This window comes from Tenacibaculum sp. M1.3A (assembly GCF_057732375.1).
In genome coordinates this window covers 230,685-288,355 of the sequence record NZ_JBYJEF010000001.1, presented here as the reverse complement: position 1 = coordinate 288,355, position 57,671 = coordinate 230,685, and the positions used below count along the sequence as shown (strand labels likewise).

Sequence of the window (57,671 nt, the reverse complement as noted above, 5' to 3'; positions counted from 1 at the left end):
TTTCGAACTATTGTTAGATTCGGGTTTAGCCGCTTCTGACGATACTAAAACATTAGCTTTATGGAGAGTAACAGGAAGTGAATCACATGAGTTGTCAGCCAAAAGAATCGGACAAGAATGGTTAGATTGTTTGATGATACCTGATATAACTATTGATGCGGAAGATCCTACTATTTTTGCACAAAAACATAACGATTTATTACTCCAAAAAGCACAAGAAGAATTCGGAGCAATACAAACATTAGAAGAACTTCATAAAGCATCTGTTTTAATAATTGCTGTAGCACTGCATTTATCGAGAGGTTTAGGAGCGGACACAAAAGGAATTTCGGAACATTGGATAGAAATTGCTAAAAGTCACGGTGCTAAAGAATAGCTTTTCATTATTAAAATAACTATCAACCCGTTGTGCATTTTGATAAAATTCTGTCAATTCGAGTGAATTTTACGATTAAAATGAGTAAAATTTGTATCGAGAGTAAAAATTTTAGCTTCCAAATTAGTTCTCGATACGATTTTTATCAAAAATCACTCGAACAGACATTAAGAATATTATTTTAAATTCAAAATACACAACGGATACTATCAAGTTTATCGCATAACGATTTATGAAAATTAAGCTATAATTATTACACTTAATTTTTAATGCTTACTTTTAAAGCAAAACCAAATATTATAATTTCATGCGCTTTTTACTTACCTTACTATGTGTCCTTTCTTTTGGGTTTACAGTACAAACCGATGCACAAACCTTTACTGAATCTGATTATGATGTTTTAAAATACAGACTTTTAGGCCCTTTTAGAGGCGGAAGAAGTGCTGCGGTAACAGGTGTGCCAAACAAACCAAATCTATATTATTTTGGATCAACTGGTGGTGGAATCTGGAAAACAACAAACGGTGGTAGACAATGGGAGAACATTTCGGATGGTTTTTTTGGAGGAAGTATCGGAGCGATTTCGGTATCAAAATCCGATCCTAATGTTATGTATGTTGGTGGTGGTGAAAAAACAGTAAGAGGTAATGTTTCCTCTGGTTATGGTATTTGGAAAACTGTTGATGCAGGTATAACTTGGACAAATGCTGGATTGAAAAATTCAAGACATGTTCCTAGAATAGCAATTCACCCAACAAATTCTAACATTGTTTATGCAGGAGTTATGGGGAATTTATATAAACCAACTCAAGAACGTGGTGTTTATAAAAGTATTGATGGCGGTAAAACATGGAAGAAGACGTTGTTCTCTAACGAACATGCAGGAGTTGTAGATTTACAAATGGACCCTACAAATCCACGAATTTTATATGCATCTACATGGCGAATTAATAGAACTCCGTACAGTTTAAACTCTGGAGGAGAAGGTTCAGCGTTATGGAAAAGTACAGATAGCGGAGAAACATGGACGGAGATTTCAACAAAAAAAGGATTTCCAGAAGGTACTTTAGGTATTATTGGTGTAACAGTATCTCCAGTTAATAACCAGCGTGTTTGGGCTATTGTAGAAAATAAAGATAAAGGTGGTTTGTACCAAAGTAATGATGGCGGCGAAACGTGGGAACAAGTAAATAGCGAGCGTAAAATCCGTCAACGTGCTTGGTATTATACTCGTGTTTATGCTGATACTAAAGATGTTGATAAAGTGTACGTTTTAAATGTACGCTATCATAAAAGTGTGGATGGTGGAAAAACTTTTAGTACACATAATGCACCACATGGAGATCATCATGATTTATGGATAGCCCCAGAAAACCCAGATCGTATGATTATAGGTGATGATGGTGGAGCGCAAGTTACTTATGATGGTGGCAAAACTTGGAGTACTTATCACAACCAACCAACATCGCAGTTTTATAGAGTTACTACAGACAATCATTTTCCGTATCGTATTTACGCTGCTCAGCAGGATAATTCAACCATCAGAATTCCGCATAGAACTGATGGAGGAGCTATAACCGAGAATGATTGGGAATCTACCGCAGGTGGAGAATCGGCACATATTGCTGTTGACCCTAAAGATAATGATATTGTTTATGGTGGAAGTTACGATGGTTTTTTAACACGAGTTAATCATAAAACAGGAACTGTACGTGCAATTAATGTTTGGCCAGATAATCCTATGGGACATGGAGCAGAAGGTATGAAATATCGTTTTCAATGGAATTTTCCTATCATGTTTTCAAAACATAATCCAAATAAATTATACACTTTTTCGCAACATGTTCACGTAACCGAAAACGAAGGGCAGTCATGGAAAATTATTAGTGATGATTTAACAAGAAACGATCCTGATAAATTAAAATCATCAGGAGGACCAATTACTCAAGACAACACATCAGTAGAATATTATTGTACTATTTTTGCAGCGCAAGAATCGCCATTAAAAGAAGGTTTACTTTGGGTTGGTAGTGATGATGGATTAATTCATATCACAAAAAACGGAGGTGAAACTTGGCAAAATGTAACGCCAAAAGGAATGCCAGAATGGATGATGATAAATAGCATTGAACCAAGTGCTTTTGATGAAGGTACTTGTTATGTAGCTGGGACAAAATATAAGACAGGGGATTTTACTCCGTATTTATATAAAACAACAGACTACGGGAAATCTTGGACTAAAATTACAAACGGAATTAATCCAGAGCATTTTACACGTGTTGTTCGCGAAGATCCTAAACGCAAAGGGTTATTGTATGCAGGTACAGAAACGGGAATGTATATTTCTTTTGATGATGGTAAAAATTGGAAGCCATTTCAATTAAATTTACCTATTGTACCAATTACTGATTTAACCATTAAAGATAATAGTTTAATAGTAGCAACGCAAGGTAGAAGTTTATGGATGATTGATGATTTAACGGTTATTCATCAATTAATGAATAATAAATTAAAAGAGAATATGTTATTCAAGCCAAAAGATACATACAGAATGCGTGGCGGTAGTAAAAAAGGTAGTAAAACATTAGGAACAAATAAGCCTAATGGTGTGGTTACTTTTTTTAACTTAAAAGATTATGATAAAAAGAAAGATACCATTTCATTAACCTATTTAGATATAAAAGGCGACACTATAAAGTCGGTAAGTACAGCGAATAAAAAGAAAAACGTGTTGGTCGCTAAAAAAGGAGGGAACCAATATATCTGGAGCATGACTTATAAAGGCGCAGAAAAGCTAAAAGGAATGATATTATGGTGGGCAAGTTTAAAGGGGCCGAAAGCCTTACCAGGAGTTTATAAAGTGAGTTTAAATGTAAATGGAAAAACTCAAGAACAAGCGTTTACCATTCTTGCAGATCCAAGAGCTGAAAGTACACAAGCTGACATGGAAAAGCAATTCGATTTTATAAAAGATGTAAATATAACGATGGATAATGCTCATAAATCTATCAAAAAAATCAGAAATATCAATGCTCAATTATCAGCTTTTCAAAAACAATATAAAAATAATTCGTTGGTAAAAGATTTGATAGAAAAAGCAAGAGATTTAAAAAAGCAATTCACAAAAATTGAGGAAGCCTTATATCAAACAAAAAACAGAAGCGGGCAAGACCCGTTAAACTTCCCGATTCGATTAACCAATAAACTAGGGCATTTAAACAGCTTAATAAGTATGGGAGATTTCGCACCAACCGAACAAGATATTGCTGTAAAAAATGAGTTAAAACAAAAAATAAATGTACAATTAAAGGTTTTTAACGAGTTGTTAAGTAATGAGATAAAAGTATTTAACGCTACTTTTAACAGCAAAAAGTTAAACTATTTATTTATAGAAAAAGAATAGTAAATAAACATAGTAATTCTAATTAACCTTAAATAATAACGCTTTAAATATAGATCTGTGAGTTTAGAGAAAGAATACGATTATATAATAATTGGTAGTGGTTTTGGTGGTTCTGTAAGTGCTTTAAGATTATCAGAAAAAGGATACAAGGTTTTAGTGGTTGAAAAAGGAAAATGGTTTAAGGCTAAAGATTTCCCTAAAACAAACTGGAATTTTAAAAAATGGCTTTGGATGCCAAGATTGCGTTTTTTTGGTATCATGAAATTAACCATATTTAAACATGTGGCAATACTATCGGGTACTGGTGTTGGCGGTGGTTCTTTGGTGTATGCAAATACATTGCCTGTTCCTAAATCAACTTTTTTTAAAACTGGTAGTTGGAGTAACTTAAAAGACTGGGAAACCGAATTAGTACCTTATTATAAAGAAGCTTTGCGAATGCTTGGGGCAGCAAAAAATCCACAATTATTTGATGGAGATATCGGGCTAAAAAAAGTAGCCAAAAAATTAGGAATGGAGGATAAGTTTGACGCTCCTGATGTTGCTATATATTTTGGTGAAGAAAATGTAACTAAAAAAGATCCATATTTTAATGGTAAAGGCCCAGAAAGAACAGGTTGTAATTTTTGTGGAGCTTGTATGACAGGGTGCAGGAATAATTCTAAAAACACTTTAGATAAAAACTACTTGTACTTAGCTCAAAAATTGGGTGCAGAAATAATAGCAGAAAACGAAGTTTATGATGTTATTCCTACAACTTTAAACGATGGCAATACAGGTTACGAAATTGCTATAAAAACCAGCACAAAATTTTTCACCAAAAAGAGAAAAATTAAAAGTAAAGGTGTAGTTTTTTCAGGCGGAGTGATGGGCACAGTTAAACTTTTATTAAAGCTTAAAATAAATTCATTACCTAATATTTCTGACAGATTAGGGCAAGATATAAGAACAAATAATGAAACTTTAGTAAGTGTATCTAGTCTCGAAAAAGGCAAGAATTATTCAAAAGGTGTAGCAATTGGTAGTATTTTAGATACTGATGAGAACTCTCACCTAGAAATTGTTAGGTATGCAGAAGGTTCTAACGCTTGGAAGTTTTTGCACTTACCATATGTTACAAACACAAATGTTTTTGCTCGTATCGCTATGATATTTGTGTCTTTAATAAAATCGCCTATTAAATATTTTAAAATTTATTTTGCTAATAGTTGGGCAAAGAAAACGGTGGTGCTGCTTTTTATGCAAACTTTAGATAGTACGCTTCGATTTAAAAGAAATATTTTTGGATCAATGACTTCAACTGTAAGCACAGGTAAAAAACCAACTCCGTTTATTAAAGAATCTCGAAAGTTAGTAGAAGAATATAGTAAGGCTGTAAATGGCGTAAGTACATCGTTTGCCTTAGAAACATTAGCCGGAATTCCTTCAACAGCGCATGTTTTAGGTGGTGCGGTAATGAGCGAAAATCCTTCAGAGGGTGTTATCAATAAAAATAATGAGGTTTTTGGTTACAAAGATCTTTATATTATTGATGGATCTATGATTTCTGCAAATCCGGGAGTTAATCCGTCATTGTCAATTACAGCAATCGCTGAGCATGCAATGAATCAAATTCCGAAAAAATAAATTTTTAATAATATATCCTAACAGTTTTCTATAATCAATGAAATATTTTATCAAAACTCTTAAAATCACTTTAGCATTTGTTTTATTGAGTGTTATTGGAATAACCTTTTTATATGGGCATCGAGATATTCCTTTAAATAAATTGAAAGAAAAATATGCAAACGAAGCTTCTTCTTTTATTTCTGTAAACGGAATGGAGGTTCATTATCGTGATGAAGGAAATAAAAATGATTCAATTCCAATTGTACTTATTCACGGTACAGGATCAAGTTTACACACTTTTAATGCTTGGACGGATACTTTAAAGAAAACAAAAAGAGTATTAAGAATGGATCTTCCTGCATACGGATTAACAGGTCCATTTCCTGATCGTAATTATTCGATGACCAATTACACCGATTTTGTAGCTAGTTTTTTAAAAAAGTTAGCTATTGAAAAATGTATTATAGCAGGTAATTCTTTAGGCGGACAAATAGCATGGAATTTTACGGTAAAAGAACCAACGATGGTATCAAAATTAATTTTAATTGATGCTGCTGGTTATCCTATCGAATATAAAAGTGTTCCTGTTGCTTTTAAAATAGCTCAAACACCTGTTCTTAGCAAGCTACTTACGTATATAACGCCTCGTTTTGTAGTGAAATCGAGTGTAGAGAATGTGTATTATGATACATCTAAAGTAACCGATTCTTTAGTAGAGCGCTATTTTGATCTAACCTTAAGAGAAGGGAATCGTCAGGCTTTTGTAGATCGTTTTAATATGAAATCACCAGCAAGTTCGTATGCTAAAATTAAAACAATCAAGCAACCAACATTGGTACTTTGGGGAGCAGAAGATTTTTTAATTCCTTTAAAAAATGCGTATCAATTTCAAAAAGACTTACCTAATAATAGTTTAGTAATCTTAAAAGAAGTTGGGCATACTCCTATGGAAGAAAGTCCTACAGAAAGTTTAACACCTGTATTGATGTTTATAAACGAGTAGTAATATTTCTTAGTCAACTTACTTAAAACCAAAACCTTTATAGGTTATTTAAATAAAACTTCGTAAATTTGCACTCCTTTTTACAATAACAGATTTATAAAAGGAATGAGAAAATAAAATTTATATAAATTTCTCTTAGCGTTAGTGTTGTTAAGAATCTGGCTAACAAAAAGATACAAAGTATTATTCAGAATGTCTGAAGAAACAAAAACAACTGCAGAAGCAGTTACAGTAAATCCAGCAGAATTTTTAGCAACATTTAACTGGCATAAATACGAAGAAGGTATTGATGAAGTTGATGAATCTAAATTACAAGAATTCGAAAAAGCCTTAGAAGGTACAGTAGGATTCGTAAACGAGCGTGATGTAATTGAAGGTACCGTTACAAGAATTACTGATAGAGATGCAATTATCGATATCAACTCTAAATCAGAGGGAGTAATTTCTTTAAACGAATTTCGTTACAACCCAAGTTTAAAAGTTGGTGATACAGTAGAAGTATTAGTTGACAAAAGAGAAGATGCTTCTGGTCAATTGGTATTATCTCACAAAAAAGCACGTGTAATTAAAGCATGGGAACGTGTTAATAATGCACATGAAACTGGTGAAATCGTTAACGGTTTTGTTAAGTGTAGAACTCGTGGAGGTATGATCGTTGATGTATTTGGTATTGAAGCATTCTTACCAGGTTCTCAAATTGACGTGAAACCTATTAGAGATTACGATCAGTATGTAGAGAAAACTATGGAATTCAAAGTTGTGAAAATCAACCACGAATTTAAGAACGTAGTAGTATCTCATAAAGCGTTAATCGAAGCAGATTTAGAAGATCAGAAAAAAGAAATCATCGGTCAATTAGAAAAAGGACAAGTATTAGAAGGTGTTGTTAAAAACATTACTTCTTATGGTGTCTTTGTTGATTTAGGTGGTGTTGACGGATTAGTACATATTACTGATTTATCTTGGTCTCGTATCAACCACCCGAATGAGGTTGTTGAATTAGATCAGAAATTAAATGTTGTAATTTTAGACTTTGATGATAACAAATCTAGAATCCAATTAGGATTAAAACAATTATCTGCTCATCCTTGGGAAGCTTTAAATACTGACTTAAAAGTTGGAGATAAAGTAAAAGGAAAAGTTGTTGTTTTAGCTGATTATGGTGCATTCGTAGAAGTTGAAGAAGGTGTTGAAGGATTAATTCACGTTTCTGAAATGTCTTGGTCTACGCACTTACGTTCTGCGCAAGATTTCGTAAAAGTTGGTGACGAAGTAGAAGCTCAAATCTTAACATTAGATCGTGAAGATCGTAAAATGTCTTTAGGGATGAAGCAATTACACCCAGATCCATGGACTGATATTACAGCTAAATACCCTGTAAACTCTACTCATACTGGTACTGTACGTAATTACACTAATTTTGGTGTATTCGTAGAATTAGAAGAGGGAATTGACGGATTAGTGTATATCTCTGATTTATCTTGGACTAAGAAAATTAAGCACCCATCAGATTTTGTAACTGTTGGTGATAAATTAGAAGTTCAAGTATTAGAATTAGATGTAGAGAACCGTAAGTTAAACTTAGGTCACAAGCAAACTCAAGATAACCCTTGGGATGCTCATGAAGCTACGTACACAATCGGATCTACTCACGAAGGTTCTATTAAAGAGAAGAATGATAAAGGTGCAACTGTAGTATTTGCAGATGGTATCGAAGCATTCGCTCCAACTCGTTTCTTAGAAAAAGAAGACGGTTCTAAATTAGAAAAAGGTGATGCTGTACAGTTCATCGTTACTGAATTTAGTAAAGAATACCGTAGAATTGTTGTTTCTCATACTTCTCTTTTCAAGGAAGAAGAAAAGAAAAACATCAAAGCTGCTGCTAAAAAAGCTGCTGACGTAGAAAAAACTACTTTAGGAGATATTGGTGGATTAGCTGAATTAAAAAGAAAAATGGAAGGAAAATAATCTCCTGAAATCATAAATTTTAAAACCGCTACGCAAGTAGCGGTTTTTTTTGTACAAAAAACAGATGTATTATTATTATTATTTTGCTGAATAAACATAAAAATCATAATTATGAAATTTTACAAAAGAATAATAGGTGCTTTATTAACGTTGATTTTAATTATAAGTTTAAACAGTTGTTCAGGATGTGATAACCAAGATCCTTCAGCAAGAGTTATAAATAATGGAACTGTAGCTGTAAGTGTGCAAATTAAAACTTCTGAAGTAAATACAGAAAATATTAATAATATAGAGCCAGGTATGTCTTCTGAGTCTGTAAGTTATGCTGCTGGAGAAATTGAATACACTATTGTTTTAGAAGATAAAACAGAAGTTGTAGAAACAGTATCTATGCAATTTTGTAGAAATTATAAAATAACTCTAGATGAAAATAATACTATTACAACAACATCTACAGTGATAGATTAAATAAAAAGCTTCTTAAAATTATTTAAGAAGCTTTTTTCTTTTAAACATTTTTTATGTAACTTTTGTTACAGTTAAACCTCTTTTGAAGTGTCAGTGTTTTCTTAAATACTAGTATATTTGTTAAAAATAAAAAGAAGGATGACACTTATAAAATCTATATCAGGAATTAGAGGAACAATAGGAGGAAACACCGGTGAAAACCTTACTCCAGTTGATGCTGTTAAATTTGCTGCTGCTTACGGAGCATTTATTCAAAAAAGAAATCCGAATGAAAAGGATATTAAAGTTGTTATTGGAAGAGACGCTCGTATTTCGGGTAAAATGATTAGTAATTTAGTAGCAAATACTTTAGTCGGTTTAGGTATTAATGTAATTGATTTAGGATTATCTACAACACCAACCGTTGAAGTTGCTGTTCCGTTAGAAAAAGCAGAAGGAGGAATTATTTTAACCGCTTCTCATAATCCGAAGCAATGGAATGCTTTAAAGCTATTAAATGAGAAAGGAGAGTTTTTAAATGGTGCTGATGGAGAAGAAATCTTACGATTAGCAGATAGTGAAGATTTCACTTTTGCTGAAGTTGATGATTTAGGGACTTACAAGAAAAATAAAAAATACTTAAAAAAACATATCAAAGAAGTTTTAAAATTGGATTTAGTTGATGTAAAAGCAATTAAAAAGGCCAAGTTTAAAGTTGTTGTTGACGGAGTTAATTCTACAGGGGGAATTTTTATTCCTGCCTTGTTAAAAGAATTGGGAGTTAAATGTATAGAGTTATACTGTGAACCAAACGGGCAGTTTCCTCACAATCCAGAACCTTTAAAAGAGAACTTAACAGATATTTCTAAATTAGTAGTTAAGAAAAAAGCTGACTTAGGTATTGTTGTTGACCCTGATGTTGATCGTCTAGCGTTGATATCTGAAGACGGTTCTATGTTTGGTGAAGAATATACTCTAGTAGCTTGTGCAGATTATGTTTTAGGAAGATTAGGAGGCGGAAACACGGTTTCTAACTTGTCATCATCAAGAGCATTGCGTGATGTTACCGAAAAACATGGCGGAAAATATACAGCATCTGCAGTAGGAGAAGTAAATGTAGTACAAATGATGAAGGATACCGATACTGTTATCGGTGGTGAAGGTAATGGAGGTATTATTTACCCAGCTTCTCATTATGGTCGTGATTCATTAGTTGGTGTTGCATTATTTTTATCGCACTTGGCACATAAAAAAATGTCTTGTAAAGAGTTAAGAGATTCGTATCCTAGTTACTTTATGAGTAAAAATAAAATACAATTAACACCTCAAATCGATGTTGATAAAATTTTAGAAACAATGGCTTCTAAATACAAAGACGAAGATGTGAATACAATTGATGGAGTAAAAATTGATTTTGATACCGAATGGGTACACCTACGTAAATCGAATACCGAACCTATTATTAGAATTTATACAGAAAGTACAAGTCAAGAAAATGCAGATACACTTGCAGAGCGATTTATATCAGAAATAGAACAAATAATAAAATAAAAAATCACCTATAAAAGTGTGGCTTTAAAATATAATATTAAAGTTTTTATTTCTTTGAAAACACTATTTTAATAGGAGGTAAGTTTAGATTTTAAATAAACAAAAGTTACAAATTAGTTAATATTATAAACCGTTTAGGCTAACTCTTAGTAGAACTCTAATTTTAGACCATAAAAACAATATTAAGATTATGAATTTAGAACACTATTTTGCTAAGTTTAAAAAAAACATTGTTGGTATCAATCAAACATATACATCTCCTTATGGAGAACAAAAAATGTTATATACTGATTGGACTGCTAGTGGTAGATTATACAGACCTATAGAAGAAAAATTACTAAATGAATTTGGCCCATTTGTAGCAAATACACATACCGAAACATCAACTTCAGGAGCCGCCATGACATTAGCGTATCATGAAGCAAGAAACATAATTAAACGCCATGTAAACGCATCAAAGGATGATGTGTTAATTACTGAAGGATCAGGAATGACGGGAGTTGTAAATAAATTTCAACGAATTTTAGGTCTAAAGGTTTCTGAGAACTTAAAGGAAAACACAGAAATACCTGAAGAGAAACGTCCTATTGTTTTTGTAAGCCATATGGAGCATCACTCTAACCAAACATCTTGGATAGAAACAATTGCAGATGTTGCTGTTGTACCTTGTAATAGTGAGGGTATTATATGCCTAGAAATGTTTGAAGAAATTATAAAAGAGTATATAGATAGGCCTATAAAAATAGCATCGATTATTGCAGGTTCTAATGTAACAGGTATTAAAACAGATTATCATAAAGTAGCTTCATTAATTCATAAATATGGCGGTTTATGTTTTGTTGATTTTGCTTGTTCGGCGCCTTATGTTGATATAAATATGCATCCAGAAAATGAAGATGAGTATTTAGATGCTGTTTTCTTTTCTCCCCATAAATTTTTAGGAGGACCGGGAAGTTCTGGTGTATTGATTTTTAATAAAAAATTATATAAAAACATGGTTCCTGATAATCCAGGTGGTGGAACTGTTAGTTACACTAATCCCTGGGGAGGGCATGATTATTTTGATGATGTTGAAACCCGTGAAGATGGAGGAACTCCTGCTTTTTTACAAACCATTAAAATAGCGTTGTCTATTCAGTTAAAAAATCAGATGGGTACTGATAAAATGAAGCAACGAGAGGATGAAATAAATCCTATTATTTTTAATTGCTTAGAAAATTTAGATGGAGTAAAAATTTTAGCTCCAAACCATAAAGATCGATTGAGTATTTTTTCTTTCTATTATGAAAAGTATCATTTCAATTTAGTAGTTAAATTATTAAACGATCGTTTCGGAATTCAAACAAGAGGAGGATGTTCTTGTGCGGGAACTTATGGTCACTTTTTATTAAATGTAGATTTAGATAAATCAAACAAAATAAAAGATCAAATATTAGAAGGTTGTAATACTGATAAACCAGGTTGGGTACGTTTGTCTGTACATCCTACAATTACAGATACAGAAATACAATTTATTTGTAATTCTTTAAAAACCTTAACTGAAAATATAGAAGAATGGTCTAAAGATTATATGTATGATATGGTTAAAAACGATTATATACATGCTACAACCCAACCTATAGAAAAAGAATTAATTAAAGATTGGTTTACTTTATAATATGAATCTTTTAAACACTACATTTTTAGAAGAACATTATTCTGAAATTAAAGAAAAAAAAATATCAGGAAGGTATATTACACTTAATAATATTAAGCCTCTTTATGATGATTTAGGTAAAAATATCGGACATAAAATTATAGGTAAGTCTGAAATAGGTAAGGATATTTATCAATTAAAATTAGGATCCGGTAAAAGAAAAATTCTTGTATGGAGCCAAATGCACGGTAATGAAAGTACTGGTACAAAAGCAGTATTCGATTTTTTAAATTTCATAAAATTACATCCAAAAAATAAAATAGTTACCGCAATTTTAAAAAACTGTACTATAAAAATTATACCAATGTTAAATCCTGATGGGGCAGAGGTATATACGCGTGTTAATGCTAACGGAATTGATTTAAATAGAGATGCTGTTGCTTTACAAGCTAAAGAAAGTAAGTTGTTACGTAGCATACTAGATACCTTTAAACCTGATTTTTGTTTTAATCTTCATGATCAAAGAACTATTTTTGGGGTAGAAGGAACCAAAAATCCGGCTACTATTTCATTTTTAGCTCCTTCAGAAGAAGAAACTCGCAAAATAACAAAAGGTCGTATAGAAACCATGAATGTTATTGTTTCTATGAACGACTTACTGCAAAAAATAATTCCAAATTATATTGGTCGTTATACTGATGAATTTTACCCAACTGCAACGGGAGATAATTTTCAGAAATTAGGGCATAACACTATTTTGATAGAAGCAGGTCATTATCCGAATGATTACGAACGAGAAATCGTAAGAAAGTATAATTTCTTTGCTGTTTTACAAGGAATATATCATATTTCGGTTGCTGAAAACTTCAAAAATCACTTAGATTATTTATCTATACCAAACAATATCAAGAACTTCTATGATGTTATTTATAGATCAAAAAATAATCAAAAAGATGTGGCATATCAGTATGTAGAGAAAATAGAAAACAGTAAATTTGCACCGACTTTAATTAAAGAAAAAGAAGGCGATTTATCTTCGTATTTAGGACATAAAGAAATCAAGGAAAAAGATAAAAAAATAAACATTTCTCAATAAAAGTCTTTTTTAAATAGAAAAAAACCATATTTTAGCAATATTACTTGAATAAAACAAAAAAATGAAAAAGTTTGTATTAGATGAGATTGATCATCAAATTTTAGATATTTTAATTGAAAACGCGCGTACTCCTTTTACCGACATTGCAAAAAAGTTATTAGTATCAGCAGGTACTATTCACGTACGTGTTAAAAAAATGGAAGATGAAGGCATTATTCAAGGTTCTACATTAACATTGAATTACGATAAAATGGGATATACTTTTATAGCTCATGTAGGTGTATATTTAGAAAAAACATCAATGACGTCGCATGTTTTAGATAGTTTGCGCTTAATACCAAATGTAACTGTTGCTTATGTTACTGCTGGTAAATACAATATTTTTTGTAAAGTAAGGGCTAAAAGTACAAACGATGCAAAAGATATTATTTATAGAATAGATGATATTGTTGGTGTAAACAGAACAGAAACTATGATTTCTTTAGAGGAAAGCATTAATGACAAAAAACGTTTAATGCACGCTATTTTTCAGGAAATTTAAAAATGTATATTTAAACAAAAAAGGTTGACGTAATTGTCAACCTTTTTTGTTTATAAATATTATTTAAAGTTAATACTGATATATTTGTTTTCCTCTAAAAAATAAATTTAATGAAAGTAACAAATCGTAGTTTACATAGAGATTTTGCCTATTTTTATGTAGGTTTAATTATCGCTTTTTCTTTTTCGGGAATTATATTAAACCATAGAGGAGATTGGTATCCGATGGATTATACCTACGAAAACAAAGAAGTAGCGATTATTTTGCCAGAAGATTCTAAAAAAATAACCAAAGAGCTCCTTATAGAGGCTACTAAAGATTTTAATTTAAAATATGATGGCCACAGATTAAGAGATAATAAACTTAGAGTATACTATAAAAATAATACCATTTTAGATGTTGATATGAAATCTGGTGCTGGTAGTTTAGAGTTTAAGCGAAAAGTACCAATTATTGGTCATGCTATGTACTTACATAAATCAACAAATAATTTTTGGATCTGGTATTCTGATATTTTTGGTGCGGCAATGTTATTAATCGCTATTACAGGTATTTTAATCCCAGCAGGTAAAAACGGATTTTCTAAAAGAGGATGGAAGTTAGCGTTATTAGGTTTGATTTTTCCTCTATTATTTTTAATATTGTTTCCTTAAACACTCCAATTAAAACGTTTAAAAACGATATTCCAGTCATTTGGTAAATCAGCCTTTATTAGTTGTTTTTCATTCGAAAAAGGATGTATAAATTCTAAAGAATATGCATGTAAGAATAAGTTTTCACAGCTAAAATTATCAATAAACATTACATTATGATTCTTGTCACCATATTTTGGATCGCCAATAAGTGGATGGCTAATTTTATTCATATGGATACGCAATTGGTGTAATCTTCCTGTGGTAGGTTTCATTTCTACTAAGCTATATCGAGAGCTATCGTAAGGTTTTACAGGAATATCAACAATAACATTAGCAATCGTTTTTAAATGTGTTTCTGCCTCTTTATAAACATCAGAATCTCTTCCTTTTACAGGTGAGTTAATCACTTTACTTTCTGGAGAATGCCCTCTTACAATTCCGTAATATGTTTTTTGAATCTCATTACTTGTAAATAACTCCTGAAATTTAGAAACATGTTTGGTTTCTTTAGCGAATAAAATGATTCCTGAAGTTTTTCTATCTAATCGATGTATCGGATAAAATTTATGACCGAATTGATTGAATAATAATTGCAATAAAGATTCTTCATCAGAAACATTTCTAGAATGATGTGCATGATGTACAACTACATTATTAGGTTTGGCAACACAAAGTACATAATCGTCTTCAAAAAGAATAGTAAGGCTCATAAAATTTAATTATTTGTAATTTTTAACTTCGTAAAGTTCAATAATAATAACGATAAAATTCCGCAAATTAAAAAACCAACAAACAAAGGCAGGGTAGTGGTTTCAACATATTTTCCAATAAGAGTAGCAATAGGAACTGCCATAATTGTAGATACGAACCCGTTTATTGCAGCTCCAACACCTGCTATATGACCAACAGGTTGCATTGCTAAAGCTCTTAAATTTCCGAAAAGAAAACCGATAGAGAAAAACTGTATGGCAAAAAAAGGTATTAATACAGTAATACTAGGATTTTCTTTTCCATAAAATAAAATGATATATAAAATTGGAATTAAAGTAAAAATAATTGAGAATGTAGAAACTAATTTAAACATTCCAAATCTCATCACAAAAGTTCCGTTTAAAAAAGTTGCAAATCCTACCGATATTGCTAAACCTGCAAATATGTAAGGAAATTCATTTACTAAATCATATTGTACCTGAAAAATACGTTGTGAAGCACTTAAATACACCATAAAAGAACCTGTTATAAACCCAGATATTAAGGTAAATACAACGGCTTGTTTATGTTTTAAAAATTCCTTTGTTCCTTCAATAAAAAGACTAAAAGACAAGGCTGTTCTGTTTTCTTTCTTTAATGTTTCTGGTTGGCGCTTCCATAACCAAATCATAACAATAAAACCATATATTAATTGACTATAAAATATAAATTTCCAACCAAAAGCATCAAGCATTAATTTACCAATAGCAGGTGCTACAACAGGAACTAGAATGAAAATAACCACAATAAAAGACATTATTTTGGCCATATAATTACCTTCAAAACTATCTCTTACCATAGCAATACTAATTGTTCTTGGGGCAGATAAACCAATACCTTGTAATATTCTACCAAAAACCATCATTTCTATACTCGTAGCGCTGATACATATAAAGCTGGCAATAACAAAAACGATAAAGCCAAAATATATTACAGGTTTTCTTCCTAAACTATCTGATATTGGTCCTGAAATTAGTTGACCAAATCCCAATCCTAAAAATATCATGGTTATTAATAACTGATTATCGTCTGAGTTTTGTGGTATATTAATACTGATACCTATTTGTTCTAAAGCCGGTAACAATGCATCTATAGATAATGCAACTAACGACATTAAGGCAGCCATTAAACCTATAAATTCTAATTTTGATTTTTTTTGTTTTTGCATCCGGCAAAAATAGGGAGTTTATTATGAGTACTATTAATTAATAACTCTTTATTACAAAATAATCTATTTAACATAATATTAATTATAGTACAAATGTATTTCGTACTATTTGATAGCTATGATGATATTATGTTAAATATCCCAGAGTGTTTACGTTCTACAATAAACTGTATTACTTGGGGCATTATAATTAGATATTTTAAGTATTCGTGAGAATTTCATATTATGTTAAATAAATTATTTTATAATAATATATATAATCATTCATTATTTTTAAAATACGCGATTCTCAAGAAACATTCGAACTATAAATTTGTAGCTATAATTAGACATTATGTAAAATTGCCTCTTGCCAAAATCGCTCAGATTGCTTTTTAAAACTTAAAGCTGAAAAAAGCTTTAAATTTTTAAACACAATGAAATTCTCGTATTTGAAGATAATTCCGTTTATATTTTTTTTAGGAGATTTTCGTTTAACTATGCGCAAGTGTATAGAAATTACTCTAACGAGATAATTTCTATACACTTGCTTAAATTCTAGTTTCAATTAATCTTTTTTAATTTCTTGCGTTATCTTTTGTCTTGAAACAAAAGAAACAAAAATTCAAGGCTTCAGATACTTTTGGAAACAATTACGGTTCATTCGCTATATTTTAGAATAGATTGTAACTCGTTAAATTTCTTTTAAATTAGCATCAAACTTAATATAACCAACAGTATTTAGTACTAACCATCTAAAATATGGACGCTCATTTAACCTATTGTTTTAACCAAAACCTTCTGAGGTCGTTTTCTTTAATTCTAATTTCTATTTAACATAATAGTTAATTATTCAAAAATAATTTTATTAATGATAAAAGAATTATTATTTATTGGCTCTCTTTTATATTCATTAATATTAGCTGTAGATAAAGTTATAGTTTCTGACATATACAATATATTCCCGAGTATTTAACTTAAACATTGTTTTTAACATCTAAAAATCAAAATGTTATAAAACAAAAATATTAAATAGTCTAAAAATAAATATACAAATTAATATTAGATAAAAACAAGCCATTTTAATAGTCACTTATATTAATCACCCTTTTCATTTTTGTGTTTTTTTAATGGAGGATAATCTTTCTTTTTTTCTGGTGTAACTCGTCTTCTTTTGTCTAATGACCCATCATCTTTTTTTGGTTTTGGACCAGGTTTAATAGCTTTAATTTCCATCATAATTTTTACATATATTTAGAGTAAAAACACCTTAATGAAGCAGTAATTTTTTACAGAAATTCGTAATTAGTTGAAAATAATTCAAATTAATTCCCATTACACACACATTCCCACTTCGCTCCTATCGTCGCTTCGGGCAAAGAGTATTCCATTACATTTTCTAAAGAAATATTTGATAAGAAAAAAAGAAATAACTTTAAAATAATCCTTTTGGAAACCAAAAGGCAATTTAATTTTTATTAGAATTTAAATCATGAATAATACGATTAACGACTATATCTATAGCTTTTAATTCATCAGTTTTTATACCAAGTATTTTCAACCAACGAATTATTCTATTTATCTTTTTACTTTTTCTTAAATCATATATGCTGTAAATCATTCTCCAAGGTTTTGGAATAAAAACCCATTTCCCGTTTACAAAACACCAAACACTATAAGAAATTCCTCCTACTTTTAATGTGTAGAAAGTAATATTTGGATTAAAACACTCATATTCATTTTGGACCATTGTCATTCCACCTGGCAATTTACTCTTTCTTTCTTTCTTTCTTTCTTTTAACTCCTTTACAGATGTAGATAAGATTCTTAAGTTACTTATATCCCTTCCATCTGATTTTAAACTTTTATCTGATTCAAAAACATCTCTATATAATAAATACATATTATCACTAACTTCTTTATAAATGTCTTCGCTAAATATTTTTTTTATATCTGTAATATTCGGTTGTGCATTTAAAAAAATAACTCTTCTGTCAATTTCAGGGTTTGTAAATTGATTAAAAAAGTCATTTAATTCGGACTTAGTAGGTTCTCTATCGAGAGAAGAAGTATAATTTTGGAATACTTGTGGATGATAATATTTTTTTCCTATTTGAGGATATTTAAGCATGAAGGTTATTATTTCAGAATGCCCCCAATGTTTTATAGTTAAATTAGTCAAAGATGTGGTTTCTTCTAACCATTGCATTCCATGTTTGGTAAAATTATCAGGAGTAACCAAAATCCATTCATCCATATCAGGAAAATTATCAATGGCATTAAATAAAGATTTCTTTAAATTTGACTTGTTGTTTTTAGGATTCCCTTCAAAGAATTTATATTGAACCCCAATTTTTTTAAAACCTTTTTTCATTATGGCATCTACACCTTTAAAATCTCCCGCTGAATCAGAAAACGTTTGAAAGTAATACTCGTAAATTTGAGAATCTTCAAATAGAAGTTGATTCATTATTCGGGCGAACTCAAGACCTCCTTCACTGCCTTGATTAATAATTTTTGATAGAGATGGAATATTGGGAATTGACATAAGCAAATATATGATTAATGATGTAATCAAAACTTGAATTTTAATCTTTATATCATTAGTCATTCCATACACATTCCCACTTCACTCCTATCGTCGTTTCGGGCAAAGCGTATTCCATTACATTTTTAAAGGAAATTTGAGAAAGAAAAAAATGAAATAACTGTTGGTATATGTAATGCGCTTTTTACCAAAGCAAAGTGTACATAACGCAATACATTATGATACAAATGTATTTCACAAATTAGATAGCTATAATTAGACATTATGTAAAATTGCTTTGAAGACTGTATTATAAGCTAATTTATTGTAATGCCAAGTACTATTTATAATAAAAGAGTTGGTTTAAAAGCGAAGAATAAAAATTAAACAAGTGCTTAAAATTGTTACGTTAATATAAATTTCACTCAAATAATTTAAAAAATTTCTTATATAACTAATACCAAAAAAAACTAGCCAAATAACAGCTTTTCATTGTGCTATTTAGCTAGTTTTCAATACTAAATTCATTCTGTATTTTATTCGAACTAAAAATATTCTTCCTACCTCGAATTTACTTGTTATTAGGCTTAACCACGACGTGAATGTCCCATTGGGCAAACCATTGGAGCCGGCACATCATCGACTGCTTTTTCAGGAGCCTCCGTTGGGAGTTGAATTGATGGCAGACGTCTGTTTACCGGAATGTCTTTCTCGCGGCGTAATGTGTTAACCTGTATATGTGGCCAAAGTGTTGTACCGCCAGTTGAACCAAACATGAATTCGAAATCTACAATCTGTTCATATTGCAGCTGTTCGATAATCCCTCCGAACTCCTCATCGTGTAATTCTTCTATCCACATACGATAGCGCATTCTAGCGACTCTACAGTAACGCTCAACCATAACATTATTAATAATACCACCTTGAACACCTGTATTGTGTAACGAGTCTAGCTCAATCATGTCGTATCTTTTAAATTTTAGTTTTTCGTTGGCATCCGTTAACTTTAAATTCGGTTGCACGGTGAAAGGGAATTTAGCACCAAAATCGTCATAATTAAAAATTTTCTCAAAATAGGCACGTCCACTGTTAAGCCCTCCGTTTTCTTGCGCTTCGCGAGGAAGTTCTGTCCATGCAGGTTTCTTACGAGAGCCTTTTATTAAATCTTTCTCAGGATTAATACCCATGGTTGGTGATACCGCTAAATATTGTTGTTCCCAAAGGTTAGCAATATGAGGCGCCACGTTTTCTTTAGATTCCGTTATGTTACCTGTTAAGTGAATAGTTGTGCCGTGTGGAATTACTCCTGAACGAGAAATTTGATACGGTGGTACGAATTGAGGTCCCAATTCGCCCGCCCCCATTACAGGCGCTGCACCATCATTTTTTACAGATTCTTCATCCGATGTGTGCTTGAACATATTCGGCGGATTTTGATAAGGACTTTTCGCGTTCCAAGGCATCTGATGATCGCCTAACCAAAGATACATTCCGTCCTCAAAATGTTGAAGAAGTCCATCATTGTCAATAATCGCTGTTTCGTATTTAACAGCAGCGTTAAACTGTTCGTTAGATCCTCCACGGTTACGTACTGGTGCGTTGACTTGTGTAAACTTTAGCTGTTCTGTATACTCTTGAGATTTGAAATGGAAAACTCCAAAAACGGTCTCAGAAGAGGTTCCGGGTGAAGGCATTGGCGTGGTGTGCAGTCCTGTCGGACCGTCTTTCCAATTAACCCAAGTACCATTTAGTTTTGATAATATACCGAATTGAGCTCCGTCATACGGTCCTTGATTAGGTTGTCCTATCTTCCATTCTTTATAAGGTTTCACTGAAGATGGTTGTGTTTTTTTCATAATAGTTTGGTTTAGTCAATAATCATAATATTTTATTTATGCGATTTACCTTTAATTTTTTCGTGTCAATATATTGTCAATTCGAGAGAAATTATTTGAAATAAAATGGAAAATAATTTTGTATCGAGAAGTTTTCCAGATGTTCTCGATACTATTTTTATTACGTTGTCACTACATAAAAATCACTCCAACTGACAAATACGAAATAGTTAAGATAAAACCGTATTCGGACAGATAAAAGGGTATTCGGCATCGTCAATTAACTTTTCTATATTAAAAAAATCGTTTAATACCGACTCAGCTGTACAGAAAGCACCTTCTACCCAAGCTTGATCATTTGAATATGTAGAGCCAACAATAAAAATATTACTGTCTTTACCTTTTACTAATGACGATGGTTTACGTATTTTTTGCTGTACATCTCCTATATTATAATGCGAATAATAAGCATGATATCCTGCTTTAAATGGTGGTAAAGACCAGTCCATATATTTGGTTTCTAAAGGCTCAGGAATAGCTGTATAACCTGCTTGAGATCCAAAATGTAGACTTGCCAATTGCTGACGTAACATTTTTACCATTATTTCAGGCGCTTTACGAGGGCCTTCTAAAGGTTGTGTATTTTTAGATTCAGCTACTTTTTGCTCTTCATTTGGCTCTAACTCTAAGGCTTTCCAGAATGTTGTGTAGCGTATATCGTCGTAACTTGCTAGAATTCCGTAGATTTTTTTCCCTTTTTCACCTTTTTTACCGCGTGCATTATCTCCAAAATAAACCACCTGTCTAATAGGCATATCTGTTGCACTTGGTCCAATAGTATCTAAATGTGCGATATCGGTAATTTGTTGTTTTTCTTTATAGCTAAAATTTGCTGCTACAATAGTTTCTGCATCATTTAAAAAGGCTGTTTCTGATGTATAGCTTGTATTTATAATTGATGTAACAGAATTATTATATGCCTTATGTTGTTTTTCGGATTTCAACTTTGCTTGTGCCGCTTCTGAAGCTGCATCTTCTATTGCTTTTATGTATTTGGCAGGAAACCCCTCTTTTATAAGTGCTTTAACACCTTCTTGCGTTAAAAAATAACTATTTAGCTTCGCTGGATATTTGGGTGGTGAAGGAATATCATCTCGCCACCAAGGTGAATCAAAGAACATCCCTATTTTATAAGAAGGTTGCATTAAAACAGAATCTAAGTACAATTGTACGCTCTCTTCATTTAAAACATCGAAATCGCCTTGTTTTTTATTCATATAGCGTGTTGCTTGTGCAACTAAATCAATAGCATATCTTCCCATAGCTAAAAATGCTGCTTCACACGTTTTTACATCCAATTCTTTATTTGGTTCTTGTCTGCTTGCAGTTGTATAATGAATTACATTTTTATTTTCTAAAACAGAACGTAGTCTTGTATTTGAATGGTATTCGAAACAAATGCCTTTCTCTTCTGCTAATTTTACAATTTCCTGAAAAAGTGTAGAAAAAATACCAGAATAACCAATGGTTAATGTTTTATAAAGCGTGCCTGGTGTAAACTCATTATTTACTTCAAACGATTGTGCAGAATTACTGTTTACTACATTTGAAGAATAGCCATTACCATCAGCTAAATAACTAAAACCTTCTTGTCCTAAAACATCATAGGCCAAATTCCAATATCCAATATCTTTTAATTTTTGTCCTTTTTTAAAGATAGAATGATCTCCTAAATTTTCTTTAATTCTTCCTTCTTCGTAAAACTTACACCATTCTTTTCGTGTTGGTGGCAATGCGCCTTCAGAAACATCAACACCTACAGCTTCAATTTTAGTAAAACCATCATCTGGTTCTGCATCTGCTCCATAATTATTTACATTATATGGCGCAGGGTTTTTTGCATCAATTTCAGAGGTATACATACTTTTTGATCTTAATGATAAAAGCGGATCACTAGCTTCATTAAAAGGAACCGAATATTTTTCTAGTCCAATTTCACTAATGGTTTTCGTAACTAATCGATGTCCAGGATTATTACCATCATTAGGATTTGGATTGTCCTTTGTTTTTTTATAATCCCAATCAGAATAACGCATACCGCCTAATTCTACATAAGAAGCATCAGTATCATCTTTATAATGCCAAGTACAAACTCTTGCACCTGCTTCTCGTGTTCCTTTTTCTTCTTTTGAAAATTCATATTTACCCCAATCGTATAATTCTAAGGTATCTCCTTTGACTAAAATTTTCGATTTATCTTTTGCATTGGCAGGTTTTCCTTGTAGTAATCTCCATGCTGTGTATAAACCAGCGGCTCCTGCCCCAAAAATTGAATAGGTTTTGTTTTCCATTTTTTATAGTATTAGTTGTTACAATTCATTTTTTGTGAGGTTAAGTTTTTCATTTGTCCTGCTAAATCTTTTTCAGGAATAATAACTTCTACTAGAGTGGGCTTATTCGTTTTAGTAGTTTTAAGTATTTCTAAAACTTTATTTAATTCTTTTATGTTATTTGCTTGATAACCATTTGCTCCATAAGTTTTCGCTAAAGCCATATAATCCCATTTAGGCAAATTGTCAAACTCGTCAAATTTACCATCTGGACAAAAAGCATCTACATCTACAAAAACTTGTTCTATCGCATATACTTGATTGCTCATTACAAAAATGACGCTATTAACTTCGTATTTTGCTAAGGTTGAAAGCGATTGACAGATCATCATAAATCCGCCATCACCAGCAATGGTCCAAGATTGTTTTTTACTTCCTAATTGTGCTCCTAAAGCAGCTCCCGTTTCATAACCAATACATTGCCATGCCGCAGAACTGATGAAACTGTTTTGTTTCATTCCGTAAATATTTGTAGCTACATACATTGCAGAACTCACCCCAAATATTAGATTAATGTTATCCCACATATTATTATCTTCTACATGTTTAACGGTATGTTCAAAAAAGAGGTTATAAGTAATTACATCTGGTTTGTCATTGTATTTTGGATCTGATGATGAACGCCAAGGTTCAGGATATTTCGGTTGCTTAGGCGCTTTTTCTTTTAAAGGATACGTTTTACTGTTTTCAAAACGTGCTAATAAAGCTTCCATAAAATCTTTCATAATAACATCTTTATAGCTATAATAACCAGCTCTAATTTCAGTGGTTGTTGCCATTACCATATCTGAATATTTATTTTCAATAAACCATAAATAATCATCTGTAATAAGAGTTCCTAAGGTTAAAAAACAATCTGACGCTTTCACATAATCTGTAACACTGGTTATAGAAGCTGCATCAGCATATGTACCAATAAATTTATCGCCTGTTTCATCTAATACTGTTTTACCAAGAGATGTTGTGGTATATATAAAGCCACTAGCATCTATTATTTTTTGAAGTAAATCTGATAAATCATGTCGTAAAACTTCTACACCTGCAAAAATCATAGGTTGTTTTGCTGCTGTTAGTTTTTTCCATGCTTGATCTACAGCATTTAGTAAGGCATCTTGTTTACTCTTTTTAATTTTAGGTTGAAGCTTCTTTTTAGAAGGTCGTTTACATGGCTCTTCCCAAACCTCGCTATAACAAGCTATATAAACAGGTTTTTTATGCGTAATGGCAGCTATTAGTAATTTATCAATTTTTTTGGCTGCACCAACAGAGGTACTTAAGGTTTCTGTAGCAACAGTAACGTGCTTATAAATTTCTTGATCTGCTTTTAAGTTACCTGTTGAATGATGGTATAAAACATTATACATGTTTCCAATTTGTCGGTCGTTAGCGCCTGGTGTAGCACTTATTACCACCATTGGACTAGATTCTACATAAGCTCCTGCTACTGCATTTAATGCACTAAAAGTACTTACTCCATATTGTAATGAAACGGCAGACAAACCTCTTGTTCTTCCGTAAGCATCCGCAGCATAAGCGGCATCTAATTCGTTAGACGTTCCAATAGTTTCAATCCCTTTAAACTTTTCTAAAGCTTGTGTGAAATTTTTAACATAATCTCCAGGAATTTGAAATAATTCTGTAACATCAAGTTGTTTTAAGCGCGTTAATAAATAATCAGCCACTGTAAATGTATCGTTCTGCATTGTTTTTAATTTTAGTTTATATAAAAACAACAAAGTTGCATGCCACTTGTTAACTATAATTTATAGCTAAGTTTTATAATGTGTCATTAAAACAATTTATTTTTGCTTCTTTTTTTGTTATTCTTACCATCAAAATATTTAATGGCATAGAAATTTATATATAAAAAAAGCTGTTTTTAAAAAAAATGTCATAACCGTTATAATATTGCACATAAGGAACTTGAATTCGGCATGAAATATATAAAATAATCACTATTTTGATATTGGGTAACAAGTAAACAGGATTCTCTGTAAACACATTAACACTTCACTTTTACCCATCCTATAAAATCATGAACAAGACCATTTAGGTAAAGCCTATTTTGATTAAAATTAAACAGCGATGTAGGGTGTTTAAGAGGTTTTTAACCAAAACGAAGTAACACTTCAACTTCTTTAAGGGTAAACTACACAGAGAAAACTATAGTGCAAATTTTATCATATTAAGTTTTACTATTGAAATCATCTTTGTAAGCTATTTTCCCATATAGAGTTTATGAAAAATAGTAGAATTATATAATTACGATTTTCACCAATATATTTAACATGTGACTCATATTCTAAGTATTTATATATTTTTAATCATATTTATTTAGAACTGTAAAACAATGTATCTTAAAAATAGATACTTAACAATATAAAAACTCAAATAGGTAAACTAGTTGTATTTTTTACCTCAGATATAACAAAATAACTTTCTAGGTGACCAATATTATTTATAGCTGAAAGTTTATTAAGAATAAAGTTTTGATAATCATCCATATCGTTTACATATATTTTTAAATGAAAATCAAAAGAACCCGTTAAATGATAACATTCTACAACTTCTTTGTGTTTGATTATTTCTTTCATAAAATGTTTAACACTCTCTTTTATATGTTGATTAAGAGAAACTGCTATTAATGCCATTAAATTGAGGCCTAACTTTTTTCTATCAAGTACATAAACCTTATTCTTTATTATTCCAAAAGATGTTAATTTTTTAATACGTTCATAAACTGGTGTAATAGTTAAATCAGTAGCTAAAGCTATTTCTTTATTAGTGATGTTAGCATCTTCTTGTAATAATTTAAGGATTTGAAAATCTTTTAGATCTAGCTTCATTTTTGGTTGTTTTTTCTATTACACTAATATTAAATCACTCAATTTAGCAAATATCACTTAAATAAATTATTTTTTAGTTTTATTTTCTAAAAACAAAACTTATTACAGTGTAATATTCTACTGTATTACTATAAAAAGTATTTTTATCTAAATAAATTATTGATTATGTCTGATAGTCCATTTAAAGGAATTGATAAGAAAAAAGAGAATTTATGGTTTTCTGATTTGAAAAGAAAAAGAAAACCTGGTCCCGAATTAAACACTCATGATTATAGTAAACTAGGTGAGTCTACCAAATCTGTTCATGCAGGACAATACAATGATCCTATTACAGGAGCTATTGGAACCCCTATTTTTCAAAATTCTACTTTCTCTCTTAATGAAAAAACATATGAAGCTATTGAAGAAGGTCGAACTAGAGATAATTTTATTTATACGCGATATGGAAATCCATCTCAATGGGCAGTTCAGCAAAAAATAGCAGCATTAGAAAATGCACAAAGCTCAATAGTGTTTTCTTCAGGAATGGCTGCTATTACTTCTACAATTTTAGCTTTGGTAGAAAAAGGATGTCACGTAGTTACTTCGAGAGATTTATATGGAGGAACTTATAATTTGATATATGAAGATTTGCAAAAATTTGGAATCTCTACAACTTTTGTTGATATGACAGATAGCAAAGCTATTGAAGCAGCAGTAACCGATTCCACAAAATTATTATACTTTGAATCTTTATCTAATCCTCTATTAAAAATTGCACCAATAGAAGATTTGGTTCGTATAGCAAAAAAAAATGGTTGCAGGTTAGTTATTGACAATACTTTTTTAACACCCTACAATATAAAATTATTAGATTACGGTGTAGACGTGGTTATTAATAGTGCTACAAAATATTTAGGAGGACATTCAGATTTAATTGCAGGAACTATAAGCGGAAGTAGAAAATTGATAGATCAAATTTGGCCACAAATGTTAAAAATCGGTGGATCTCTAGATCCGCATGCCTGTTTTTTATTAGAGCGAAGCTTAAAAACCTTTGCTTTAAGAATGCGAGCACATAACTCTAATGCACTTGAACTTGCTGAATTTTTAGAATCGCAAGATTGTATTGTTAAAGTGTATTATCCGGGTTTAAAATCACATCCACAAGCTAATTTATCTCAATCTTTATTAAAAGAAAAAACTAGTGGCATGATTAGTTTTGAGGTAAAAGGTGGAGATAAAAAAGCCCACTTGCTACTCGAAAACCTAAACATACCCAAAGAAGCAACAAGTTTAGGTGGCGTAGAAAGTTTAATAAGTCTTCCTTACAACACTTCTCAGGCTTCTTTAACAAAAATTCAAAGGAAAAATATTGGAATAAATGAGGGACTTATAAGGTTATCTGTTGGTGTTGAAGACATCATCGATTTAAAAAACGACTTCCAACAAGCAATTAAAAAAACGTATCAAAAAGACTAACATCATGATAAATAATATAAATATCTCAGGATTAAGCGAATATGTTAACGAAGTAAAAGAACGTAAAGAGCAATCTAAAATACAATACGGTGTAAATGTAGATTGGATTAGTGGTATGAAAACAAAAGCAACCGTTAATAATATAAATCTAGGAGGGCAAAAATTAGTAAGAAATTTTAGTTTCGATATAGATGAGCCTAACCAATTACTTGGTTTAAATAGTAATCCTACACCACAAGAATATTTAATGGCAGGTGTTGCTGGCTGCATGGCTGTTACTTTTGTTGCAGGAGCAAGTTTATTAGGTATTACCTTAAATAGTTTGTCTTTAGAGTTTTCTGGTGAAATTAATTTAAGTGGATTTTTAGGTATTGCAACAGATGAGTCTGTAGGGTTTAAGGAGTTTACTTGTAACTTTATAGTTTCGGGTAATGGAACTGAAAAGCAATATAATTTATTAAAAGAACGTGTTATGAAACATTCCCCAAATTATGCCTCTATGGTTAATGGTGTTAATATTATTACTAAAGTTATTGAAAAATAATTATATTGTAGATTTTAATAATACAATCTAAAATCAAGTAATTTACATGCTTTATAATGTTTTTGATGTAATTCTTCTACGACATCTAACATATTATCGTCTTCTTTAAATAAATTAAAGAAGACTTTATCTAGGTTTGCGCTAGTTATTCCATTAAACTCATTACCATAACCAGAAATACCTTTTGCGCCAGTGATATCTAAAAAATATTGAGCTTCTTCTTCATCTAGGTCTAAAACTTTAGCATTTGAAAAATGTAGAATTTTTCCTTTTAATCTTCCTTCAAAAATTTCTGCAATTTCTTGTAGGCTATAGTAATAGTTATTTAAACAAATACTATTTGCTTCACCAGCCATAATCATATAAATTATCTCATAATCTTTAAAATTATGATCATCTAAAACCAATGCATTTAAGCTAGCTTCTAAGCTTTCAATGGTATCGCATGTTTTATAAATACTAGCTATTCCATATTGCAAAGTAAGCTGCTCTATGTTTTTTTGAGCTTCGGTAATTTCGTTGGTTTCTATATTATCAACTGCTTCTAAACAGTAAATAAAATAATCTACATCTATAAATTGTTCTTGAGGTAATTGTTGGTTTTTCTTTAACAAATTTCAGATTTTATAAAAGATAAATAAAGAACAAAATTAGTATAACTTTTTTATTTTTTATGCGATTTTATAAAAAACACAAGGCAAATATAATATCTAATAGAAATGCTAAATAGTAGCTTTATTTAAGAATAAGTTTTACTGCCTCTTCAATTTGAACTTGAGCCATATCTACTAGATTTTTGTGGTCTTTAGGTTTTAAGATAGATAATTCGGTGCAAGCCAATATTACAGGTATATGAGATAAATATTTGTTTATTATTTGATGATATTTCTCAATAATTTCAATCGTTTCTGTTTTGTTATAAATTTGTTTTCTAACTGTATCGATAAACAGCATATCTTCTTGAGTTGGAAGTAATACTTTTATTCCGTTTTCTGAAAATTTATTTTTTATATACGAAGCATTCATACTAAAATACGACCCGAACACCACAACTTTATTCCAATTATTTTTTTTAATTTTTTCTATACTTAAATGAAGAGGATGCAATACATCTTTAGTAATTTTTAATCTATCTATAGTTTCGTGAAGTGTAATATTGGGTATTAATAAATGTGTTGTATTAAGCGTTTCTAACTCTTTTATGTAATCATTTACAACGGTATCTAACTTTTTAGAAATTTTAGGCAACAAAGAGTTAATGTCATTAAAATTTGTGTTTAATAATAGAAACGGATAGGTGTTAAAACCGCCTTTTTCTATATTGTACAAACGATTTAATTCGCTTACATAAAATAAAGTAGTACGACTTCCAAGTCCTACTATAGCTAGCTTTGCATGTGTCATTTTAATGTCTTGTTAAGATATAATCCGCGAAATAATTTTTACTATCTAGTATCTTAGTGTCTAGTGTAAAATCGGTATTAACAATAAGTTTTTCAATTAAAGTATCGTTATATTTTCTTGAAATTTCTGTATGAATTTTTTCACCAGCTTCAAAATTGTAAGAAGTTTTAAGAGCATTTATAGTAACTGTTTGTTTTATTGTACTAACAATATAACTTTTGGCAATACCTTCATCTTCGTTATATTCCGGTTGATGTTCAAACTGTTCAATATTAAAATCTGCATTTAATTCTTCATTAATTCGATGTAATAAATTAAGATTGAATTTAGCCGTAATTCCTTTAGTATCATTGTAAGCTGGTAAAACAATTTCTTTCGATTTTATTAAATCGACACCTAATAATAATTTATCTCCAGGATTTAAATTGACACCTAAATTATAAATAAATTGCGCAGCCATTTTATCACCCATATTACCAATGTTAGATCCTAAAAACAAAATAACTTTCGGATTATTACTGTGTTTTAAAGATTCTAAAACTTCAAAATAATCACCTTGTTGGGTCTTTACAGAAACATTGGGTAATGTTCTTGAAAGATCTATTTTTAGAAGGTTTAATGCATTTATAGAAATATCAATTGGAAGATAATCAAACTTAAAAAACTGTTTATCTAATGCGCTTAAAAGCTTCTTAGTTTTTAAACCATCACCTGCGCCAAGCTCAATCAACTCGAAATGCGTATTTGTATTTAACTGCAAATCGTTTATGATATCTTGTGTTTTATTTTTAAATATATCTAATTCGCTTCGAGTTAAATAATATTCAGGAAGATTCATTATCTCTACAAAAAGAGCATCGCCAATTTTATTATAAAAATATTTAGATGGCAATGTTTTAGGTATAGTATCTAATCCTTTTTTTACATCTGTTTTAAATGTTTCAATCATCTATTTTACTAATCTAATTCCGGTGAATTGCCACCTTTCTGTTGGGTTAAAAAAATTACGATATGTTGCTCTGCTGTGGTTTTTAGAGGTTGCAACAGATGCTCCACGAAGCACCATTTTGTTACTCATAAACTTTCCGTTATACTCACCTACTGCCCCATTCTGTTTCTGAAAATTTGGATAAGGTAAATACGCACTATTTGTCCATTCCCAACGTTTTCCCCAATTTAATTGTTTAGCAGCAATTTCCCATTCAAATTCAGTTGGTAAACGCATGCCTTTCCATTCGGCAAAAGCATTGGCCTCGTAAAAATTAATATGACTTAAAATAGCATTTTTATCTATTTCTTGCAATCCTGCTAATGTATAATTGTGCCACTCGCCTTTTATTTTGTGCCAATACATTGGCGCATTTATCTGGTTTTTATTTACCCAAGACCAACCTTCATCTAACCATAGATTAAAATCAGAATAGGCGCCCGATTCTATAAACTCTAAATAGTCGCCATTGGTAACTAAATGATTATTTATTTCGAAATCATTTACATATACTTGATGAACTCCTAACTCATTATCATAACAAAAATCGGTTCCTTGGTAACCGATTAGGTATAAACCTGCTTTAATTTTGATGTTTTCTGTAGTAGAATTGTTATCATATACTAGATTAGAATCTTCATGATAAACAGGTAAAATAGCATTATGCCCAAGCATGTACTTGACATCTGTAATTAATAATTCTTGATGTTGTTGCTCGTGATTTAAACCTAATGTTATTAAATCTAGTGTTTTTTCATCAGAAGTAAATTTTAAGAAATCTAACATTTTAGAGTCTACATACGCTCTATATTCAAACACTTTATCAGTACTTGGTCGAGACATGTTACCTCTATTCATTTGTAAAACTCTATTGCCTACATTGTTGTAGTAACTGTTAAATAGAAAATTAAAATCAGCATCAAATTCCACATAATTCTGCATGTGATTTTTAAGAATAAAAGTTTCAAAAAACCAGGTAGTATGCGCTAAATGCCATTTTGCTGGGCTAGCAAATGACACCACTTGAATGGAATAATCTTCTATTTTTAAAGGTTTACAAATAATTTCTGTTTGTAAACGTATCTCTTTAAATATTTTTATAATTTCTTTATTCAATAGTCATTTTTTTTAAGTGTTGTACTGATTTATAGCTTCTTTAAAAAAAAGAACAACATCGTTTTTTTTTAAATTGGTTGGTGGTAGAATGGCTCCTTTAAAATCTTGATTCTTCCACGTTCCTTTTTTTAACGATTTAAAACTAGATGTTTCGATAGCTACATTTTCTCTATAGCCACTAATATACAAATAGTGTTCTTTGCAAACATTATCTGGAATAGCAAGACCAAGTCCAAAAGAGATATCATTATCTAATAAAACGTTATAAATAGCTGTGTCAAAATGATGCGGCCATATTCTTATATCTGCTTTTTTATTATAAATTTTATTAATTTCCTCAAGACTTAATTGTATTAAAGTTCTTAATTTAATTAATTCTTCTAAGTCTTTAGTACTTTTCATTGTATACAAAAATGAATCATCAATTGTATAGGGTAAATCGTAATGAAAATTATAGTTGTACTTCTTATCTAATTTTTTTGTGGAAGTTTCTTTTAACCAATTTAAAACTTCTTTATGCGTTTTTTCGTCTAATTTAAAAGATATATTCTCTTTTTTAGATTTCCATACTAATGAAAATGTTTTATAATTTAAACATAATTGATCTCCATTTTCTGATAAAACATGTGTTTCTAATGAACTATCTAAAATATTAAAACCTAAATTAGTGTGGCTATCGTCTGCTTTTTTTTCTAAGAAACTAATTGCTGCTGCGGCTAAATATTGTGCAGCTAAATGCATTTGTTTTTTCATTTTACAATTTTTAGAATTATTTAAGTCGAACCTTTTTTTTAATAATTACAAAATTAAAACAGCTAGAAATCAAGTGATTTTATATAACTAGCTACTTAAAGCTTTACTTTTTTTTCTAAATTTAATAAAATTATTCTGTAGCTATAAAAAATGCAACTTATTTTTCATTAGATCTTAATACATGGTGTTATTATTCTTAGAAGTATCTGGTATTTGCTGAATACTATCCCAATGTTCTACAATTTTTCCATTAGCATCAAACCTAAAAAAATCCATGGTAATATATTGATTGTTATTTGGCCAAATTTGATGTGTATGCAAAGCTACTAAATCGTCTTCTGCAACACTTCTTACAAAATTTATAGATTTTACAGGGTATTCTTTTTGCATGCGGTTAAAATATTCTATAAATGCTTTTGAACCATCAGCAACCATAGGATTGTGTTGCTTGTAATGCTCGCCAACATATAATTCTACCGCTTTTGTTGGGTTACCTTCATAAGCCATTTTATAAAAAGCAATCGCATTTTTTTTATTTTCTGTTATATCCAAAGGTTTAGTTTTTTTAAGTTTTAATTCAGCTATTTCTTTTTCTAAATTTTCTGCTTTTAGCTTAAATTTTTCCATAGTGTTTTTTAGCTGACCAACTTTTTTTAAAACAGCTTCATCTTGCAGTGCTTGGTAAGTTGTTTCACCTTTTATTTCTTTTATTTTAGATTTGCTACCACATGTTGGGCAACTTGCTACTTGGCTCATATAAATATATATTTATCACCATACAAAGTTGTAGATATCAGATGTTTTTATACAGATGAATATGAGTGTAAAAGTGGTAAATATGAAACCTAAACTATTAAATATATTGTTTTTTGAATTGATTTGGGGTAAATCCTGTATACTTTTTAAAGTATTTAACAAAATTAGTAGGCTCATCAAAACCTAAAGAGTAAGCTAATTCGGTGCTTTTAATTTCAGAGTTAATTAATAATCGTTTAGCTTCAAAAACAACAAACTCATCAATAAACTGTTTAGCTGTTATAGTAATAATGTCTTTACAAATAGTATTTAAATGTTTATACGTTATGTTTAGCTTATTGGCATAAAAATCAGCATTTCTACTTGTGTTAAAATGAGTTTCTAAAAGCGATTTAAAATTAAAAAAATGGTTTAACTTGCCTGAGTTTTTTAAATGCTTTGTTTGATACTTTTTTAAGTCTTCTAATTTCGAAAATATAATTGTGTGTAAAGAAGTATAGATGTTTTCTTGATTGTAATTTTCGCTTTCATTAAAATATTCTTCTGCAAATAAATTAATATATTTTTCTACATTTGAATATGAAGGGACTTGTATAATTGGAGAAAATAATTGCGAATTAAATAACCTGATTATTTCATTTGTAGGAAGTACGTTGATTTGCTTTTTTAAATAATCATCTGTGAATAAAAGAATGTACCCTTTTAGATTTTCATTAAACTGAAATGCATTAATTTGACCTTTAGATAAATGTATTATTGTATTTTTAGTTACTTCATGCCAAACAAAATCTACCAACTGTTTGCTCTCTCCTGCTGTATAAAACACAATCATATTAAAAGCAACTTGATGCGCTTTTTCAGGACTATGCACTATCGTGTCTTTACGATTATAAAGGCTTTGTATAGTTAATATTTCTATACCACTATTGTTTGTTTTTTTAGAATCGAATACTATATTAGGAATATTTTTTGACATATATTTCTAGTTTATTTCCTTTAAGTATTAGCATTTATATAGCCTGCCTTTTGTTGTTCTAAATTTGTTTTTTTATTTAAACTGTCTTGAGTATTTACGATCACAATGATTATAAAACTAAAGAATTCTTGATTTAAAGTTTTTAAATATTAAGTAACAAAGCAAACTATTTTTTTTGATTTATTTAGAAATTAAATCAAAAGATAATTTTATACCTTGTATAATCATTCCGGTTCCAATAATAGCTATTATTAATCCCATTATTTTACCTATTACAGAAATAATATTATTACCAACGACTTTAACTATTAAATCACTTAATTTAAAAGTAAAATAAGTTAACAAACTCATAAACCCAAAAATAGCAATTACTAGAAATAATTGTAAAGATTCTGCTTTAGATACAAAATTCATTGCCGTTACAATAGTTCCTGGCCCTGCTAAAATTGGTATTGCAAGTGGTGAAATAGCTATATTTTCATCAATATCAATATTATCAATAGTTTTTACATTAGATTGCTTTGATTGTAGCATATCAAAACCAATAAAAAAGATTAATATACCTCCTGTTATTTTAAATGCAGGAATACTAATATTAAATAATTCAAAAATATATTTACCTAAAAGTATAAATACAGTTACAATAATAAACGCCGTTATATTGGCTCTTTTATTAATATCTAATTTTGTTTTCTTGTCCGCTCCTTGCGTTAAAGACAAAAAAACGGTCATATTAGATATTGGATTTGTCATAGCAAAAAAGGCCGTAAATACGGTAATTGAAAACGTAATGATATTGTCCATGAATTGTCAATTTTAATGTTGCAAGAACTTGATTTACTTCTATTCTACCAAAGTATTTTTACTTTTTTTTTGAATAGTTATAAGTTTTAAATATATTCTAAATAAGAAATGTTGGGACTATGTATAAAAATATTTTAAAGCACTAATTTATAGTTAAAATATAGCATTCACTATAAAAAATATAGTTGCCAACTAAATTAATGTAAAATAACTTTGCAAATAATAATTACTATATAAAAATGGACAGAAAAGAATTGTTTGAAAAAAGACCAAAGATTAAAATTAATGGTAAAATATTTTTTTGCCCAACAAGTGCTGCAATGGAATTGATTGGTGGAAAATGGAAAAGTGTGATATTAACTCATTTAATTGATAAGAAAAAACGTTATAACGAATTACGAAAAGAAATTCCCGGTATTACCGAACGTACATTAAGTTTACAGCTAAAACAGTTAGAGGCTAGTGATATTGTAAGTAGAAAGGTTTTTACTAAAAAACCACCTTTAAAAGTAGAATACACACTTACTGAATTTGGACGAACACTCATACCTATTTTAAGTCTAATTACAGAATGGGGTTTATATGCTGCAGAAACAAAAGGCGAGTTTATTTTTGAAAAATAATTAAGTGTTATGATTTCTAATTGCACTTTAAATAACCTAAATAAAAATGTCTTAATTATATTAGAATTTTTCTACTATTCTTAAAGCAGCAATAACAGCGCCTTCCATATAACCGCCAAATTCTGTAGCTGTTTCGGTTGCTGAAAATAGTAATTTTCCATTCATATAACTATTTTGTAATAAAGAATGTCCGTTATTTTGATGTGGTTTTTGTATAATCGGGTTTCCGTTTAGCACAAATTCATCTGTCCAAATTTTATCAAAATAAGATATAGGGTTTGATGCTTCCTCTCCAAAAAGTGCTGCTAATTGCTTTAATATAAATTCTTTTCTAACTTCTTTAGCATAAGATATGGCTCCACCATTTAAGAATCCTGTAAACCCAAATTTGTTTTCATCAAAATTCGTGTGATCGTACATTTCAGATACAATTCCTGAGTGACTATACAACATTCCAGAATATCCATTATTTCTCCAAAAAGGAGTTTCATATTCTAAAACAAACTTTACAGCGCCTGCCATCCAAGTTTGAACCGTTGGTGAAATTTCTGAAACGGCATTTGGTAATTGAGGAAAAAACTGAATTTTAGAAGCTATTAATTGTGGAGGTAAACATAGAATAACTTTATCTGCATGAAGTTTTTCTCCGCTAGAAACACCAACGATTATTTTATTATCCGATTCAGTAATACTTAAAACGACTGTATTTAAACTTATATTTTCTGTAGGCAATTTGTCAGCTAATGTATCAATAATGCTTTGTGTTCCGTCTTTTAATCGGTAAGAAGGGCTTTCTGATTTGGGAACATAAAATTGTTGTGGCGGTTCAAATGATTTGGTTTGAAATAGCGAAATACCTTTCGAAAATTGTTTGTATTTTTCTAAACCTAATTCATCTATAAGCGACAATAAATTTTGGTGCATATCCGAAAACCAAGTTGCTCCCAACTCTAAAGGGGTTTCTAATGCTCCTTTTACGGTTTGAATTCTTCCACCCAATCGATTAGAGGCTTCTAAAACTTTAGATTTTTTTCCTTGTTTTGATAATAAGTAAGCCAATGTTAATCCGCTTAATCCACCACCTATAATTATAATTCGTTCTTTCATTTATACGATTTATGCAAAAAAGCCATTGTAAAAGTACAATAGCTTTTTTTAATTAGCGTAAAATTATTAAGACCTGCAAGAAAACACCAACCAATTTACACAGGTAAGTAAACACGTAATTGCATATCTACATACAAAATTATCATCTTTGTAAATTCATTTTAAGTAATACTCTATTAATTGATATTTTAGTTGTTTCGTTTTTAAACACTTTTTAAAATCATCATCTTTCTTACCTTTATTTTAAAACTTGCTACTTCTTGTTGATTATATTTCTGTGAAAATTTCACTTTCTGGTAATCTAGATTTTGGTGTTTTATCTGTAGAGTTAAAATCAGATTCAGTTCTATAACCTAAAGAAACAGCTACTAGTGAAGTAAATCCTTTTTTTCTTAATCCAAATTCTTCATCTAAAGCTTTTACATCAATTCCTTCCATTGGTGTAGCATCAATTTTTAAACTAGCAACACCTAATAAAAAGCTTCCAATGTTTAAATATACTTGTTTTTCCATCCAATGTTGATAGTCTTTTAAATCGTATTTATGAATATCAGCAAAAGCGTTCATTCCTCCATACATTCCGTTTTTTATATCTTCATTAGGGAATCTCCCATCTTTATCTTGTACCTCTAAAAGGTGTTTAAAATAAGTATCATCTGCTCCTTCACTTGTTCTAGAACAAAACAATACTACAGCCGAAGCGTTTACCACTTTTGGTTCATTAAAATGAAAAAAGCCTTGTGTTCCTTTTGCTATTCGTTCTTTACCTTCTTTGGTTTCTGCAATAATAAAATGCCAAGGTTGTAAATTTACACTTGAAGGACTCATCCTTAATAAATTTTTTACTTGTACCATATCTACATCAGATATTTTCTTGGTTACGTCAAAATCTTTAGTGGTATATCTCCAATCTAATGTTTCTTTTAAATTCATCTTATATATTCTTAAGTTAAACTATCATTTTTATAGTCACAAAAATATGTATAGTAATTGTAGTTTACAATAACGGTCATGAAGTATAGTATCAAAAAACCAATATAAGTTACTGTTTATTAATTAAATGACCTATTCGTATGTTTTACAAGTTTAAAGTATTTTTTTTATAATTGATGTAATAAATTGTAGGTATGAAAATAATTTTTGGGTAAAATTGAGAATGATATAGATAAAAAATGTTTGAAAGAAAACTTAACAAAAATTAATAGAAAAGAGCACTATAATAATACTTATTATTGATAACTGAATTTGGCCCTATTTTTTATCATTCAATTATATTTAACTCAAAATACATTCACATTTATTTAATTGTATCTTTGCAGTTATTAAAAACACTAACCAAATTAGTTATCCTTTTTATTTCCTATGCCTTTTAAAAAATTACATTCTGATATAAAAGAGAAATTAGAGTCTCTTGAAATAACAACGCCTACTCCTTTTCAAAAAGCGAGTATTCCTGTAATAAAAAGTGGTGCAAATACTTACTGTACTGCTCCAGAAGGTAGCGGAAAAACAACAACACTAATATTAACAACATTACATAAGTTAAAATTTGAAGTTGTTGGTACCGCACCAAGAGCAATCGTTTTAGTAGAAAATAACGAAAAGGCAACTGAATTATATAATGCCTTTCTAAAATACACTAAATATCATGAGTTTAGAATGTATTTAGGTGATGAGAAGTTACATATTGATGTATTAAAATCAGAAATATTTGAAGGAATTGATGTGCTAATTGCTACTCCTAAAATTGTAAATAAATTGCTTTTATTAGAAGGTTTAAATACTTCGCAGTTAAAAATATTTAATATACATGATGCTGACTTTTTAGTTAATAATACTTCTTATACAACTCTTATGTCAATTACTCAGAGTTTAAATAAATGTCAGTATGTAATATATTCAGAAAAAATGCCTCCTATCCTAAAGCGTTTAGAGTCTTATTTTATGCAATATGCAAAAACTGTTACTGTTTAAAATATAACAAAATAGTTGCCAACCTAAATATAAATTATATAAAAAAGGTGCAAAACAGCTGTTTGCACCTTTTTTTTTATATAATAGTTTTATTTAAGTGATTTCATATCAATTACAAACCTATATTTAACATCGTTTTTAGTAACACGATCATAAGCTGTATTAATTTCTTGCATGTTTATAAGCTCAATATCACTAGTAATATTATGTTTACCACAAAAATCTAACATTTGTTGTGTTTCTTTAATACCACCAATTAATGAACCCGCAATACGCTTACGTCCCATAATAATACTTCCTCCATTAAAGGGTTTTAAAGGCTCTACTGCACCAACTAACACCATTGTTGCATCAATTTTAAGTAAACCTAAATAAGGGTCCATTTCATGACCAACAGGAATGGTGTTTAAGATAAAATCAAAACTTCCCTGATGTTTTTTCATGTCATCTGCATCTTTAGATACTAAGACTTCATGAGCACCTAACCTTTTTGCATCTTTACCTTTTTCTGGTGATGTGGTAATCATAACAACGTGAGCTCCTAATGCATTAGCAAACTTAACTCCCATATGTCCTAAACCACCTAAACCAATTACACCTACTTTATCGCCTTCTTTCACTTTCCAATGCGCTAATGGCGACCACGTAGTAACTCCTGCACACAATAAAGGCGCTGTTGCTGCTTCATCTAAGTTTTCTGGTATACGAAGTACAAATTTTTCATTTACAACTACAGATGTTGAATAACCTCCATATGTTTGAGCACCTTCTATATGTTTATCAGGACTGTTATATGTCCAAGTACTTCCTTTTTCACAAAACTGTTCTAAATCTTGTTCACAAGATGCACATGTTTGACAAGAATCTACCAAACAACCTACACCTACCAAATCACCTACTTTATAATTGCTTACATCATCACCAATTTCTGTTACACGACCAATAATCTCATGGCCAGGTACTACAGGATAGTTAGATCCTTTCCAATCATTTCTTGCAGTATGTATATCACTATGGCAAACACCACAATAGGTAATGTCTATTTTTACATCTCCTATTCCTACTGCTCGCCTATTTATATCTAAAGGTTTTAAATCTTCTGTTGGTGCTGTTGCACCATATGCTTTTACTATTGTTGTTGCCATTATTGTGCGTTTTTTAAAGTGATTTTTAACTCAATGTTTGTATTAAGTAGTTTAGATATAGGACACACTTCTTTTGCTTTATGCGCTATTTGCTGAAACTGTTCTGCATCTATATTTGGTACATCTCCTTCTAAATTTAAAGTAATTATTGTTATTGCTCCATCTTCAAAACTCACTGTAGCATCAACATTTAAATTTGTTGCTGTAAAATCAGCTTCGTTTAATAAAAAACTCAATTGCATAGCAAAACAACCAGCGTGGGCTGCTCCTATCAATTCTTCAGGGTTTGTTCCTTTTTCTCCATTTTCAAAACGAGTTTGAAATGAATATTGTGTTTTATCTAAAACATTACTTCCTGTTGTAATACTTCCTTTTCCCTCTTTTCCACTTCCTTTCCATTCTGCATTTGCTTTTCTTGTAAATTTCATAATATATGTGTTTTTGGTTAAATTATTTATTTTGAAGCTTTAGGATAATCTGTATACCCTTTTGCTCCGGTAGTATAAAATGTATCTTCATTCCATTTTGCTAATTCCAAATTATTTTCAAAACGTTCTACTAAATCAGGATTAGAGATATATGGTTTTCCGTAAGCTACTAAATCAGCAAGACCTTCTTCAATGATTTTGTTTCCTTTTTCTTGATCAAAAGCTGAATTAATCATTAAAGTACCGTTATACAAAGGTCTAAAGTGTTTTGCTATTTCAGTAACAGCATACTTAACTTCAGATACATCTGTAAAAGGCTCTGAAAGATGAATGTATGCTAAGTTGTAATCATTTAATTTCTTAATAATATATTCAAAAGTAGGAATGGTATCTTCATCCATAGTCATTCCGAATAAACCATCTAAAGAAGGATTAAAGCGTGCTCCTATTTTTTCTTGAGGAATCACCTCTTTTACAGCTTCTAATACTTCAAAAAAGAAACGAGCTTTGTTCTCTATAGTTCCACCATAATTATCGCTTCTTTTGTTAGAAGTACCGTTAAAAAATTGATGAAATAAATAACCGTTAGATGAGTGTATTTCTACACCATCAAAACCAGCTTTAACAGCATTTGCTGCTGCATTTTTAAAATCTTGAATTGTTTCTTTAATATCCTCAACAGTCATTTCCTTAGGGGTAACAGTATCTTTAAAGCCTTCTTCTGGAGTATATGATTTTGAGTTAGGGTTTATAGCTGATGCTGATAAAGGCAGTTTATCATTATGAAAATCAGGATGCGACATTCTACCAACATGCCATAATTGAATAAATATTTTTCCTCCTTTATCATGTACACGTTTAGTTACTTTCTTCCAACCTTCAACTTGTTCATCAGAATGAATTCCTGCTGTATGAATATATCCCACTGCTTTGGTAGATACTTGAGAACCTTCTGTAATAATTAATCCAGCAGAAGCACGTTGCTCATAATATAAACCATGCAAATCATCGGTTGGTATATTACCACTATTATCTGCTCTACTACGCGTCATGGGTGCCATGACAACTCGGTTTGCTAAATTAATATTTTTATTATATGCCGTTAATAAGTGTTGTTTGTTCATGTATTTTGTTTGTTTTAATAATAAAAACAAAGCTACGGCACATAATTATCAATCTCATTGATATAGATCAATTGAGATATAATTAACTTTTTATTTGTTGCCTTACACGACTTAAATTTTCTGGAGAAACACCTAAATAATTAGCAATATCATAATTAGGCACCCTATCTTCTATTTTTGGGTATGAAGTACAGAATTCAAGATATCTTTCTTGTGTGTTCTTTTCTAAAGTTGATAATATTCGTTTGCGTTGAGATATAAAAGCTTGAGTTGTTAAGATTCTGAAATAACGCTCAAAAATAGGAGCTTTGTCATAAATATTTTGAAGACTATCATAATTAATAGCCAACAATTCAGAATCTTCAATAGCTTCTATATATAATTTTGAAGGTATTTTATTATAAAAAGCATCAAAATCGCCAACCCACCAGTTTTCTATAGCAAACTGAATTATATGGCTACTCCCTTTATCATCTAAATAATAAGCCTTTAAACAACCTTTAATAACAAAGTACTCGTGTTTAACAGTTGTACCTGGTTTTAATAAGAATTGACCTTTAGATATTGATACTTTATTTAAAACTTCATTAAATCTCTCTAAATCTAATTTTGTAGGAGTTATATGATCTTGAATGTGTTTTAGAATAGATTGATACATATTGCAAAGATGCATATTTTAATAATTAAACTTGTTTTTAAGTTTAGTAATATTTAGGAATGATTAGGTCTTCTTTATAGTAGTATAAAGAAATATTATATGCAAAAAATGAATATTCATTCTTTTTTGATACCTTTGTACCATCAAAATAAAACAATGAAACATATTTGGAGCTTTTTACGCGTATTATTAGCAATATTTATAGTGTATGCTGGAATACAACACTTTATTAAACCTGACTTTTTTAATGCATTTGTACCTGATTTTTTAATATATAAATCACTAATTATATACGTATCTGGTATTATAGAAATCATTCTTGGTGTACTGTTACTAATTCCTAAATATACACGTGTTGCAGCAAGTGGAATATTAATTTTAATGTTGCTTTTTTTACCAATCCATATTTGGGATGTTATTACAGATACTCCTGCAATTGGTAGTCATGAAGCAGCTTTAATAAGATTACCAATGCAATTTGTTTTGATAGCACTAGCTTATAAATTTAGAAAAACAAACAACAATGGCAAAACTCCAAAAAAGTATAGATAAAAGAAACGCACTTGTTAAAGCCACAATTGAATTGGTTAATAACAATGGGTTTCATGCCACACCAATGAGTAAAATAGCCAAAATGGCTAAAGTTTCTCCGGCAACCATCTATTTATATTTCGAAAACAAACAAGATTTAGTAAATCAAACATATATAGAGGTTAAAGCTAAATATACAGATTATGCTTTTGAAACTTATGATGAAAATACATCTGTAGAACTTGGATTTGAAGTTATTTGGAAACGTATTGCTGATTTTAAATTAAAAGATCCTGAAAACTCAATGTTTTTAGCACAATGTGATAATACACCAATGATTGATGAACCAAGTAGACAAGAAGGTATAAAACACCTACAACCCCTACTCGACTTATGGAATCGCGGAAAAAATGAAGGAATTATAAAGCCAATGTCGGATTATATATTATATGCATATGCCATAAATCCTTTATCCTTTTTAGTGATTTCTCAGAAACGAGGGGTATTTACACTAGATAAAACACATATTGAAGAAGCTTATCAATCGGCTTGGAATAGTATAAAAGTATGTAAATAACATGAAAAAAACAGCCATTATATTAGGTGCAACTGGGTTAACTGGTTCTAATTTATTGAAGAAATTAATCAATGATAATCGTTATGAGAACATAAAATTGTTTTCAAGATCTAAAATTGATGGATTACCAACAAAAGTAACTCAGTATATAGGTGATCTTTTAAAATTGGAAGATTTTAGAGCTGATTTTACTGCAGATGAAGTGTTTTGTTGTATTGGTTCAACTGCAAAAAAAACACCTGATAAAAATTTATATAAAAAGATAGACCATGGTATTCCTGTAGCTGCTGCTAAATTGGCAAAAGAAAATAAAATCACCACCTTTTTAGTTGTTTCGGCAATGGGAGCAAATAAAAAAAGTAATGTGTTTTATAATAAGACAAAAGGAGAAATGGAAAATGATGTTTTACTTCAAAATATCGAAAAAACTACCATTTTAAGACCTTCTTTAATTGGAGGCGAACGAAAAGAACGCAGAATATTAGAACAAATAGGTTTAAGTGTTTTTAAAATTATACAACCATTATTTATAGGTAAATTAAAGAATTATAAAATAATCGATGCTGATAATATTGCCCAAGCAATGGTACAATTAGCAAATAATAAAAATCATACCGAAGTAATTATTACTTCAAACCAAATAATAAAACTTTCAAAAAAATAAAATATGGAATTATTAGACAAATTAAATTGGAGATATGCTGCTAAAGCAATGAATGGCGAAAAAGTAGCAGAAGATAAAATAGAGCGTATTTTAGAAGCTGCTCGTTTGGCTGCAACATCAAGCGGATTGCAACCTTTTGAAATTTTTGTAGTTAAAAATCAAGAAATCAAAGAACAAATAAGGCCAATTGCATGGAATCAATCTGTAATTACAGACTGTTCACATTTACTAGTTTTTGCTGCATGGGATACTTATACCGAAGATAGAATTAATTACATGTTCGATTTAACCAATGAAATTCGTGGTTTTAAAAATGAAGGTTGGGAAAACTACCGTCAAATGTTGTTAGGTATGTATCCGCAAAAAGATGCCGAAGAAAACTTTAATCACGCTGCTAAACAAGCATATATTGCTTTTTCTCATGCTATTATAGCTGCAGCTTATGAAGGTGTAGATGCAACACCTTTAGAAGGTTTTGAGCCAGATGCTGTAGATAAAATTTTAGGTTTACGTGAAAAAGGTTTACGTAGTGCTGTTTTATTACCATTAGGATATAGAAAAGAAAATGAAGATTGGTTGGTTAATTTAGTAAAAGTTAGAAAACCTATGACAGATTTAGTTACTGTGATAGAATAATAGTTATTAGTATTCTAAAGGAATTATTAATTTTAAAAAAGAAAAAAATGAACAATTTTGAGTTTAAAAATCCTACCAAAATTATTTTTGGAAAGGACACTATAAAAGAAATCGCAAAAGAAATACCAAGTAACACAAAAGTATTATTGCTTTATGGAGGTGGAAGTATTAAGAAAAACGGAATTTACGACCAAGTAAAAACCGCTTTAGCAAATGTAGATTTTACCGAGTTTGGAGGTATACCTGCAAATCCAGAGTATGCAACATTAATGGATGCTTTAAAGGTTATTAAAGAAGAAAAAATTACCTATTTATTAGCTGTTGGTGGTGGTTCTGTTATTGATGGAACTAAATTTTTATCTGCAGCAGCAGTATATGAGGGCAAAACTCCTTGGGATATTTTAACTAAAAATATTAGAACAGAAAAAGGAATGCCATTTGGTACTGTTTTAACATTACCAGCAACAGGATCAGAAATGAATTCTGGCGCTGTAATTACACGAAAAGAAACCAAAGAGAAATTATCTATGGGTGGTCCTGGTTTATTTCCAGTGTTTTCAATATTAGATCCACAGGTTATCACTTCAATTCCAGAACGTCAATTAGCAAACGGATTAACAGATGCCTTTACACACGTTTTAGAGCAATATATGACATATCCTATTGGCGCTTTATTACAAGATCGTTTTGCTGAAAGTATTTTACAAACATTAGTAGAAGTAGCCCCTACAGTTTTAAAAGATCCTACAAATTACCAAGCAGCATCTAATTTTATGTGGAGTTGTACAATGGCCTTAAACGGTTTAATACAAAAAGGAGTTCCTACAGATTGGGCAATACATGCCATTGGTCATGAATTAACGGCTTTATTTGCTATTGATCATGCTCGTACTTTAGCTATAATAACTCCAAGCCATTATAAATTTAATTTTGAAGCTAAAAAAGAAAAATTAGCGCAATATGGTGAACGTGTTTGGAATATTACAGAAGGCACAATTGATGAAAAAGCAAATGCAGCTATCGAAAAAACAGTTACTTTTTTCCATGAATTAGGAATTGACACAAAATTATCAGATTATACAAAAGACTATAATGGAACTGCTGAATTAATTTCTAAGCGTTTCACCGATCGTGGTTGGTTAGGTTTAGGGGAACATCAAAATTTATCTCCAGATAAAGTAGAAAAAATAGTTAAAATGGCTTATTAATTTAAAATAGAGGTTCTTAGTTAATTTTATAACTTGTAAGGCTTTACATATAAACTTTAGCATAACTGTAAAACTCTATGAATATTCTTTTAAAAAAAATAGGCATCAAAATTACAAATATGGTATAACTATTGAAATGTTTGTACATTAAAATCTATGCAATTATAACTAGGGGCAAAACTTTTTTATAATTTAAGAAAAAAATCCTTTAAATATTTAATTACTCAATTTATGAAAAAGAAAAACATTTTACTTACAGGAGCTTCAGGAACAGTAGGAATTGAAGTTTTAAAACAGTTATGTGTAAAAAAGGATTATAATGTTACTGTTTTTGATAAAAAATCGAAAGAATCTATAAAAAAACTGACTCCTTTTAAAGAAGAAGTTCGAATTGTATATGGAGATATTACTAATATAGATGATGTAGCTAAAGTTACAAAAAATATAGATTTTGTAATTCATTTGGCTGCAATAATTCCACCAGTTGCAGACGATTTACCAGCACTATCAAAAAAAGTAAATGTTGGTGGTACAAAAAACTTAATCAAGCAGTTAGAAATAAATTCTCCAACAGCTTTTTTTATATACAGTTCTAGTATTTCTGTATACGGAGACCGCATAAAAAATCCTTATATTAAAGTAGATGACATTTTAAAACCAAGTGATAGAGATGCCTATGGAGAAACCAAAATTATGGCAGAGCAGCATATACAAAAAAGCACTTTAGATTTTACAATTTTCAGATTGGCAGCAATTATGGGAAATCATAAAATGTCTAAACTTATGTTTCATCAACCTTTAAACACTGCTTTAGAAATATGTACGCCAAGAGATACTGCGCGAGCTTTTGTAAACGCAATAATGTATAAAAATAAGCTATCTAAAAGAATTTTTAATTTAGGAGGTGGTGAACCTTGTAGAATTAGTTACGAGCATTTTTTAGAGCGTTCCTTTGCTATTTTTGGTTTAGGTATACTTAATTTTCCTAAACATGCTTTTGCTGACAAGAATTTTCACTGTGGCTTTTATAAAGATGGAGATGATCTTGAAAACATACTACATTTCAGGCAAGACTCTTTAGAAGATTATTTTAAAATGGAAGAAAAAAAAGTGTCTTCAGTAAAGAAATTTGTTGCCTCTATAATCAAAATACCCGTAAAATGGTATCTTTTAAAACAATCAGAACCTTACAGAGCATATAAAGAACAAAACATAAAAGAAATGGAGCATTATTTTAATGAAAACGCTTAATTATGAATTATTTAATCCTTTATTTTTCATTAATAGCTAGCTTATTTACAACTAAACCTCTAGTGCTTACTATAAAAGTACACAATATAGAAGCACTTAAGGGGACTATAAAAATTGGTGTTTTCAATACCAAAAAACATTTTTTAAAAGAAGGAAAATCGATTAAAAATTATTCTTTAAAAGTAGATAATAAAACAGCAAAGATTTTAATTACAGATTTAGCAAAAGGAGAATATGCTATTTCCTTATATCATGATGAAAATTCTGATAATAAGTGCAATAGAAATTTTTTTGGTATTCCTAAAGAAGGTTATGGTTTTTCTAACAATATAAAACCAAAATTTTCAGCACCAAAATATAAAGATTGTAAGTTTTCGCTGGCAAAAAATGAAATAATAAGTATTAAACTAATCAACTAAAAAAAATGAAGCAGTAATTATTACTATAATTATCTTTAGAAGATAAAAAACATAAAAATAATTCAAAAGAAAATATTATAGTTAAAATGGATTATTAATTTTTACAAAATGAAAATATTACAAACACTAGCGTTAACGCTAACAATTATTACAGCATCGAGTTGTAAAGAAACAAAAAAAGATACGTCTTCTAAAGAAGTATCAAAGGAAATAACTTCACTAAAAAAAGATAAAAAAATGAAAGTATTATTTGTATTAACATCTCACGATAAACTAGGAGATACAGGAAAAAAAACAGGATTTTGGGTTGAAGAATTTGCAAGCCCATATTACTCATTATTAGATAAAGGTGCAGAAATTACCATAGCAACTCCAAAAGGAGGAGCTGCTCCAATAGATCCAAGTAGTGATTCACCTGATGCAGCTACAGAAGCTACAGATCGTTTTAATAAAGATGATGAGGCTAAAGCTAAAATTGCGAATACAAATAAGTTATCAGACATTAATGCAGATGATTTTGATGCTGTATTTTATCCTGGTGGTCATGGACCATTATGGGATTTAGCGAATGATGCAACTTCTATTGCTTTAATAGAAAAGTTTAATAGTCAAGATAAGCCAGTAGCATTTGTATGTCACGCTCCTGCTGCTTTAAAAAATGTTAAAAATTCAGATGGTACTTTTTTAGTAAAAGGTAAAAAAGTAACAGGTTTTACAAATACTGAAGAAGCTGCTGTTGGATTAACAGATGTTGTACCTTTCTTAGTAGAAGACATGTTAAGTGAAAACGGAGGAATATACTCTAAAAAAGATGATTGGGCTGCTTATGCAATTCAAGATGGTAATTTAATTACAGGGCAAAACCCGGCATCTTCTGAATTGGTTGCAGAAAAATTATTACAAAGCTTAAAATAATTTAAATTAAGTGTTTAAAAAAAGGCTGTCATTAAAATGACAGCCTTTTTTTATGAAAATATTTTACCAATCGATAGGAAAATAATCTTTTAAAAATTTTCCAGACCAATGTTTACCAGTATTAATTCCGTCAATTAACGGGTCCATAACTCTAGCTGCACCATCAACAATATCTAATGGAGGTTGAAAATCATGAACTTCAACTTTCTTTTTAGATAATTCAGCCGGATCTTCATCTGTAACCCAACCTGTATCTACCGCATTCATGTAAATACCTGACTTTGCAAATGTAGAAGCCGAAGTATGTGTTAACATATTTAAAGCTGCTTTTGCCATGTTGGTATGCGGATGTCTATCTATTTTTTTAAATCGATGGAACTTCCCTTCCATAGCAGTTACGTTAATAATATGCTTCTTACCGGTGTTCTCCTTCATCATTAGGTTAGACAAGCGATTGCATAAAACAAAAGGAGCAACAGCATTTACTAACTGTACCTCTACCATTTCTGTAGTTTCTATTTCACCTAATCGTAAACGCCAACTATTGGTTTTTCTTAAATCTACTTGCTGTAAATCAGCATCTAATTGTCCTTCAGGAAAAACTTCTGATGTTTGTAAAGAGTTATCAAAACTATATGGGATTTGAGATAATTCTGCCGAATTACGCAATCCAATACCTGGTTCTGGCCCGTGCCAAGTAACAGGCAACACATTGTTTTTATCAGTTTTAGAAGGACCAACACTTAAACTAGATAATTCTTCTAAACAACTTTCATGATCTTTTAATAATCTTTGCGCTAACTTCGGAAGCTTATCTACAGGTAATTTTTCATTTTCCATTAAATGGTAATAAAATCCTGACGGTCTCCTTACTGTTTGAGCAGCATTGTTTATTAAAATATCTAATCGATCGTATTTTTGTTCTATATAATTACAAAAAATTTCTACACTAGGTATATGTCTTAAATCAAGACCATGAATATGCAAACGATCACTCCAATCCTTATAATCTTCTTCTTTAGAAAAACGGATAGCAGAATCTGCCGGAAAACGTGTAGTGGCTACAACAGTTGCACCCGAACGCAATAACATTAAGGTAATATGATAACCAATTTTTAAACGCGAACCTGTAATTACAGCTACTTGGCCTTTTAAATCGGTAATTTGAAAACGTTTAGCATAATTTAAATCACCACAATCTTTACACATCGTATCGTAAAAATGATGAAGTTTTGTAAACATAGTTTTACAAACGTAACAATTTCTAGACGATTCTAATTCTAGAGTATCTTCATTAATGGCAGCTGCTCCTAATAATTTAGGTGCTACAAATAATGCTGCTTCACGAGCAGAGCGAATTCCTGTAGTTTTTCTTGCGTGTGTATCTTTCGCAATCATTTTGCGTTTCGCTGCCTTTTTAGCATCTTTTCTTCGGCGTTCAAACTCGGCACGATTTGGTCTAGTTAATTCACCTGCTGCCTTAAATAACGCTATTCTTTGCGCTTCTGGTAATTCGAAAAGTTGATTCGTATCCTCTAATAAATGTTGCAATGTATTAATGCAAGATGCGATGTCTATATTCGATTTTTCTTCACTCATAAACGAAACTGTTTATTTTTTATTTTAGAAGTTTAGTTATACACTTTATAACAGGGCGCGAAATTACCTCTTTTAAATGAATTTATTTTATCTATTAGAGAATAAAAACACTTCAAAAGAGCCATTTAATAATTCTAAAAACAAAAAATGAGATTTACCATATAGGTAAATCTCATTTTATATTTATAATAACTCTTAAAAAAAGTTATTATCATTAAAGTATGGTATAAAACTAAGTATTGATTATTTAACCAATGTTACTTTTACTGCATTCATACCTTTCATCCCTTTTTCAAGCTCGAAACTTACTTTATCATTTTCTGAAATCTGATCAATTATACCACTTACGTGTGTAAAATATTTTTCTTGATCTGCAGAATCGATAATAAAACCAAATCCTTTAGATGAATCGAAAAAAGAAACGGTTCCTTTTCTAACAGGGTCAAAAGCTTCTCTATCACCTTCTAAAGTTTTAGGAACACTTACTTGAATATCCTCTAAACTGATTTCTTCTATTATTTGATCAGGATCAGGAGGCGTAGCGCTTAAATTTCCATAAGCATCTGTATATGCAAATTCAATTCCAGTAGGTCCATTTTCCCTTATATCAGCCTTTCGGGCATCCATTTTCTTTTTTTTATCTTCACGTTTTTTTAAACGCTTTTTCTCTTTTTCATTCTTATTAAATGATTGCTGAGATTTTGCCATAAGATTAATTAATATATAATTATAAAACTAGTTGTAATTTAGAATACTGATAAGTACCTTTCTGGGGGAATTATCATAATCGCCCCAATATAATCCTAAATTACGTATTTTTTTTGATTTTTTTTGATTTTTTTACTTAAACTTTCTTATTAACGTTAGTATCAAAGAAGATTTAATGTATCTAACTACTTTATAAGAAAAGAAAAAGTCCATCAAAGAATGATGGACTTTTAAAACTTAAAGTATATTTTTTAGATAACTTTTACGTTAACCGCATTTGGTCCTTTGTTTCCTTCTTCTAAATCAAATTCTACTTCGTCTCCTTCGCGAATTTCATCGATTAAACCTGAAACGTGTACGAAATGATCTTTTGTTACTCCTTCTTCAGTGATGAAACCAAATCCTTTAGTGTCATTGAAAAACTTTACTATTCCTTTACTCATTGTAATGTAATTAAATTTATAATACTTATCTGTTTGCAAAGATGGTGCCATATTTTTGATAAAATACATATTATTTGATTTATTTTTATAAATAATAAATATTGTACTTTAAACAAGTCATCACTCTTTTAAAACCATCTTGCTATTTTCTTTTTTTATCTTTTTCGAGTTTCGTATTTACAGTATTAGACTGTGCTAAATAATTAGCTAATACTTTATCAACCAATTCATCTTTTGTTAAATGATGAAAAATTGTTTTTATTTTTGCTTTAAAATCTTCTGAAACTGCACGGTTAGGCTTGGTTTTAAATATTTTATTCGCCCATATTAAGCCATTATTTTCTTCAATACTTTTGGCATCTGCCTTTTTAAATGGTTTAAAACTAATACCTAGTTCCTTTTCGAAATCTGCAATATCTTTTACTTCTTCCTCTTGTAATATCGTTAACGAAAGTCCGGTTGCTCCTGCTCTAGCCGTTCTACCACTTCTATGCACATAGGCATCATAAGTATCTGGTAAATGATAATTAACTACATAAGAAACTTCTTTTACATCAATACCACGAGCTGCTAAATCGGTAGCAACTAATATATCTATATATCCTTCTCTAAATTGACCCATAATTCGATCACGAATTCCTTGAGTTAAACTACCGTGAATGGCTCCTGAAGAAAATTTATTTATAGCTAAATTCTTAGCTAATTTATTAACTGCTGCTTTAGTTTTACAGAAAATAATACCTCGTTGACCTATTTTTGAATTTAAAAAATGAAGTAATACTTCTAGTTTTTCTATTGGTGCTACTACAACATATTGATGATTGATACCTTGGTGACCAACTGTTGTCATATCAGCTTCGACATTAATTATATGTTTTGACATGTAATTTTGCACCAATTGTTTTATTGTACCAGGCATTGTTGCCGTAAACAATAATGTTCTTCTCGATTTCGGAATTTCTTTAATAATACTATCCAATCCTTCTTTTAAAGCACTTACCATTTCATCTGCTTCGTCTAAAATAAAATACGTGATGTGCTTAACATCTATCGCATTTCTTTTTATTAAATCGGACAGACGACCTGGTGTTGCCACAACAATATGTGTATCAGATTGTAAACGCTCTATTTGTGGTTTAATAGGTATTCCTCCACAAACTGCTGCAATTGATATTTTTGGACTATTAGCAGAAAATGACGTAAGATTATTATATATCTGTTGCCCTAATTCTCTCGTAGGAGCAAGCACAATTGCTTGTACTTTAGATGAAGTTACATCTATTAATTGTAATAAAGGTAAACCAAAAGAAGCTGTTTTACCTGTTCCGGTTTTTGCCAATACAACTACATCTTCTTTTTGATTTAGTATCACAGGAATCGCCTTTTCCTGTACATCTGTTGGTACAGAAATTTGTAATTGGGCTAAACTCTGTTGTAATTCTGCATTAATTCCTAAATCTGAAAACTGTTTTGGCATAAAATATTTTTTATGCAAAGATAATCACACTTATAAGAAATACTATCAATTAATATTCTTATTCCTTTTATTCAGGTAACTACTTATAAAATAGTCTTATTTCTAAAAATAAAAACCTGCTTTTAAAGCAGGTTTTTGTTATTAAATAGTTCAGGTTTTGCACCTTTAATGTCTTTATAAAAGTCATAAAAATAAGCAAAATCAGCTTTTATATCATCCGTTACATAAAACGGCTTTGATAACTTTACTTGTTTATTTTCAAAATCGAAACCAAGCATTACAATAGGTATATTAGCACCTTTAGCGATGTAATAAAAACCTGTTTTCCATTTACCTACATATTGCCTTGTACCTTCAGGAGAAATTGCTAGTCTAAATTCTTCTTTTGAGTTAAAAACGTCAATTATTGCATCTACAACATTTGAGCTTTTTGTTCTGTCTATCGGTGCTCCGCCTAAAGCTCTAAAGAAAAAGCCAAAAGGAGGTTTAAATAATGATTTTTTCCCTACAAAATTAAGTTTGGTTTTTGTGATGTTTCTAGAGAATAAACCCACATAAAAGTCTTCCCAACTAGTGTGTGGCGCTCCTATTAGTACATATTTTTTAAGTTCTTTCGGAAACTCTCCGTCAAACTTCCATCCTAAAATTTTTGTGAATATAAATTTAGATATCATCTATTTATTATGAAGTTCAAAATTACGCTTTTATATATGAAATTCAAACAAAATTAACCAATCTTACGTTATATTTGTTAGCATATAAACTTACAGAATTCCAATGGATACTTCTTTTTTAATTGGCATTGTTGCCTTGTGTACCTTAATTTTTGGTTTCATTATCGGTTACCTTTTATCAAGATTAAAGGTTAAACAACAATTAACATATTTAGAAAAAAAAGTAACAATTCAACAAATAAATTCTTCTAATTTAGAAACTCAAAAAACTGAAATTCAAGGTCGTTTAACTGATAAAGCAAAAGAAACTGAAGAAATTCGAAGAGAAAAAGAATTCTTTAATATTGAATTAGCTAGAAAGAATGAGGAATTAAAAAACCTTCGAGTAAAACTAAACGAAAACAAAATTGAAGTAGAAAAACTACAAGATAAATTTACCAAAGAGTTTGAAAACTTAGCTAATAAAATTTTAGATGAGAAATCAAATAAATTTACAGAACAGAATAAAGAAAATATTAAAAACATCTTACATCCGCTTCAAGAAAAAATAAAAACTTTTGAAGATAAAGTAGATAAAACTCATAAGGAAAGTATTGATTATCATTCAGCTTTACGTCAGCAAATTGTTGGTTTAAAAGAAATGAATTTACAAATGAGTAAAGAAACCATCAACTTAACAAAAGCCTTAAAAGGCGATAATAAAATTCAAGGAAACTGGGGAGAATTAGTTCTAGAACGTGTTTTAGAAAAATCTGGTTTAGAAAAAGACAGAGAATATTTTGTGCAACAATCTTTTACAAATGATGACGGCAAACGTGTTTTACCCGATGTGGTGATTTATTTACCTGATAACAAAAAAATGATTGTCGACTCTAAAGTTTCACTAACCGCTTACGAACAATATGTAAATACAGATGATGACTTAGAGAAAGAACGTTTTTTAACAGCACATATTAATTCTTTAAAAAGACATGTAGCACAGTTATCTGAAAAAAAATATGAAGATATTTATAAAATTGAATCTCCAGATTTTGTACTACTTTTTATACCTATCGAACCGGCATTTGCTATTGCTTTAAATCAGGACAATTCATTGTATAATAAAGCTTTTGAAAAGAATATTGTTATTGTTACGCCAACTACTTTGTTGGCTACTTTACGTACAATTGATACCATGTGGAATAACGAAAAACAACAACGAAATGCGTTAGAAATAGCTAGGCAAGCAGGTGCTTTATATGATAAGTTTGATGGGTTGTTGCAAGATTTAATAGGAATAGGAAAAAAAATAGACGCTACTAAAGATGATTACAATGCTGCAATGAACAAGTTGGTAGATGGTCGTGGTAATCTTATAACTAGTGTTGAAAAATTAAAAAAAATGGGTGCAAAAGCTAAAAAAGCATTACCCGAAAATATTATTGAAAGAGCCCACGAAAATGAATAATTATTTTTTTAAAAAATTACCACTTTATTTAAATGAGTTAAAGCTTGTACTATTACCGTTAATACATATTGTTCTATCATTTTATATTTGTAATATTAATAATCAGTACTATTTTAGTACATAAAAAAACTATTATGAATTCAGATACAAACGAAGGAAAGTGGAAACAAATAAAAGGAGAATTTAAAGAAAAAGTAGGTAGAGTTACAAATGAAAAATCAACTGAAGCTGAAGGTACTTTTGACAAAATAGTTGGAGAAATTCAAGAAAAATATGGAAAGACACGTGAAGAGATTGAAAAAGAGATAAAAAGTTGGTAATAACTTTATATTTATAAAAAAAGCATCAAGTATTACTTGATGCTTTTTTACGTTTATATTAAAAATAAGTGATTATTACATTACAAATAATCTTTTATCGTGCATTAAATCGTATACCTTCTCTCCTACTTGCTTTAAAACGTCGTCGTTTCCTACATTTGTTAACGCCTCGTCTATTAAATCTACAACAGTTTGCATGTCTTCTTCAACCAAACCACGAGTAGTTATAGCTGCTGTACCAACACGAATACCAGAAGTTACAAACGGACTCTGAGTATCGAAAGGAACCATGTTTTTGTTTACTGTAATATCTGCTTTACCTAAAGTATCTTCACCTTCTTTACCTGTAAGGTTCTTATTACGTAAGTCAATTAACATACAATGGTTGTCTGTTCCACCAGAAATAATGTCATATCCTTTAGCTACAAAAGCTTTTGCCATTGCACTTGCATTTTCTTTTACTTGTAATTGATATTCTAAAAACTCATCAGTTAATGCCTCTCCAAAAGCAACTGCTTTTGCTGCAATAACGTGTTCTAATGGTCCACCTTGATTTCCTGGAAAAACCGCAGAGTTTATCAATGTTGACATTTTCTTTAATTTTCCTGATTTTAATTTTAATCCAAACGGATTTTCAAAATCTTTACCAATCATAATCATTCCACCACGCGGCCCGCGTAACGTTTTGTGCGTTGTTGTTGTAACAATATGACAATGTGGTAAAGGATCAGATAGAATTCCTTTTGCTATTAAACCCGCCGGATGAGAGATATCTGCCATTAAAATAGCACCAACACTATCAGCAATTTCTCTAAACTTTTCAAAATCCATATCACGAGAATATGCCGAAGCTCCTGCAATAATTAATTTTGGTTTGTGTTCTTTTGCTTGCTGCTCTAAATGCTTATAATCAATTTTTCCTGTTGCTTTATCTACACCGTAAAAAACAGGATTGTATAATTTACCCGAAAAATTTACTGGAGATCCGTGCGTTAAATGCCCTCCATGAGATAAATCGAAACCTAAAATAGTATCTCCAGGATTTAAACAAGCTGCAAAAACAGCCGTATTTGCCTGTGAACCAGAGTGTGGTTGTACATTTACATATTCAGCGCCAAATAATTCTTTAGCTCTGTCAATTGCAATTTGCTCTACAATATCTACCACTTCACATCCACCGTAATAACGTTTACCGGGATATCCTTCGGCATATTTATTAGTTAAAATAGAACCTTGGGCTTGCATTACTTGTTCGCTCACAAAGTTTTCAGAAGCAATCAACTCTAAACCATTTAGCTGACGTTCTTTCTCTTCTTGAATTAAATCGAATATTTGATGATCTTTTTGCATCTTGTGTGTTGTTAAATAAGTAACCAAAAGTACTAATTTTATTAATTATTTTTTGCGCAATTCTTATCTTATTTTAAACAGAAAATAACTTCTTAATTATTTCCTTAAAATTTATAAATTCTTATGTTGATATTGGTTTTAATTGAAAAAAATATGTAGGTTTGAAACTAAAATTAAACACAACTACTTCGATGAAAATAACTGCAAATAATCCTAATAGAAAATCTTGGTTAAATGTTGAAAAAAACTCTGATTTTCCTATTCAAAATATTCCCTTCGGAGTATTTATTACGAAAGATGATATTATAACAATTGGTACAAGAATTGGTGATTTTGCTATTGATTTAGGTGCTTTACATCAATTAGGTTATTTTGAAGGAATTCCTTTAACTGATGATATTTTTTTACAAGATACCTTAAATGATTTTATTGCTGACGGACGTAAAACATGGCGTTTAGTACGTAATAGAATTGCTGATATTTTTGATGTTACTAATGGTAAATTACGTGACAATGCCGAACATAAAGCTGAAGTAATTTTTAGAATGGAAGAAGTTGAAATGCAACTTCCAGTGGCTGTTGGTGATTATACCGATTTTTATGCAAGTAAAGAACATGCTACCAATGTAGGTTCTTTATTCCGTGATCCTGAAAATGCATTATTACCTAATTGGCTTCACATACCTATTGGTTACCACGGTAGAAGTTCTTCTATTATTCCTTCAGGAACACCAGTGCGTCGCCCTATCGGACAGCAACGTCCTAGCGAAGGAAGCGATACTCCAAATTTCGGACCTTCAAAACTATTAGATTTTGAATTAGAAATGGCGTTTATTACAACTGTAGCAAACGATTTAGGAGATAGAATTCCGATTGAAGATGCTGATGAATATATTTTCGGATTGGTTTTATTTAATGACTGGTCTGCTCGTGATATTCAGGCATGGGAATATGTGCCTTTAGGACCATTCTTAGGTAAGAGTTTTGCTTCAACAATTTCTCCTTGGATTGTTACTTTAGATGCATTAGAGCCTTTTAGAGTTGATAACCCAAAACAAGTACACGAACCTTTACCATATTTAAAGAAAGAAGGTAAAGATAGTTTAGATATTAATTTACAGATGGCTATTAAGCCAGAAGGCAAAGAAGAAACTGTAGTTTGTAACTCGAACTTTAAGTATATGTATTGGACAATGGCACAGCAATTAGCGCACCATACCGTAAACGGATGTCCTGTAAATGCTGGTGACATGATGGGTTCTGGTACAATTTCTGGACCTACAAAAGATAGTTTTGGTTCTATGTTAGAGTTAACTTGGAGAGGTCAAAACCCAATAAAAATGAACGATGGTTCTGAGCGTAAATTCATCAACGATCATGATACTGTTATTATGAGAGGGTATTCTCAAAATGATAATGTTCGTATCGGTTTTGGTGAATGTACTGGTAAAATTTTACCTGCAATCGAATAATAAATAAAAGATAAATATTAAGCATAAAAAAGCCATTTCTAACGAAATGGCTTTTTTTATATCTGTTTTTTATTCTTCTTCTGGTGGTGGATGCCCAAAAATATCTTCATATATTTCATCGAAATTAGAACGTAAATGAGAGTTTAATTTCTTTCTATAATCATCTTGTAACCAATCAATAAAATTGTGAGTGCTTTTACAAATACACTTAGAGTATCTGTGAATTCTATCGTCTATTTCCCCACCTAATTTTTTTGCTAAAATTAAAGCATCAAAAACATCCTCACTATTCTCTACACAAATTTTCGCATGATGCTCGATTGATTTTTCTAATACTTTCTTAGATGATTGACCTGCTTG

Annotated in this window: 55 protein-coding genes (2 of these 55 cut by a window edge); 26 read left to right on the top strand and 29 right to left on the bottom strand. The window is 30.3% G+C overall.

Features of this window, described 5'->3' with window-relative positions; genetic code table 11:
* The 11 genes from AC28QF_RS01350 to AC28QF_RS01300 form a co-directional block, all read left to right on the top strand.
* On the top strand, positions 1-376 hold the final stretch of the coding sequence (locus tag AC28QF_RS01350) for a YkgJ family cysteine cluster protein (protein WP_488200156.1). Its footprint begins 491 nt before the window's first position; the window shows 376 of its 867 coding nt (coding positions 492-867); its start codon lies beyond the left edge, outside the window; the stop codon is at positions 374-376.
* A 307-nt stretch (positions 377-683) separates the two neighbouring features.
* On the top strand, positions 684-3,779 hold the full coding sequence (locus AC28QF_RS01345) for a WD40/YVTN/BNR-like repeat-containing protein (RefSeq protein WP_488200157.1): 3,096 nt from the start codon (positions 684-686) through the stop codon (positions 3,777-3,779).
* Between the two features lie 57 nt (positions 3,780-3,836).
* Positions 3,837-5,405 carry a GMC oxidoreductase gene (locus AC28QF_RS01340; protein ID WP_488200158.1) on the top strand — a complete coding sequence of 523 codons (1,569 nt, stop codon included), beginning with the start codon at positions 3,837-3,839 and terminating at the stop codon, positions 5,403-5,405.
* 37 nt (positions 5,406-5,442) lie between these two features.
* Positions 5,443-6,390 carry an alpha/beta fold hydrolase gene (locus AC28QF_RS01335; protein WP_488200159.1) on the top strand — a complete coding sequence of 316 codons (948 nt, stop codon included), beginning with the start codon at positions 5,443-5,445 and terminating at the stop codon, positions 6,388-6,390.
* A gap of 192 nt (positions 6,391-6,582) precedes the next feature.
* Positions 6,583-8,358 (top strand): 30S ribosomal protein S1, encoded by a 1,776-nt coding sequence (rpsA, locus tag AC28QF_RS01330; RefSeq protein WP_488200160.1) that lies wholly within the window; start codon positions 6,583-6,585, stop codon positions 8,356-8,358.
* Between the two features lie 111 nt (positions 8,359-8,469).
* Complete coding sequence (locus tag AC28QF_RS01325; protein ID WP_488200161.1) at positions 8,470-8,826, top strand: hypothetical protein; 357 nt, start codon at positions 8,470-8,472, stop codon at positions 8,824-8,826.
* 138 nt (positions 8,827-8,964) lie between these two features.
* Positions 8,965-10,356 carry a phosphoglucosamine mutase gene (glmM, locus tag AC28QF_RS01320; RefSeq protein ID WP_488200162.1) on the top strand — a complete coding sequence of 464 codons (1,392 nt, stop codon included), beginning with the start codon at positions 8,965-8,967 and terminating at the stop codon, positions 10,354-10,356.
* 190 nt (positions 10,357-10,546) lie between these two features.
* Complete coding sequence (locus AC28QF_RS01315) at positions 10,547-12,013, top strand: aminotransferase class V-fold PLP-dependent enzyme (protein WP_488200163.1); 1,467 nt, start codon at positions 10,547-10,549, stop codon at positions 12,011-12,013.
* A 1-nt stretch (position 12,014) separates the two neighbouring features.
* Positions 12,015-13,088 carry a M14 family metallopeptidase gene (locus AC28QF_RS01310; RefSeq protein ID WP_488200164.1) on the top strand — a complete coding sequence of 358 codons (1,074 nt, stop codon included), beginning with the start codon at positions 12,015-12,017 and terminating at the stop codon, positions 13,086-13,088.
* 61 nt (positions 13,089-13,149) lie between these two features.
* Positions 13,150-13,629, top strand: coding sequence for an Lrp/AsnC family transcriptional regulator (locus AC28QF_RS01305; protein WP_488200165.1), 480 nt, complete (start codon positions 13,150-13,152; stop codon positions 13,627-13,629).
* Positions 13,630-13,739: 110 nt separating this feature from the next.
* Positions 13,740-14,282 (top strand): PepSY-associated TM helix domain-containing protein, encoded by a 543-nt coding sequence (locus AC28QF_RS01300; protein WP_488200166.1) that lies wholly within the window; start codon positions 13,740-13,742, stop codon positions 14,280-14,282.
* Here AC28QF_RS01300 and AC28QF_RS01295 read toward each other — a convergent pair.
* The 8 genes from AC28QF_RS01295 to AC28QF_RS01260 form a co-directional block, all read right to left on the bottom strand.
* A complete protein-coding gene (locus tag AC28QF_RS01295; protein ID WP_488200167.1) occupies positions 14,279-14,974 on the bottom strand; it encodes a pseudouridine synthase in 696 nt (231 codons plus the stop codon). The genes AC28QF_RS01300 and AC28QF_RS01295 overlap by 4 nt on opposite strands.
* A gap of 5 nt (positions 14,975-14,979) precedes the next feature.
* Positions 14,980-16,182 (bottom strand): multidrug effflux MFS transporter, encoded by a 1,203-nt coding sequence (locus tag AC28QF_RS01290; protein WP_488200168.1) that lies wholly within the window; start codon positions 16,180-16,182, stop codon positions 14,980-14,982.
* Positions 16,183-17,259: 1,077 nt separating this feature from the next.
* A complete protein-coding gene (locus AC28QF_RS01285; protein ID WP_488200169.1) occupies positions 17,260-17,400 on the bottom strand; it encodes a hypothetical protein in 141 nt (46 codons plus the stop codon).
* A gap of 229 nt (positions 17,401-17,629) precedes the next feature.
* Complete coding sequence (locus tag AC28QF_RS01280; RefSeq protein ID WP_488200170.1) at positions 17,630-18,709, bottom strand: hypothetical protein; 1,080 nt, start codon at positions 18,707-18,709, stop codon at positions 17,630-17,632.
* Between the two features lie 566 nt (positions 18,710-19,275).
* The gene (locus AC28QF_RS01275) at positions 19,276-20,544 is read right to left on the bottom strand and encodes a peroxidase, FMP-type (protein ID WP_488200171.1); all 1,269 of its coding nucleotides are present in this window, start codon (positions 20,542-20,544) and stop codon (positions 19,276-19,278) included.
* A 209-nt stretch (positions 20,545-20,753) separates the two neighbouring features.
* The gene (locus AC28QF_RS01270) at positions 20,754-22,874 is read right to left on the bottom strand and encodes a flavin monoamine oxidase family protein (RefSeq protein ID WP_488200172.1); all 2,121 of its coding nucleotides are present in this window, start codon (positions 22,872-22,874) and stop codon (positions 20,754-20,756) included.
* Between the two features lie 11 nt (positions 22,875-22,885).
* Positions 22,886-24,616 carry a thiamine pyrophosphate-dependent enzyme gene (locus tag AC28QF_RS01265; RefSeq protein WP_488200173.1) on the bottom strand — a complete coding sequence of 577 codons (1,731 nt, stop codon included), beginning with the start codon at positions 24,614-24,616 and terminating at the stop codon, positions 22,886-22,888.
* Positions 24,617-25,300: 684 nt separating this feature from the next.
* Positions 25,301-25,759: an Lrp/AsnC family transcriptional regulator gene (locus AC28QF_RS01260; RefSeq protein ID WP_488200174.1), complete on the bottom strand. Its 459-nt coding sequence runs from the start codon at positions 25,757-25,759 to the stop codon at positions 25,301-25,303.
* Between the two features lie 165 nt (positions 25,760-25,924).
* On the opposite strand from AC28QF_RS01260, the gene AC28QF_RS01255 reads away from it, so the two are divergent.
* Positions 25,925-27,220, top strand: coding sequence for a trans-sulfuration enzyme family protein (locus tag AC28QF_RS01255; protein ID WP_488200175.1), 1,296 nt, complete (start codon positions 25,925-25,927; stop codon positions 27,218-27,220).
* Positions 27,221-27,224: 4 nt separating this feature from the next.
* Positions 27,225-27,764 (top strand): OsmC family protein, encoded by a 540-nt coding sequence (locus tag AC28QF_RS01250; protein WP_488200176.1) that lies wholly within the window; start codon positions 27,225-27,227, stop codon positions 27,762-27,764.
* Positions 27,765-27,778: 14 nt separating this feature from the next.
* On the opposite strand, the gene AC28QF_RS01245 is transcribed toward AC28QF_RS01250, so the two are convergent.
* The 8 genes from AC28QF_RS01245 to AC28QF_RS01210 form a co-directional block, all read right to left on the bottom strand.
* The gene (locus tag AC28QF_RS01245; protein WP_488200177.1) at positions 27,779-28,378 is read right to left on the bottom strand and encodes a DUF6642 family protein; all 600 of its coding nucleotides are present in this window, start codon (positions 28,376-28,378) and stop codon (positions 27,779-27,781) included.
* A gap of 121 nt (positions 28,379-28,499) precedes the next feature.
* Positions 28,500-29,168 (bottom strand): aspartate/glutamate racemase family protein, encoded by a 669-nt coding sequence (locus AC28QF_RS01240; RefSeq protein ID WP_488200178.1) that lies wholly within the window; start codon positions 29,166-29,168, stop codon positions 28,500-28,502.
* Position 29,169: 1 nt separating this feature from the next.
* A complete protein-coding gene (locus AC28QF_RS01235) occupies positions 29,170-30,117 on the bottom strand; it encodes an L-histidine N(alpha)-methyltransferase (RefSeq protein ID WP_488200179.1) in 948 nt (315 codons plus the stop codon).
* Positions 30,118-31,272, bottom strand: coding sequence for an ergothioneine biosynthesis protein EgtB (egtB, locus tag AC28QF_RS01230; RefSeq protein ID WP_488200180.1), 1,155 nt, complete (start codon positions 31,270-31,272; stop codon positions 30,118-30,120).
* A gap of 12 nt (positions 31,273-31,284) precedes the next feature.
* On the bottom strand, positions 31,285-32,025 hold the full coding sequence (locus AC28QF_RS01225; protein ID WP_488200181.1) for a hypothetical protein: 741 nt from the start codon (positions 32,023-32,025) through the stop codon (positions 31,285-31,287).
* A gap of 174 nt (positions 32,026-32,199) precedes the next feature.
* The gene (locus AC28QF_RS01220) at positions 32,200-32,577 is read right to left on the bottom strand and encodes a nuclear transport factor 2 family protein (RefSeq protein ID WP_488200403.1); all 378 of its coding nucleotides are present in this window, start codon (positions 32,575-32,577) and stop codon (positions 32,200-32,202) included.
* 301 nt (positions 32,578-32,878) lie between these two features.
* The gene (locus tag AC28QF_RS01215; RefSeq protein WP_488200182.1) at positions 32,879-33,757 is read right to left on the bottom strand and encodes a helix-turn-helix domain-containing protein; all 879 of its coding nucleotides are present in this window, start codon (positions 33,755-33,757) and stop codon (positions 32,879-32,881) included.
* Positions 33,758-33,937: 180 nt separating this feature from the next.
* Positions 33,938-34,561 carry a MarC family protein gene (locus AC28QF_RS01210; RefSeq protein WP_488200183.1) on the bottom strand — a complete coding sequence of 208 codons (624 nt, stop codon included), beginning with the start codon at positions 34,559-34,561 and terminating at the stop codon, positions 33,938-33,940.
* 239 nt (positions 34,562-34,800) lie between these two features.
* On the opposite strand from AC28QF_RS01210, the gene AC28QF_RS01205 reads away from it, so the two are divergent.
* Entirely contained in the window at positions 34,801-35,184 is a 384-nt protein-coding gene (locus AC28QF_RS01205) for a winged helix-turn-helix transcriptional regulator (RefSeq protein WP_488200184.1), read from the top strand.
* 60 nt (positions 35,185-35,244) lie between these two features.
* Here AC28QF_RS01205 and AC28QF_RS01200 read toward each other — a convergent pair whose 3' ends face one another.
* A complete protein-coding gene (locus AC28QF_RS01200) occupies positions 35,245-36,291 on the bottom strand; it encodes a flavin monoamine oxidase family protein (protein WP_488200185.1) in 1,047 nt (348 codons plus the stop codon).
* Between the two features lie 267 nt (positions 36,292-36,558).
* Positions 36,559-37,224, bottom strand: a complete 666-nt coding sequence (gene nfsB, locus AC28QF_RS01195; RefSeq protein ID WP_488200186.1) for an oxygen-insensitive NAD(P)H nitroreductase — start codon at positions 37,222-37,224, stop codon at positions 36,559-36,561.
* 429 nt (positions 37,225-37,653) lie between these two features.
* Here nfsB and AC28QF_RS01190 point away from each other — a divergent pair, with 429 nt between their 5' ends.
* On the top strand, positions 37,654-38,265 hold the full coding sequence (locus AC28QF_RS01190; protein ID WP_488200187.1) for a DEAD/DEAH box helicase: 612 nt from the start codon (positions 37,654-37,656) through the stop codon (positions 38,263-38,265).
* A gap of 89 nt (positions 38,266-38,354) precedes the next feature.
* On the opposite strand, the gene AC28QF_RS01185 is transcribed toward AC28QF_RS01190, so the two are convergent.
* The 4 genes from AC28QF_RS01185 to AC28QF_RS01170 all read right to left on the bottom strand — a co-directional run bounded on the left by AC28QF_RS01185 (position 38,355) and on the right by AC28QF_RS01170 (position 41,620).
* Positions 38,355-39,410: an NAD(P)-dependent alcohol dehydrogenase gene (locus tag AC28QF_RS01185; protein ID WP_488200188.1), complete on the bottom strand. Its 1,056-nt coding sequence runs from the start codon at positions 39,408-39,410 to the stop codon at positions 38,355-38,357.
* A complete protein-coding gene (locus AC28QF_RS01180) occupies positions 39,410-39,838 on the bottom strand; it encodes an OsmC family protein (protein ID WP_488200189.1) in 429 nt (142 codons plus the stop codon). The genes AC28QF_RS01185 and AC28QF_RS01180 overlap by 1 nt, the downstream gene beginning before the upstream one ends.
* 26 nt (positions 39,839-39,864) lie before the next feature.
* Positions 39,865-40,962, bottom strand: a complete 1,098-nt coding sequence (locus AC28QF_RS01175) for an alkene reductase (RefSeq protein WP_488200190.1) — start codon at positions 40,960-40,962, stop codon at positions 39,865-39,867.
* Between the two features lie 82 nt (positions 40,963-41,044).
* Positions 41,045-41,620, bottom strand: a complete 576-nt coding sequence (locus tag AC28QF_RS01170) for a Crp/Fnr family transcriptional regulator (RefSeq protein ID WP_488200191.1) — start codon at positions 41,618-41,620, stop codon at positions 41,045-41,047.
* Positions 41,621-41,776: 156 nt separating this feature from the next.
* Here AC28QF_RS01170 and AC28QF_RS01165 point away from each other — a divergent pair, with 156 nt between their 5' ends.
* The 8 genes from AC28QF_RS01165 (at position 41,777) to AC28QF_RS01130 (ending at position 47,821) form a co-directional block, all read left to right on the top strand.
* Positions 41,777-42,172, top strand: coding sequence for a DoxX family protein (locus tag AC28QF_RS01165; RefSeq protein WP_488200192.1), 396 nt, complete (start codon positions 41,777-41,779; stop codon positions 42,170-42,172).
* Complete coding sequence (locus tag AC28QF_RS01160; protein ID WP_488200193.1) at positions 42,144-42,728, top strand: TetR/AcrR family transcriptional regulator; 585 nt, start codon at positions 42,144-42,146, stop codon at positions 42,726-42,728. The genes AC28QF_RS01165 and AC28QF_RS01160 overlap by 29 nt, the downstream gene beginning before the upstream one ends.
* Before the next feature lies 1 nt (position 42,729).
* Positions 42,730-43,392 (top strand): NAD(P)H-binding protein, encoded by a 663-nt coding sequence (locus tag AC28QF_RS01155; RefSeq protein WP_488200194.1) that lies wholly within the window; start codon positions 42,730-42,732, stop codon positions 43,390-43,392.
* A gap of 3 nt (positions 43,393-43,395) precedes the next feature.
* A complete protein-coding gene (locus AC28QF_RS01150) occupies positions 43,396-44,028 on the top strand; it encodes an NAD(P)H-dependent oxidoreductase (RefSeq protein ID WP_488200195.1) in 633 nt (210 codons plus the stop codon).
* A 47-nt stretch (positions 44,029-44,075) separates the two neighbouring features.
* On the top strand, positions 44,076-45,236 hold the full coding sequence (locus AC28QF_RS01145) for an iron-containing alcohol dehydrogenase (RefSeq protein ID WP_488200196.1): 1,161 nt from the start codon (positions 44,076-44,078) through the stop codon (positions 45,234-45,236).
* A gap of 231 nt (positions 45,237-45,467) precedes the next feature.
* A complete protein-coding gene (locus AC28QF_RS01140) occupies positions 45,468-46,487 on the top strand; it encodes an NAD-dependent epimerase/dehydratase family protein (protein WP_488200197.1) in 1,020 nt (339 codons plus the stop codon).
* 2 nt (positions 46,488-46,489) lie between these two features.
* Positions 46,490-46,906 (top strand): DUF2141 domain-containing protein, encoded by a 417-nt coding sequence (locus AC28QF_RS01135; RefSeq protein ID WP_488200198.1) that lies wholly within the window; start codon positions 46,490-46,492, stop codon positions 46,904-46,906.
* Between the two features lie 108 nt (positions 46,907-47,014).
* Positions 47,015-47,821, top strand: a complete 807-nt coding sequence (locus AC28QF_RS01130; protein ID WP_488200199.1) for a type 1 glutamine amidotransferase domain-containing protein — start codon at positions 47,015-47,017, stop codon at positions 47,819-47,821.
* 63 nt (positions 47,822-47,884) lie between these two features.
* Here the strand turns inward: AC28QF_RS01130 and AC28QF_RS01125 are convergent, their stop codons facing one another.
* The 5 genes from AC28QF_RS01125 to AC28QF_RS01105 form a co-directional block, all read right to left on the bottom strand.
* A complete protein-coding gene (locus AC28QF_RS01125; RefSeq protein ID WP_488200200.1) occupies positions 47,885-49,420 on the bottom strand; it encodes an SDR family NAD(P)-dependent oxidoreductase in 1,536 nt (511 codons plus the stop codon).
* Positions 49,421-49,663: 243 nt separating this feature from the next.
* Positions 49,664-50,128 carry a cold-shock protein gene (locus tag AC28QF_RS01120; RefSeq protein WP_488200201.1) on the bottom strand — a complete coding sequence of 155 codons (465 nt, stop codon included), beginning with the start codon at positions 50,126-50,128 and terminating at the stop codon, positions 49,664-49,666.
* A gap of 251 nt (positions 50,129-50,379) precedes the next feature.
* Positions 50,380-50,571 (bottom strand): cold-shock protein, encoded by a 192-nt coding sequence (locus AC28QF_RS01115; RefSeq protein ID WP_218772531.1) that lies wholly within the window; start codon positions 50,569-50,571, stop codon positions 50,380-50,382.
* 142 nt (positions 50,572-50,713) lie between these two features.
* A complete protein-coding gene (locus AC28QF_RS01110; RefSeq protein ID WP_488200202.1) occupies positions 50,714-52,048 on the bottom strand; it encodes a DEAD/DEAH box helicase in 1,335 nt (444 codons plus the stop codon).
* A 122-nt stretch (positions 52,049-52,170) separates the two neighbouring features.
* A complete protein-coding gene (locus AC28QF_RS01105; protein WP_488200203.1) occupies positions 52,171-52,722 on the bottom strand; it encodes a 1-acyl-sn-glycerol-3-phosphate acyltransferase in 552 nt (183 codons plus the stop codon).
* A gap of 103 nt (positions 52,723-52,825) precedes the next feature.
* Between AC28QF_RS01105 and AC28QF_RS01100 the strand changes: the two genes are divergently transcribed.
* Complete coding sequence (locus AC28QF_RS01100; protein ID WP_488200204.1) at positions 52,826-54,169, top strand: DNA recombination protein RmuC; 1,344 nt, start codon at positions 52,826-52,828, stop codon at positions 54,167-54,169.
* A gap of 134 nt (positions 54,170-54,303) precedes the next feature.
* Complete coding sequence (locus AC28QF_RS01095; RefSeq protein ID WP_488200205.1) at positions 54,304-54,489, top strand: CsbD family protein; 186 nt, start codon at positions 54,304-54,306, stop codon at positions 54,487-54,489.
* Positions 54,490-54,564: 75 nt separating this feature from the next.
* Here the strand turns inward: AC28QF_RS01095 and glyA are convergent, their stop codons facing one another.
* Positions 54,565-55,839 carry a serine hydroxymethyltransferase gene (gene glyA, locus AC28QF_RS01090; protein ID WP_488200206.1) on the bottom strand — a complete coding sequence of 425 codons (1,275 nt, stop codon included), beginning with the start codon at positions 55,837-55,839 and terminating at the stop codon, positions 54,565-54,567.
* Between the two features lie 191 nt (positions 55,840-56,030).
* Between glyA and fahA the strand changes: the two genes are divergently transcribed.
* Positions 56,031-57,311 (top strand): fumarylacetoacetase, encoded by a 1,281-nt coding sequence (fahA, locus tag AC28QF_RS01085; RefSeq protein ID WP_488200404.1) that lies wholly within the window; start codon positions 56,031-56,033, stop codon positions 57,309-57,311.
* Between the two features lie 69 nt (positions 57,312-57,380).
* Here fahA and AC28QF_RS01080 read toward each other — a convergent pair whose 3' ends face one another.
* A protein-coding gene (locus tag AC28QF_RS01080; protein WP_488200207.1) for a DEAD/DEAH box helicase crosses the window boundary here: on the bottom strand, positions 57,381-57,671 show its 3' portion. 1,266 nt of this gene lie beyond the right edge of the window; 291 of the gene's 1,557 nt are visible here — the last part of the coding sequence; its start codon lies beyond the right edge, outside the window; it ends in the stop codon at positions 57,381-57,383.

Excerpts from the sequence above, each read along its gene's own strand:
- AC28QF_RS01345 (WP_488200157.1), top strand. The coding sequence starts at position 684 with ATGCGCTTTTTACTTACCTTACTATGTGTCCTTTCTTTTGGGTTTACA.
- AC28QF_RS01335 (WP_488200159.1), top strand. The coding sequence starts at position 5,443 with ATGAAATATTTTATCAAAACTCTTAAAATCACTTTAGCATTTGTTTTA.
- rpsA (WP_488200160.1), top strand. The coding sequence starts at position 6,583 with ATGTCTGAAGAAACAAAAACAACTGCAGAAGCAGTTACAGTAAATCCA.
- AC28QF_RS01325 (WP_488200161.1), top strand. The coding sequence starts at position 8,470 with ATGAAATTTTACAAAAGAATAATAGGTGCTTTATTAACGTTGATTTTA.
- glmM (WP_488200162.1), top strand. The coding sequence starts at position 8,965 with ATGACACTTATAAAATCTATATCAGGAATTAGAGGAACAATAGGAGGA.
- AC28QF_RS01315 (WP_488200163.1), top strand. The coding sequence starts at position 10,547 with ATGAATTTAGAACACTATTTTGCTAAGTTTAAAAAAAACATTGTTGGT.
- AC28QF_RS01310 (WP_488200164.1), top strand. The coding sequence starts at position 12,015 with ATGAATCTTTTAAACACTACATTTTTAGAAGAACATTATTCTGAAATT.
- AC28QF_RS01305 (WP_488200165.1), top strand. The coding sequence starts at position 13,150 with ATGAAAAAGTTTGTATTAGATGAGATTGATCATCAAATTTTAGATATT.
- AC28QF_RS01300 (WP_488200166.1), top strand. The coding sequence starts at position 13,740 with ATGAAAGTAACAAATCGTAGTTTACATAGAGATTTTGCCTATTTTTAT.
- AC28QF_RS01295 (WP_488200167.1), bottom strand. The coding sequence starts at position 14,974 with ATGAGCCTTACTATTCTTTTTGAAGACGATTATGTACTTTGTGTTGCC.
- AC28QF_RS01290 (WP_488200168.1), bottom strand. The coding sequence starts at position 16,182 with ATGCAAAAACAAAAAAAATCAAAATTAGAATTTATAGGTTTAATGGCT.
- AC28QF_RS01285 (WP_488200169.1), bottom strand. The coding sequence starts at position 17,400 with ATGATGGAAATTAAAGCTATTAAACCTGGTCCAAAACCAAAAAAAGAT.
- AC28QF_RS01280 (WP_488200170.1), bottom strand. The coding sequence starts at position 18,709 with ATGTCAATTCCCAATATTCCATCTCTATCAAAAATTATTAATCAAGGC.
- AC28QF_RS01275 (WP_488200171.1), bottom strand. The coding sequence starts at position 20,544 with ATGAAAAAAACACAACCATCTTCAGTGAAACCTTATAAAGAATGGAAG.
- AC28QF_RS01270 (WP_488200172.1), bottom strand. The coding sequence starts at position 22,874 with ATGGAAAACAAAACCTATTCAATTTTTGGGGCAGGAGCCGCTGGTTTA.
- AC28QF_RS01265 (WP_488200173.1), bottom strand. The coding sequence starts at position 24,616 with ATGCAGAACGATACATTTACAGTGGCTGATTATTTATTAACGCGCTTA.
- AC28QF_RS01260 (WP_488200174.1), bottom strand. The coding sequence starts at position 25,759 with ATGAAGCTAGATCTAAAAGATTTTCAAATCCTTAAATTATTACAAGAA.
- AC28QF_RS01255 (WP_488200175.1), top strand. The coding sequence starts at position 25,925 with ATGTCTGATAGTCCATTTAAAGGAATTGATAAGAAAAAAGAGAATTTA.
- AC28QF_RS01250 (WP_488200176.1), top strand. The coding sequence starts at position 27,225 with ATGATAAATAATATAAATATCTCAGGATTAAGCGAATATGTTAACGAA.
- AC28QF_RS01240 (WP_488200178.1), bottom strand. The coding sequence starts at position 29,168 with ATGACACATGCAAAGCTAGCTATAGTAGGACTTGGAAGTCGTACTACT.
- AC28QF_RS01235 (WP_488200179.1), bottom strand. The coding sequence starts at position 30,117 with ATGATTGAAACATTTAAAACAGATGTAAAAAAAGGATTAGATACTATA.
- AC28QF_RS01225 (WP_488200181.1), bottom strand. The coding sequence starts at position 32,025 with ATGAAAAAACAAATGCATTTAGCTGCACAATATTTAGCCGCAGCAGCA.
- AC28QF_RS01215 (WP_488200182.1), bottom strand. The coding sequence starts at position 33,757 with ATGTCAAAAAATATTCCTAATATAGTATTCGATTCTAAAAAAACAAAC.
- AC28QF_RS01210 (WP_488200183.1), bottom strand. The coding sequence starts at position 34,561 with ATGGACAATATCATTACGTTTTCAATTACCGTATTTACGGCCTTTTTT.
- AC28QF_RS01205 (WP_488200184.1), top strand. The coding sequence starts at position 34,801 with ATGGACAGAAAAGAATTGTTTGAAAAAAGACCAAAGATTAAAATTAAT.
- AC28QF_RS01200 (WP_488200185.1), bottom strand. The coding sequence starts at position 36,291 with ATGAAAGAACGAATTATAATTATAGGTGGTGGATTAAGCGGATTAACA.
- nfsB (WP_488200186.1), bottom strand. The coding sequence starts at position 37,224 with ATGAATTTAAAAGAAACATTAGATTGGAGATATACCACTAAAGATTTT.
- AC28QF_RS01190 (WP_488200187.1), top strand. The coding sequence starts at position 37,654 with ATGCCTTTTAAAAAATTACATTCTGATATAAAAGAGAAATTAGAGTCT.
- AC28QF_RS01185 (WP_488200188.1), bottom strand. The coding sequence starts at position 39,410 with ATGGCAACAACAATAGTAAAAGCATATGGTGCAACAGCACCAACAGAA.
- AC28QF_RS01180 (WP_488200189.1), bottom strand. The coding sequence starts at position 39,838 with ATGAAATTTACAAGAAAAGCAAATGCAGAATGGAAAGGAAGTGGAAAA.
- AC28QF_RS01175 (WP_488200190.1), bottom strand. The coding sequence starts at position 40,962 with ATGAACAAACAACACTTATTAACGGCATATAATAAAAATATTAATTTA.
- AC28QF_RS01170 (WP_488200191.1), bottom strand. The coding sequence starts at position 41,620 with ATGTATCAATCTATTCTAAAACACATTCAAGATCATATAACTCCTACA.
- AC28QF_RS01165 (WP_488200192.1), top strand. The coding sequence starts at position 41,777 with ATGAAACATATTTGGAGCTTTTTACGCGTATTATTAGCAATATTTATA.
- AC28QF_RS01160 (WP_488200193.1), top strand. The coding sequence starts at position 42,144 with ATGGCAAAACTCCAAAAAAGTATAGATAAAAGAAACGCACTTGTTAAA.
- AC28QF_RS01155 (WP_488200194.1), top strand. The coding sequence starts at position 42,730 with ATGAAAAAAACAGCCATTATATTAGGTGCAACTGGGTTAACTGGTTCT.
- AC28QF_RS01150 (WP_488200195.1), top strand. The coding sequence starts at position 43,396 with ATGGAATTATTAGACAAATTAAATTGGAGATATGCTGCTAAAGCAATG.
- AC28QF_RS01145 (WP_488200196.1), top strand. The coding sequence starts at position 44,076 with ATGAACAATTTTGAGTTTAAAAATCCTACCAAAATTATTTTTGGAAAG.
- AC28QF_RS01140 (WP_488200197.1), top strand. The coding sequence starts at position 45,468 with ATGAAAAAGAAAAACATTTTACTTACAGGAGCTTCAGGAACAGTAGGA.
- AC28QF_RS01135 (WP_488200198.1), top strand. The coding sequence starts at position 46,490 with ATGAATTATTTAATCCTTTATTTTTCATTAATAGCTAGCTTATTTACA.
- AC28QF_RS01130 (WP_488200199.1), top strand. The coding sequence starts at position 47,015 with ATGAAAATATTACAAACACTAGCGTTAACGCTAACAATTATTACAGCA.
- AC28QF_RS01125 (WP_488200200.1), bottom strand. The coding sequence starts at position 49,420 with ATGAGTGAAGAAAAATCGAATATAGACATCGCATCTTGCATTAATACA.
- AC28QF_RS01120 (WP_488200201.1), bottom strand. The coding sequence starts at position 50,128 with ATGGCAAAATCTCAGCAATCATTTAATAAGAATGAAAAAGAGAAAAAG.
- AC28QF_RS01115 (WP_218772531.1), bottom strand. The coding sequence starts at position 50,571 with ATGAGTAAAGGAATAGTAAAGTTTTTCAATGACACTAAAGGATTTGGT.
- AC28QF_RS01110 (WP_488200202.1), bottom strand. The coding sequence starts at position 52,048 with ATGCCAAAACAGTTTTCAGATTTAGGAATTAATGCAGAATTACAACAG.
- AC28QF_RS01105 (WP_488200203.1), bottom strand. The coding sequence starts at position 52,722 with ATGATATCTAAATTTATATTCACAAAAATTTTAGGATGGAAGTTTGAC.
- AC28QF_RS01100 (WP_488200204.1), top strand. The coding sequence starts at position 52,826 with ATGGATACTTCTTTTTTAATTGGCATTGTTGCCTTGTGTACCTTAATT.
- AC28QF_RS01095 (WP_488200205.1), top strand. The coding sequence starts at position 54,304 with ATGAATTCAGATACAAACGAAGGAAAGTGGAAACAAATAAAAGGAGAA.
- glyA (WP_488200206.1), bottom strand. The coding sequence starts at position 55,839 with ATGCAAAAAGATCATCAAATATTCGATTTAATTCAAGAAGAGAAAGAA.
- fahA (WP_488200404.1), top strand. The coding sequence starts at position 56,031 with ATGAAAATAACTGCAAATAATCCTAATAGAAAATCTTGGTTAAATGTT.